Annotated in this window: 55 protein-coding genes (1 of these 55 running past the window's edge); 30 read left to right on the top strand and 25 right to left on the bottom strand. The window is 64.6% G+C overall.

What is annotated here, in order from left to right; genetic code table 11:
* Together hslU and hslV are read right to left on the bottom strand one after the other, a co-directional pair.
* A protein-coding gene (gene hslU, locus FHR70_RS20130) for an ATP-dependent protease ATPase subunit HslU (RefSeq protein WP_183453559.1) crosses the window boundary here: on the bottom strand, positions 1-1,062 show its 5' portion. It extends 249 nt beyond the left edge of the window; 1,062 of the gene's 1,311 nt are visible here — the first part of the coding sequence; it begins with the start codon at positions 1,060-1,062; its stop codon lies off the left edge, out of view.
* Positions 1,063-1,177: 115 nt separating this feature from the next.
* Positions 1,178-1,705 (bottom strand): ATP-dependent protease subunit HslV, encoded by a 528-nt coding sequence (gene hslV / locus FHR70_RS20125; RefSeq protein ID WP_183453759.1) that lies wholly within the window; start codon positions 1,703-1,705, stop codon positions 1,178-1,180.
* A 285-nt stretch (positions 1,706-1,990) separates the two neighbouring features.
* On the opposite strand from hslV, the gene hisB reads away from it, so the two are divergent.
* The 13 genes from hisB (at position 1,991) to FHR70_RS20060 (ending at position 12,770) form a co-directional block, all read left to right on the top strand.
* Positions 1,991-2,578 (top strand): imidazoleglycerol-phosphate dehydratase HisB, encoded by a 588-nt coding sequence (gene hisB / locus FHR70_RS20120; protein ID WP_183453757.1) that lies wholly within the window; start codon positions 1,991-1,993, stop codon positions 2,576-2,578.
* Positions 2,579-2,652: 74 nt separating this feature from the next.
* Positions 2,653-3,141, top strand: a complete 489-nt coding sequence (locus tag FHR70_RS20115) for a DUF2628 domain-containing protein (protein WP_183453557.1) — start codon at positions 2,653-2,655, stop codon at positions 3,139-3,141.
* Positions 3,138-3,788, top strand: coding sequence for an imidazole glycerol phosphate synthase subunit HisH (gene hisH, locus FHR70_RS20110; RefSeq protein WP_183453555.1), 651 nt, complete (start codon positions 3,138-3,140; stop codon positions 3,786-3,788). The genes FHR70_RS20115 and hisH overlap by 4 nt, the downstream gene beginning before the upstream one ends.
* Positions 3,776-4,519, top strand: a complete 744-nt coding sequence (gene hisA / locus FHR70_RS20105) for a 1-(5-phosphoribosyl)-5-[(5-phosphoribosylamino)methylideneamino]imidazole-4-carboxamide isomerase (protein WP_183453553.1) — start codon at positions 3,776-3,778, stop codon at positions 4,517-4,519. The genes hisH and hisA overlap by 13 nt, the downstream gene beginning before the upstream one ends.
* A gap of 116 nt (positions 4,520-4,635) precedes the next feature.
* Positions 4,636-7,590 carry a hypothetical protein gene (locus tag FHR70_RS24550; protein ID WP_183453551.1) on the top strand — a complete coding sequence of 985 codons (2,955 nt, stop codon included), beginning with the start codon at positions 4,636-4,638 and terminating at the stop codon, positions 7,588-7,590.
* Between the two features lie 105 nt (positions 7,591-7,695).
* The gene (hisF, locus tag FHR70_RS20095; protein WP_183453549.1) at positions 7,696-8,478 is read left to right on the top strand and encodes an imidazole glycerol phosphate synthase subunit HisF; all 783 of its coding nucleotides are present in this window, start codon (positions 7,696-7,698) and stop codon (positions 8,476-8,478) included.
* Between the two features lie 6 nt (positions 8,479-8,484).
* A complete protein-coding gene (locus tag FHR70_RS20090; RefSeq protein ID WP_183453547.1) occupies positions 8,485-8,988 on the top strand; it encodes a hypothetical protein in 504 nt (167 codons plus the stop codon).
* Positions 8,985-9,734, top strand: coding sequence for a type I methionyl aminopeptidase (map, locus tag FHR70_RS20085; protein ID WP_183453545.1), 750 nt, complete (start codon positions 8,985-8,987; stop codon positions 9,732-9,734). Before FHR70_RS20090 ends, map begins: the two co-directional genes overlap by 4 nt.
* Positions 9,735-9,741: 7 nt before the next feature.
* Entirely contained in the window at positions 9,742-10,062 is a 321-nt protein-coding gene (locus FHR70_RS20080) for a phosphoribosyl-ATP diphosphatase (protein WP_183453543.1), read from the top strand.
* 19 nt (positions 10,063-10,081) lie between these two features.
* Positions 10,082-11,059: a type I pantothenate kinase gene (gene coaA / locus FHR70_RS20075; protein WP_183453541.1), complete on the top strand. Its 978-nt coding sequence runs from the start codon at positions 10,082-10,084 to the stop codon at positions 11,057-11,059.
* 5 nt (positions 11,060-11,064) lie between these two features.
* Positions 11,065-11,418, top strand: coding sequence for a hypothetical protein (locus tag FHR70_RS20070; RefSeq protein WP_183453539.1), 354 nt, complete (start codon positions 11,065-11,067; stop codon positions 11,416-11,418).
* 50 nt (positions 11,419-11,468) lie between these two features.
* Positions 11,469-11,990 (top strand): YidH family protein, encoded by a 522-nt coding sequence (locus FHR70_RS20065; protein ID WP_183453537.1) that lies wholly within the window; start codon positions 11,469-11,471, stop codon positions 11,988-11,990.
* Positions 11,991-12,074: 84 nt separating this feature from the next.
* The gene (locus FHR70_RS20060) at positions 12,075-12,770 is read left to right on the top strand and encodes a gamma-glutamylcyclotransferase (RefSeq protein WP_183453535.1); all 696 of its coding nucleotides are present in this window, start codon (positions 12,075-12,077) and stop codon (positions 12,768-12,770) included.
* Positions 12,771-12,810: 40 nt separating this feature from the next.
* Here FHR70_RS20060 and FHR70_RS20055 read toward each other — a convergent pair whose 3' ends face one another.
* The 5 genes from FHR70_RS20055 to FHR70_RS20035 form a co-directional block, all read right to left on the bottom strand.
* Positions 12,811-13,812: an adenosine kinase gene (locus FHR70_RS20055; RefSeq protein ID WP_183453533.1), complete on the bottom strand. Its 1,002-nt coding sequence runs from the start codon at positions 13,810-13,812 to the stop codon at positions 12,811-12,813.
* A gap of 62 nt (positions 13,813-13,874) precedes the next feature.
* A complete protein-coding gene (locus FHR70_RS20050) occupies positions 13,875-14,294 on the bottom strand; it encodes a helix-turn-helix domain-containing protein (RefSeq protein ID WP_183453531.1) in 420 nt (139 codons plus the stop codon).
* A 7-nt stretch (positions 14,295-14,301) separates the two neighbouring features.
* Positions 14,302-14,868, bottom strand: a complete 567-nt coding sequence (locus FHR70_RS20045; protein WP_183453529.1) for a Smr/MutS family protein — start codon at positions 14,866-14,868, stop codon at positions 14,302-14,304.
* Positions 14,865-16,037, bottom strand: a complete 1,173-nt coding sequence (gene mltA, locus FHR70_RS20040; RefSeq protein ID WP_183453527.1) for a murein transglycosylase A — start codon at positions 16,035-16,037, stop codon at positions 14,865-14,867. The genes FHR70_RS20045 and mltA overlap by 4 nt, the downstream gene beginning before the upstream one ends.
* Complete coding sequence (locus tag FHR70_RS20035; protein ID WP_183453525.1) at positions 16,034-16,756, bottom strand: Tim44/TimA family putative adaptor protein; 723 nt, start codon at positions 16,754-16,756, stop codon at positions 16,034-16,036. Before FHR70_RS20035 ends, mltA begins: the two co-directional genes overlap by 4 nt.
* A 263-nt stretch (positions 16,757-17,019) precedes the next feature.
* Here FHR70_RS20035 and secB point away from each other — a divergent pair, with 263 nt between their 5' ends.
* Together secB and FHR70_RS20025 are read left to right on the top strand one after the other, a co-directional pair.
* Positions 17,020-17,502, top strand: coding sequence for a protein-export chaperone SecB (secB, locus tag FHR70_RS20030; RefSeq protein WP_183453523.1), 483 nt, complete (start codon positions 17,020-17,022; stop codon positions 17,500-17,502).
* 263 nt (positions 17,503-17,765) lie between these two features.
* Complete coding sequence (locus FHR70_RS20025) at positions 17,766-20,849, top strand: autotransporter outer membrane beta-barrel domain-containing protein (RefSeq protein ID WP_183453521.1); 3,084 nt, start codon at positions 17,766-17,768, stop codon at positions 20,847-20,849.
* A 24-nt stretch (positions 20,850-20,873) separates the two neighbouring features.
* Here the strand turns inward: FHR70_RS20025 and dnaQ are convergent, their stop codons facing one another.
* The 5 genes from dnaQ to FHR70_RS20000 form a co-directional block, all read right to left on the bottom strand.
* Positions 20,874-21,593 (bottom strand): DNA polymerase III subunit epsilon, encoded by a 720-nt coding sequence (gene dnaQ / locus FHR70_RS20020; protein ID WP_183453519.1) that lies wholly within the window; start codon positions 21,591-21,593, stop codon positions 20,874-20,876.
* A gap of 15 nt (positions 21,594-21,608) precedes the next feature.
* Positions 21,609-22,214, bottom strand: coding sequence for a dephospho-CoA kinase (coaE, locus tag FHR70_RS20015; RefSeq protein ID WP_183453517.1), 606 nt, complete (start codon positions 22,212-22,214; stop codon positions 21,609-21,611).
* Positions 22,211-23,059 carry a shikimate dehydrogenase gene (locus tag FHR70_RS20010; RefSeq protein WP_183453515.1) on the bottom strand — a complete coding sequence of 283 codons (849 nt, stop codon included), beginning with the start codon at positions 23,057-23,059 and terminating at the stop codon, positions 22,211-22,213. The genes coaE and FHR70_RS20010 overlap by 4 nt, the downstream gene beginning before the upstream one ends.
* A 146-nt stretch (positions 23,060-23,205) precedes the next feature.
* Entirely contained in the window at positions 23,206-23,823 is a 618-nt protein-coding gene (locus FHR70_RS20005; RefSeq protein ID WP_183453513.1) for a Maf family protein, read from the bottom strand.
* 3 nt (positions 23,824-23,826) lie between these two features.
* Positions 23,827-24,657, bottom strand: coding sequence for a pyruvate, phosphate dikinase/phosphoenolpyruvate synthase regulator (locus FHR70_RS20000; protein ID WP_183453511.1), 831 nt, complete (start codon positions 24,655-24,657; stop codon positions 23,827-23,829).
* Positions 24,658-25,037: 380 nt separating this feature from the next.
* Between FHR70_RS20000 and hemE the strand changes: the two genes are divergently transcribed.
* A complete protein-coding gene (gene hemE / locus FHR70_RS19995; protein WP_343058854.1) occupies positions 25,038-26,075 on the top strand; it encodes a uroporphyrinogen decarboxylase in 1,038 nt (345 codons plus the stop codon).
* A 9-nt stretch (positions 26,076-26,084) separates the two neighbouring features.
* Positions 26,085-26,510: a protoporphyrinogen oxidase HemJ gene (gene hemJ / locus FHR70_RS19990; RefSeq protein ID WP_183453753.1), complete on the top strand. Its 426-nt coding sequence runs from the start codon at positions 26,085-26,087 to the stop codon at positions 26,508-26,510.
* Positions 26,511-26,513: 3 nt separating this feature from the next.
* On the opposite strand, the gene FHR70_RS19985 is transcribed toward hemJ, so the two are convergent.
* Positions 26,514-26,948, bottom strand: coding sequence for a pyridoxamine 5'-phosphate oxidase family protein (locus FHR70_RS19985; RefSeq protein WP_183453509.1), 435 nt, complete (start codon positions 26,946-26,948; stop codon positions 26,514-26,516).
* A gap of 259 nt (positions 26,949-27,207) precedes the next feature.
* On the opposite strand from FHR70_RS19985, the gene rho reads away from it, so the two are divergent.
* Entirely contained in the window at positions 27,208-28,473 is a 1,266-nt protein-coding gene (rho, locus tag FHR70_RS19980; protein WP_183453507.1) for a transcription termination factor Rho, read from the top strand.
* Between the two features lie 194 nt (positions 28,474-28,667).
* Here the strand turns inward: rho and FHR70_RS19975 are convergent, their stop codons facing one another.
* Positions 28,668-29,576 (bottom strand): DMT family transporter, encoded by a 909-nt coding sequence (locus tag FHR70_RS19975; protein WP_183453505.1) that lies wholly within the window; start codon positions 29,574-29,576, stop codon positions 28,668-28,670.
* 122 nt (positions 29,577-29,698) lie between these two features.
* Here FHR70_RS19975 and FHR70_RS19970 point away from each other — a divergent pair, with 122 nt between their 5' ends.
* Positions 29,699-30,208, top strand: a complete 510-nt coding sequence (locus FHR70_RS19970; RefSeq protein WP_183453503.1) for an Lrp/AsnC family transcriptional regulator — start codon at positions 29,699-29,701, stop codon at positions 30,206-30,208.
* Between the two features lie 9 nt (positions 30,209-30,217).
* Here FHR70_RS19970 and FHR70_RS19965 read toward each other — a convergent pair whose 3' ends face one another.
* Positions 30,218-32,242, bottom strand: a complete 2,025-nt coding sequence (locus FHR70_RS19965; RefSeq protein ID WP_183453501.1) for a thioredoxin domain-containing protein — start codon at positions 32,240-32,242, stop codon at positions 30,218-30,220.
* A gap of 119 nt (positions 32,243-32,361) precedes the next feature.
* On the opposite strand from FHR70_RS19965, the gene mnmE reads away from it, so the two are divergent.
* From mnmE to FHR70_RS19940, 5 genes are all read left to right on the top strand, one after another.
* Positions 32,362-33,672, top strand: a complete 1,311-nt coding sequence (gene mnmE, locus FHR70_RS19960) for a tRNA uridine-5-carboxymethylaminomethyl(34) synthesis GTPase MnmE (protein ID WP_183453499.1) — start codon at positions 32,362-32,364, stop codon at positions 33,670-33,672.
* Between the two features lie 212 nt (positions 33,673-33,884).
* Positions 33,885-35,771, top strand: coding sequence for a tRNA uridine-5-carboxymethylaminomethyl(34) synthesis enzyme MnmG (mnmG, locus tag FHR70_RS19955; protein WP_183453497.1), 1,887 nt, complete (start codon positions 33,885-33,887; stop codon positions 35,769-35,771).
* Positions 35,768-36,391, top strand: a complete 624-nt coding sequence (gene rsmG / locus FHR70_RS19950) for a 16S rRNA (guanine(527)-N(7))-methyltransferase RsmG (protein ID WP_183453495.1) — start codon at positions 35,768-35,770, stop codon at positions 36,389-36,391. The genes mnmG and rsmG overlap by 4 nt, the downstream gene beginning before the upstream one ends.
* The gene (locus FHR70_RS19945; RefSeq protein WP_183453493.1) at positions 36,388-37,227 is read left to right on the top strand and encodes a ParA family protein; all 840 of its coding nucleotides are present in this window, start codon (positions 36,388-36,390) and stop codon (positions 37,225-37,227) included. Before rsmG ends, FHR70_RS19945 begins: the two co-directional genes overlap by 4 nt.
* A gap of 17 nt (positions 37,228-37,244) precedes the next feature.
* Entirely contained in the window at positions 37,245-38,129 is an 885-nt protein-coding gene (locus tag FHR70_RS19940; RefSeq protein WP_183453491.1) for a ParB/RepB/Spo0J family partition protein, read from the top strand.
* A 161-nt stretch (positions 38,130-38,290) separates the two neighbouring features.
* Here the strand turns inward: FHR70_RS19940 and holA are convergent, their stop codons facing one another.
* From holA to leuS, 3 genes are read right to left on the bottom strand one after another with little or no spacing between them, the layout of a single operon-like run.
* Complete coding sequence (gene holA, locus FHR70_RS19935) at positions 38,291-39,310, bottom strand: DNA polymerase III subunit delta (RefSeq protein WP_183453488.1); 1,020 nt, start codon at positions 39,308-39,310, stop codon at positions 38,291-38,293.
* A 3-nt stretch (positions 39,311-39,313) separates the two neighbouring features.
* A complete protein-coding gene (lptE, locus tag FHR70_RS19930) occupies positions 39,314-39,850 on the bottom strand; it encodes an LPS assembly lipoprotein LptE (RefSeq protein ID WP_183453486.1) in 537 nt (178 codons plus the stop codon).
* A complete protein-coding gene (gene leuS / locus FHR70_RS19925; protein ID WP_183453484.1) occupies positions 39,837-42,476 on the bottom strand; it encodes a leucine--tRNA ligase in 2,640 nt (879 codons plus the stop codon). The genes lptE and leuS overlap by 14 nt, the downstream gene beginning before the upstream one ends.
* 124 nt (positions 42,477-42,600) lie before the next feature.
* Here leuS and FHR70_RS19920 point away from each other — a divergent pair, with 124 nt between their 5' ends.
* Positions 42,601-43,287, top strand: coding sequence for a YggS family pyridoxal phosphate-dependent enzyme (locus FHR70_RS19920; RefSeq protein WP_183453482.1), 687 nt, complete (start codon positions 42,601-42,603; stop codon positions 43,285-43,287).
* Positions 43,288-43,341: 54 nt separating this feature from the next.
* On the opposite strand, the gene FHR70_RS19915 is transcribed toward FHR70_RS19920, so the two are convergent.
* A complete protein-coding gene (locus tag FHR70_RS19915) occupies positions 43,342-44,334 on the bottom strand; it encodes an aldo/keto reductase (protein WP_183453480.1) in 993 nt (330 codons plus the stop codon).
* A 118-nt stretch (positions 44,335-44,452) separates the two neighbouring features.
* Here FHR70_RS19915 and FHR70_RS19910 point away from each other — a divergent pair, with 118 nt between their 5' ends.
* The 3 genes from FHR70_RS19910 (at position 44,453) to FHR70_RS19900 (ending at position 48,405) form a co-directional block, all read left to right on the top strand.
* Positions 44,453-45,388: a LysR family transcriptional regulator gene (locus FHR70_RS19910; protein WP_183453478.1), complete on the top strand. Its 936-nt coding sequence runs from the start codon at positions 44,453-44,455 to the stop codon at positions 45,386-45,388.
* 283 nt (positions 45,389-45,671) lie between these two features.
* Positions 45,672-47,186, top strand: a complete 1,515-nt coding sequence (locus FHR70_RS19905) for an ATP-binding cassette domain-containing protein (RefSeq protein WP_183453476.1) — start codon at positions 45,672-45,674, stop codon at positions 47,184-47,186.
* A 358-nt stretch (positions 47,187-47,544) separates the two neighbouring features.
* Positions 47,545-48,405: a GNAT family N-acetyltransferase gene (locus FHR70_RS19900; protein WP_183453474.1), complete on the top strand. Its 861-nt coding sequence runs from the start codon at positions 47,545-47,547 to the stop codon at positions 48,403-48,405.
* 145 nt (positions 48,406-48,550) lie between these two features.
* Here FHR70_RS19900 and FHR70_RS19895 read toward each other — a convergent pair whose 3' ends face one another.
* Complete coding sequence (locus tag FHR70_RS19895; RefSeq protein ID WP_183453472.1) at positions 48,551-49,084, bottom strand: L,D-transpeptidase family protein; 534 nt, start codon at positions 49,082-49,084, stop codon at positions 48,551-48,553.
* A 234-nt stretch (positions 49,085-49,318) separates the two neighbouring features.
* On the opposite strand from FHR70_RS19895, the gene FHR70_RS19890 reads away from it, so the two are divergent.
* The gene (locus FHR70_RS19890) at positions 49,319-50,005 is read left to right on the top strand and encodes a response regulator transcription factor (protein WP_183453470.1); all 687 of its coding nucleotides are present in this window, start codon (positions 49,319-49,321) and stop codon (positions 50,003-50,005) included.
* Positions 50,006-50,015: 10 nt separating this feature from the next.
* A complete protein-coding gene (locus FHR70_RS19885; protein WP_183453468.1) occupies positions 50,016-50,510 on the top strand; it encodes a cyclic nucleotide-binding domain-containing protein in 495 nt (164 codons plus the stop codon).
* Between the two features lie 13 nt (positions 50,511-50,523).
* Here FHR70_RS19885 and FHR70_RS19880 read toward each other — a convergent pair whose 3' ends face one another.
* The 5 genes from FHR70_RS19880 to FHR70_RS19860 all read right to left on the bottom strand — a co-directional run.
* Entirely contained in the window at positions 50,524-52,233 is a 1,710-nt protein-coding gene (locus FHR70_RS19880) for a methyl-accepting chemotaxis protein (protein WP_183453466.1), read from the bottom strand.
* Positions 52,234-52,316: 83 nt separating this feature from the next.
* Positions 52,317-53,216, bottom strand: a complete 900-nt coding sequence (locus tag FHR70_RS19875) for a Gfo/Idh/MocA family protein (protein ID WP_183453464.1) — start codon at positions 53,214-53,216, stop codon at positions 52,317-52,319.
* A 43-nt stretch (positions 53,217-53,259) separates the two neighbouring features.
* Positions 53,260-54,075: an exodeoxyribonuclease III gene (gene xth / locus FHR70_RS19870; protein ID WP_183453462.1), complete on the bottom strand. Its 816-nt coding sequence runs from the start codon at positions 54,073-54,075 to the stop codon at positions 53,260-53,262.
* A 225-nt stretch (positions 54,076-54,300) separates the two neighbouring features.
* Positions 54,301-55,224: an outer-membrane lipoprotein carrier protein LolA gene (locus tag FHR70_RS19865; RefSeq protein ID WP_183453460.1), complete on the bottom strand. Its 924-nt coding sequence runs from the start codon at positions 55,222-55,224 to the stop codon at positions 54,301-54,303.
* Between the two features lie 101 nt (positions 55,225-55,325).
* Positions 55,326-55,709, bottom strand: a 384-nt coding sequence (locus FHR70_RS19860; protein ID WP_281381398.1) for a DNA translocase FtsK, incomplete at its 5' end; no start/stop codon positions are given.

Genomic DNA, 55,709 nt, shown 5'->3' with positions numbered 1-55,709 from the left:
TGTCTTCATCAGCGCGACCGACTGCTTGATGAGGCTCGCTTCCGTCTCTGTCAGGATGCGCCGGAAATCTTCGACCGTGAGCGGCGAGAGCTCCACGCGGATCGGCAGGCGGCCCTGCAGTTCGGGCAAGAGGTCGGACGGCTTCGACACGTGGAAGGCGCCGGATGCGATGAACAGGATGTGGTCCGTCTTCACCGGCCCGTATTTCGTCGACACCGTGGTGCCCTCGATCAAGGGCAGCAGATCGCGCTGCACGCCTTCGCGCGACACGTCCGCGCCGGTACGGCCCTCGCGGCCGGCGATCTTGTCGATCTCGTCGAGAAACACGATGCCGTTGTTCTCCACCTGGCGCAGGGCCTCCTGCACGATGGCATCCTGGTCGAGCATCTTGTCGGCTTCTTCCGTCACCAGCGGCTCATAGGCCTCGCGCACGGTGGTGCGGCGCGTCTTGCGCTGTCCGCCAAACGCTTTTCCGAACATGTCCGAGAGATTGATCGCGCCCACCGAAGCGCCCGGCATGCCGGGGATCTCGAACATGGGCATCCCCTGCCCTCCACCGGATTGCAGCTCGATCTCGATCTCCTTGTCATCAAGTTCGTTGGCGCGCAGTTTGCGACGGAACGAGTCACGGGTCGCAGCACTCGCGGTGGTGCCCACGAGCGCATCGAGCACGCGCTCCTCTGCGGCCACATGGGCCTTCGCCTGTACCTGCCGGCGGCGCTCCTCCTTCACGAGGCCGATGCCGATCTCCACAAGGTCGCGCACGATCTGCTCCACGTCGCGGCCCACATAGCCCACTTCCGTGAACTTGGTGGCCTCGACCTTGAGGAACGGAGCATTCGCCAGCTTGGCGAGACGGCGCGAGATCTCGGTCTTTCCGCAGCCCGTGGGGCCGATCATCAGGATGTTCTTGGGCGCCACCTCCTCGCGCAGGGCGCCTTCGAGCTGCTGCCGGCGCCACCGGTTGCGCAACGCAATGGCGACCGCGCGCTTGGCGTCGTTCTGGCCGACGATGTAGCGGTCGAGTTCGGAAACGATTTCGCGGGGAGAAAAGGTGGTCATGGGATCTCTTGGCTCTTTGGCGTCATCCCCGGGCTTGATCCGGGGGATCCACGTCTTGTGACGTGGCGGTTCTCAAGACGTGGGTGGCCGGGACAAGCCCGGCCATGACGGGCAATCAGGTATCCAATGTCTCAATAACGATGTTCGCGTTCGTGTAGACGCAGATCTCGGCCGCAATGGCGAGCGAGCGGCGCACGATGGCCTCCGGGTCGGTCTCGTACTCGGCCAGCGCTCTAGCTGCCGCGAGCGCATAATTGCCGCCGGAGCCGATGGCCATGATGCCGTTTTCCGGCTCCAGCACGTCGCCGGCGCCGGAGAGGAGCAGACCGACATCCTTGTCGGCCACCAGCATCATGGCTTCCAGGCGGCGAAGATACCGGTCGGTGCGCCAATCCTTGGTGAGCTCGACGCAGGCGCGGGTGAGCTGGCCGGGATATTGCTCGAGCTTGGCCTCGAGCCGCTCGAACAGGGTGAAGGCGTCCGCCGTGGATCCCGCAAAGCCCCCGATCACCCCACCCTTAGCGAGGCGCCGGACCTTCTTGGCATTGCCCTTCACCACCGTCTGGCCAAGGCTCACCTGCCCGTCGCCGCCGATGACGGTGCGGCCGCCCTTTCGGACCATGAGGATCGTGGTGGCATGCATGCGGGGGGGGGCGTCTTCGGACAAGGCAGGGCTCCGGCGGGAAAGAACTGGGCGGCCATGGGCCGTTATCCGGCTGACTTAATCATTGATCGGCCAAAAGCAACGCGGGTGGCAATTCTCCGCGCGGCTTGCTAGAGCATCGGACCCAAAAGTGGATTTGCACTTTTGGGATCCATCCGATGCTCCGCTTTTTATGAGCACATTGTTGGCTGCGGAAAACCGGATCCACTTTTCCGCACAATGTGCTAGAACGCCCCGTCTCTTGTTCCGCAAAGGATTGTGATGATGCGCTCCGCGAGCGTCAGCCGTCGTACCGCCGAGACCGATATCGTCCTGTCGATTGCCCTCGATGGCACCGGCAAGGCCGAGATCTCCACCGGCGTCGGCTTCCTCGACCATATGCTCGAACTGTTCGCCCGACACGGTCACTTCGACCTCTCCGTGAAGGTGACCGGCGATCTGCATGTGGACCAGCATCATACCACCGAGGACACCGGGATCGCGCTCGGTCAGGCCATCCTGAAGGCGCTTGGCGACAAAAAGGGCATCACGCGCTATGCCGACATCCATCTGCCGATGGACGAGACCTTGACGCGCATCGCCCTCGACATCTCGGGCCGTCCTTTCCTGGTGTTCCGGACCGCCTTCCCGACGGAAAAGATCGGCGTGTTCGACACCGAGCTGGTACGCGAGTTCTTTCAGGCGTTCGCCATGAATGCGGGCCTGACCCTGCACGTGGAGACGCTTTACGGCGAGAACAGCCACCATATCGCCGAGAGCTGCTTCAAGGGCTTGGCACGGGCCTTGCGTCAGGCCGTGGCACTGGACCCAAGGGAAGAGGGCCGCGTTCCCTCTACCAAGGGTACGCTCTAAATCGATCAAGAGGCACCTTGTCCGGCGGGCACGCCAGCGTCACCTCACCGGACGAGGCCTGAGGAAACGTCGCCATGACCACCTATACCCTACACCTCCCGCGCGATGCGCGGCCGGGTGACCCGAGTGCTTTGGATGAATCCGAGTTCGTGAAGGATGCCTTCTCCTGGGGCGCCTTCTTCTTCACCTTCCTGTGGTTCTTCGTCCACCGGCTGTGGCTCGCCGGCTTTGCCGTGCTGATCGTCGTCTTCGCCTTCGGCGGCCTCATGGCCCTTCTGGACGTGCATCCGCTCGCCGGCTCCATTGCGCAGCTCCTGCTGCAGAGCCTGATCGGCCTTGAGGCCAACAGCCTGCGGCGCTGGACGCTCGCCCGTCATGGCCGCTCGGCCGTCGACGCGATCGCGGCCGCCGACCAGGACGAAGCGGAGGCCAAGGCCTTCGCCCGCTGGCTCGATGCGAAGTCCGCCCCCCTGCCCCGCCCGGCATCGTCGCCGGTCCTGTCCACCCCTCGGAGGCTCGATCCGGTGATCGGCCTCTTCCCCGATGCGGAGCGTCCCCGGTGAGCGTCGTCATCATCGATTACGGGTCCGGCAACCTGCACTCGGCTGCCAAGGCCTTCGAGCGGGCGGCCCGGGAGGCGGAGCTCGACCTCGCCGTGACGGTCTCGTCCGACCCGAACCTTGTCGCCAAGGCAGACCGAATCGTGCTGCCGGGCGTCGGCGCCTTCGCCGATTGCCGCCGCGGCCTCGATTCCGTATCCGGCATGGTGGAGGTGCTGCAGCGGCGCGTGCATGAGGACAAGCGCCCGTTCTTCGGCATCTGCGTCGGCATGCAGCTCATGGCCACGCGGGGCCTCGAGCACACCACGAGCTACGGCCTCGACTGGATCAAGGGCGACGTGAAGGCCATCGAGCCGAATGATCCGTCTCTCAAGATCCCGCATATGGGCTGGAACACGCTTGAGGTGGCGAAGCCCCACCCGCTCCTCGACGGCATTCCGACAGGACCGGACGGACTGCACGCCTACTTCGTGCATTCCTACGCCCTGACGCCGGCGAACCCCGATGACGTGGTCGCCACCACCGATTACGGCGGGCCGGTCACGGCCATCGTCGGGCGCGACAACCTCGTCGGCGCGCAATTCCATCCCGAAAAGAGCCAGGCGCTCGGCCTCAAGCTCATCGCCAATTTCTTAAGGTGGCGCCCGTGATCCTTTATCCTGCCATCGACCTCAAAGAAGGCCGCTGCGTCCGCCTCATCCAGGGCGACATGGACCAGGCGACCGTGTTCAACGACGATCCCGCCGACCAAGCCGCCACCTTCGAGACGCAAGGGTTCGAGTGGCTGCACGTGGTCGATCTCGACGGAGCCTTTGCCGGCAAGCCGATGAATGCGGCGGCCGTCGAGGAGATCCTCAAGCGGGTGAGCATTCCTGTGCAGCTCGGCGGCGGCATCCGCGACATGAAGACCGTCGAGGGCTGGCTGTCCAAGGGCGTGTCCCGGGTGATCATCGGAACGGCTGCCGTGCGTGATCCCGCCTTCGTGCGCGAGGCCGCCCGCCTCCATCCGGGCAAGATCGCGGTCGGCATCGATGCCAAGGACGGGCTGGTCGCCGTGGAAGGCTGGGCCCAGACCTCGACCCTGTCGGCCGAAGAGCTCGGCCGGAGATTCGAGGATGCAGGCGTTGCCGCCATCATCTACACGGACATCGCCCGTGACGGTATTCTCAAGGGCCTCAACTTCCCGATGACCTTAGGGTTGGCCCGCGCCGTCTCGATCCCGGTGATCGCCTCCGGCGGCCTCGCCTCCATGGCCGATATCGAGCGCCTGACCCAACCCGACTGCGCCGTCCTCAACGGTGCCATCTCCGGCCGCGCGCTTTATGACGGACGCATCGATCCGGAGGAGGCGCTGGCGCTGTTGAAATCGATTCACGCCTAAAAGGCTGCAGGACGATCCGCCCCATCAACATCCACCTGTCAACGGCGAAGCTTCTTCCCTCGTGACGTTAATTTGGGTAAATATACCTGAGATAACGTTGCGAACCGGAGGCTTCCGTGGCATTCAAAGTGGTTCAGGGCGGCGAGATCCGCGTCAACACGACGACGGACAATACCCAATTCGAACAAAGCATCGCCGCCCTCGATAATGGCGGCTGGATCGTCACCTGGCGTGACACCCACAAGGACGGCGACGGCAACGGAATCTTCCAGCAGCGCTACGCGGCCGACGGCTCCATGGTGGGTGCTGAGACCCAGGTCAACACCACGGTCGACGGGCATCAGGAAGCCCCTCAGGTGACCGCGTTGTCCGATGGGGGCTGGGTCGTGATGTGGATGTCCGATGCTGATGGTGATTCCATCTACGAGCGCGTCTACCAGCAACGGTATAATGGCAACGGACAGAAGGTCGATGGCGAGATCTTCGTCACCGGTACGCTTTCTGGATCCCAGGACTACCCGACCGTCACCGCCCTGCATGGCGAGAACGAGGGCGGCTGGGTCGTGAGCTGGCTGTCGGGAGACATCAACGACACCACGATCTATCAGCGGCGCTACGATCCCGGCGGCAATCCCATGACGATGAATGCCGTCGCAATTCAGGCCACGACCGAACCCGGCTTCCACCTCTCGGTGAACACTGCCGGCCTGCCCGACGGCGGCTGGATCGCCACTTGGACAAGCGGCACCACGGATGGGGGCAAGATCGTTCACCAGCGCTTCAAAGCAGATGGCACGGCGCATGGAGATCCCGTCACCATCGGGGGAGCCCGCCTTCAGTTTCCCAAGGTCACGGTTTTGAAGGACGGGAGCTGGGTGATCGCCTGGTCGGATTTCGAAGGATTACGCTGGAACGTCAAGCAACAGAAATTCGCATACGACGGGACCGCAGGGACAATTGAAAAGGTCAATGTTTCCAAGGCGGGTGCTCACAGCAACCCGGATCTTCAGGCCCTGCCGGACGGCGGCTGGATCGTGACATGGAACGCCGACGGGGTGGATAGCTCCAAAGACGCCATTCTTCAGCAGCGCTACGACGAAAACGGTAACAAGGTCGGCGGCCAGACCATGGTCAACACGACGGAGGCCGGACGGCAGTATGCGCCTGACGTCACGGTGCTGAAGGATGGCTCCTGGGTCACCGCGTGGTGGTCGTCTCTCACCTCGAGCGGATCGGCCGCTGGCGCCGACATCTACCAGCAGCGCACCTCCGGCGAGTTCCTGACCATCAGCGTCGACACCGCAACCGGAACGCATGACGATGAAACGCTGTACGCGATGCCGGGCACACTCAATGCCGGCGACGTGCTCAATGCGGGCGGAGGTGAGGACACATTGCTGATGGTGGGGGCCGGCACGATCGACCTCTCGGCTCCGGCCATCTTTGCAGGATTCGAAGTCGTTGAAGGATCGGACGGCAGCGACACCATCATCATCAGCGCCGGTCGGCTTCCCGGGCTGACGGCCATCAACGGAAAAGGTGGCTTCGATACGCTTCAGTTGGCCATGGCCGGTACCTACGACTTAACGGTCGGCCAAGGATTCGAAATCGTCGAGGGTTCTGACGGCGACGATACCATCATCGCCGATAATGCCCAGATTTCAGAACTCTGGGCTGTCGGCGGGAGGGGCGGCACGAATGTCCTGCGCCTCGTGGGTGAAAATTCTTTCGACTTGTCTTCTCTCACGATCGCGAGTTTTTCAGAGATCGTCCTGACGAAAACGTCGGGCACCCAAGTCAGAGTTGCCGACAAGGAGACGGCGCTCCTTCTGAGTGGCGCGGCGAGCAACAACGACAGCGTCATCCTCGACATCGACGATATCTTCTCGCTGGCCGAACGCAGGCAGTTGTTCCGCCAGGGGATCGAGTCCATCACCGATGCCGAGGGCACATATACCAACGCCGCGCCGACCGCGATCGGGCTCGATAACGCGCGCATCGGTGAGTTCTCGGCACCGGGAATACGAGTGGGCACGCTCTTGGCCGACGATGAGGACGAGGGCGAGGATTTCACCTTCGAGCTTCTCGATGACGCAGGCGGACGCTTCATGCTCTCCGGCGATGCGATCCTGGTGAAGAACGGCCTCACTCTCGATTTCGAGCAGGCACCGTCCCACCGGGTCAGGGTGCGCGTGACGGATGCGGGCGGCAAGGACCTGGAGCAGGATCTGACGATCACGGTCACCGACGTGAATCCGGAGACCGTGACGGGAACGGCCGCAGCGGACAGGTTCGTCGGCGGCGAGGGCGCCGACAGGCTCAGCGGAGGCCTTGGCAATGACACCCTGATCGGCGCTGGCGGCGACGATGGCCTGGAGGGCGGCGAGGGCGAGGATCATCTCTCGGGCGATCTCGGCAACGACATGCTGTCCGGCGGCGCGGGGGCCGACACGATGGTCGGAGGAGGAGGAGACGATACCTATCTGGCGGAAACCGGCGATGTGATCGTCGAAGCAATCGGTGGCGGAACCGACACGGTTCTGACCGACACGAGCTTCAGCCTTGCCGCGCTCTCGGAGGTCGAGAACCTATTGGCGCGGGAGATCGGCGCAGCAACGGCTCTCACCCTGACCGGCAATGCCAAGGCCAACATCCTCATCGGCAATGCGGGCAAGAATCAGCTCAATGGTGGGGTGAGCAACGACACACTGACCGGCGGTGCCGGCAAGGACGACTTCGTCTTCACCGCCAAGGTCGACAAGAAATCCTGGAAGGCCAATCTCGACAGGATCGCGGATTACAAGACTAAGGACGACACGATCCTGCTCGACAACGCGGTGTTCAAGAAGCTCGGCAAGGGCAGCCTGACGAAGAAAGGCAAGCTCAACAAGGATTTCTTCACGGTCGGCTCCAAGGCGAAGGACAAGAACGACTACCTGATCTTCGATCCGAAGAAGAAAGTCCTGCTCTACGATGCGGACGGCTCCGGCAAGGGTGCGGCGTATCAGATCGCCACCTTCGAGAAGAAGCTCAAGCTCACCATGACGGCCGCAGAATTCTTCGTGATCTGAGGCCGGGTGACATCGGCGGAGAAATTTGGCATCTGATGGGAGCCGGTTCCATGTGCCCTGGACCGGCTCTTGTTTTTTGCTGGCCCCGTTTGTGGAAACCGTCCGATGCTCAAAGTCCGTCTCATTCCTTGTCTCGACGTGAAGGACGGGCGCGTCGTGAAGGGCGTGCAGTTCGTCGATCTCGTCGATGCGGGCGATCCGGTCGAAGCGGCGAAGGCCTATGACGCGGCCGGCGCCGACGAACTCTGCTTCCTCGACATCACGGCGAGCCACGAGGCGAGGGGGATCCTGCTCGATGTGGTGCGGCGCACGGCCGAGGCGTGCTTCATGCCGCTCACCGTCGGCGGCGGCGTGCGCACGGTGGAAGACATCCGCAAGCTCCTGCTCGCAGGCGCCGACAAGGTGTCGATCAACACCGCCGCTGTGAAGAACCCGGATTTCGTGCGCGAGGCGTCGGAAAAGTTCGGTGCGCAATGCATCGTCGTGGCCATCGACGCCAAGAAAGTATCAGGGGAGGGTGAACCTCCGCACTGGGAGATCTTCACCCATGGCGGCCGCAATGCCACCGGCATCGACGCCATCGCGTTCGCCAAGCAGGTGGCGGCGCTCGGGGCAGGGGAGCTTCTGGTCACCTCCATGGACCGCGACGGCACCAAGGGCGGCTACGATCTCGCGCTTGTGCGCGCCATCGCGGACGCGGTTTCGGTGCCGGTCATCGCGTCGGGCGGCGTCGGAAATCTCGACCACCTTGTTGACGGCGTCGAGACGGGCCATGCCAGCGCGGTGCTCGCGGCCTCGATCTTCCACTTCGGCACGCATACGATCTCGGAAGCCAAGGGATACATGGCCGGCAAGGGCCTCAAGATGCGGCTGGATGCTATTCAGTAAACGGCAATGGCTCTGTCAAAGGAAAATGCTCAAGCGCTCAATGCCGGTTTTCTCGACTTTCTGAAGGCGCATTTTCCGCAATGGCTTGAGCATGTCCGCATCCTACGCGACGAAGATGCTGGCCAGGACTTTCTAGGACTCACCATTCCTGATCCTTCCGGGATCACCCATGAACATCCGCTCGAAATCTCCACTTGGGGCGAGGAGATCACCGTTTTCTTTGGTGATTTTCACACCCATTTTTCATGGCCGGAGGGGTTTGATGGATCTGATAGCTACGGCCAGATAATAGACTTTCTGCAAGCCTTGCTGAATGAAGACATCATTATTGCATCCGTCTGGAAAGAAGACAGAATGAGACTGAGCTCGACCGCTCATCCTGGCGACCTCACCAAATTCTCTGATGTCCCGGCAGGCGATCACGAGTTGCGTATCGCCTCGTGGCGGGGCACTTATGACCGCCGGTTCCCTGTCGATTGGCAAAGCTATTTGAAGGCATCCCATTCATGACGGTCTCCAACGAGGATGATCTGGCCAAGCTCCAGGAGATCGGCAGGATCGTGGCCAATACGCTTGAGGCCATGGCGGCGGCGCTCGAGCCTGGGATGACGACGGCTGAGCTCGACCTGATCGGGCGCAAGCTTCTCGAGGCGGCCGGTGCCCGGTCCGGCCCGGAGCTTGTCTATGACTTTCCCGGTGCCACCTGCATCAGCGTCAACGAGGAAGTCGCCCATGGCATTCCCGGCTCCCGGCGGATTCAGGCGGGCGATCTCGTCAACATCGACATCTCGGCCGAGAAGAACGGCCTGTTTGCCGATACCGGCGCTTCCTTCGCCGTTCCACCGATCACGAACGCCACCAAGCGCCTGTGCCGCGACGGCAAGCGCGCGATGTGGATCGGCCTGCGCCAGGTCGGGGCCAACAAGCCCCTGGCCGGCATCGGTCAGGCCATCGGACAATTTGCCGAAAAGAACGGCTACACCCTGGTGCGTAATCTCGCGAGCCACGGCATCGGCCATTCCCTGCACGAGGAGCCGAAGGAAATTTCGACCTGGCCAGACCGCTCGGAGCGCCGGATCATGAACGAGGGTCTCGTCTTCACCGTGGAGCCGTTTCTGTCCCTGGGGGCTGAATGGGCCGAGGATGGCGACGATCCCTGGACCCTGTTCAGCGAGCCACGCGCGCCCACCGTCCAATACGAACACACCGTCGTTGCCACCCGCAACGGTCCCCTCGTCGTCACCCTGCCGGGCTAGTTCACCCATGACCTCCTTCACCCTCGACGATCTCGCCCGCATCATCGCTGAGCGCGCCGCCGCTCCAGCATCGGAATCCTATACGGCCAAGCTCGTCGGCGGCGGACCCGCCAAGGCGGCCAAGAAGCTGGGCGAGGAGGCGGTGGAAGCGGTGATCGCGGCCGTGCAGGGCGATCGCGAAAACCTGACAGCGGAGGCCGCCGACGTGCTGTATCATCTTTTGGTCGTGTTGCAGGGCGCGGATATTCCTCTAAGTGACGTCATGGCCGAACTGGAGCGCCGCACGGCGCAGTCGGGTCTTGCGGAGAAGGCCGCGCGCAAGACCTAAAACGGAAAAGGTGGTTCGCATGGACCAGCCCAACGTGATTTCCGCCCCTGAGACCGATGACGGCCTGTCGCCCTACCGGGTCTTTTCCCGCGACGAATGGGCGAAGCTGCGTGCCGACGCGCCCATGACGCTCACCGCCGACGAGGTGGTGCAGCTGCAATCCCTCAACGATCCGATCTCCCTCGACGAAGTGGCGGCGATCTACCTGCCGCTCTCGCGTCTGCTCTCCCTCTACGTTGCGGCGACCCAAGGGCTGTTCAAGGCGACCCAGCGCTTCCTGCTCGCCGAGAAGGACGCCAAGGTGCCCTACATCATCGGCGTGGCAGGCTCGGTGGCGGTGGGTAAGTCCACCACGGCCCGCGTGCTCAAGGCGCTGCTGGCCCGCTGGCCCAACACTCCGAAGGTGGACCTCGTCACCACGGACGGCTTCCTCCTGCCCAATGCGGAGCTGACGCGGCTCGGGCTCATGGAGCGCAAGGGTTTTCCGGAGAGCTACGACACCGGCAAGCTCCTGCACTTCCTGGCCGACATCAAGGCCGGCAAGCGCAACGTGAAGGCACCGCTCTATTCCCACCTCGTCTATGACGTGGTGCCCGGCGAGGAGACCACTGTCGACCGGCCGGACATCCTCATCGTCGAGGGGCTGAACGTGCTCCAGCCGGCGCGCATGCCCAAGGACGGCACGGCCATCCCCTTCGTGTCCGACTTCTTCGACTTCTCGGTCTATATCGACGCCGACGAGGCGGATCTGCACCGCTGGTATGTGAACCGTTTCCTGCGCCTGCGTCACACGGCCTTCCGCGATCCTCTCTCCTATTTCCGGCGCTATGCGGAGCTGCCCGAGGCCGAGGCAATCAATATCGCCGAGGGCCTGTGGAACCGCATCAACCTGCTGAACCTTCAGGAAAACATCATCCCGACCCGCCAGCGCGCGAGCCTGATCCTGAAGAAGGGCGCGAGCCACCGGATCGAGACGGTGGCGTTGCGGCGGCTCTGACCTGCATGAAGGACATCGTCAAAGGACTGGCCGTTCTCAACGGTCTGGCGCTGATCGGCACGTCGGCACTTGTCTGGCTCATGGGCCGGAATTCCGTCGTCGAAATGCTCGACATTGCGTCCTATGTGGGCCTCGGCATGGGGGCCTTGGGCGCCCTCATGTTCGTGGGCTCGACCTCCGGGTCGAGTGCCTCGACGGGCATGGCCGCCAGCGCAGCGGATCAGCCTAGCCGGATGATGGATGCGCTCTGGGGCGACAAGGCATCGGGCATTTCGACGGGAGCCCTGTTCGTCCTCGGCGGAATCACCTGGCTTTGCATGGCGTGGCTGCTCGCCATGGTGTTAGATAGCCCCAACTAAGGCCAACCAATTCACAATCTTGAGCGTTGTGCCTCCGAAGAGGAGGATGCATGGCCACGCCACCGGTCGACGAAAAGCTCAAGCGCAGCGCCGAGCATGCGCAGGAAGCAGCCGAGCAGACGCAAGAGGCTGCGGAAAACACCCAGCAAGCGGCAGAGCATACGCGGGCTGCCGCGAAGACGACCGCCACCGCGACCGTTCAACTCAAAGATTCCGCCGACCGGCGCACGGAGCTCGCCGCCAACCGCACGGTCTTTGCGGCCGAGCGCACCTATGCGGCCTGGGTGCGTACGGGCCTCGCCTCGCTCGCCTCCGGCATCGGCGCACAGAAGCTGCTCGCGGGCGTGGTGCCGGGTTGGATGATCCTCTCTACCGGGTCCGTCTTGATTCTGTTCAGCGCCTTCTGCTTCGCCGCCGCTGTCTGGCGCCAGGTTTTCACCGGCTCGCAGCCGCCGCACCCGGATGTGCAGCGCCTTCCGCCGTTCCTGCTCGTGCTGTTCAACGGGTTTCTGGCGCTCGTCTCGCTCGCAGCTTTGTTCGGACTGTGGTTCGGGCAGACGAGTGGGGATTGAGGCAGGATGTTTGGTGTCTTGGACGAAGGACTCGGTCTGAGCTAGTCTTTGCCGGTTGGGGTCTCAGGCCGGGAGGACGATCCGATGCGGAGCCGGCAGATGGCGCTCACGTGCGATCACGTGGCGCGTGTTCATCGTGCTCTCGAGGACCCCGGGCCCGAACCGGGTCTCGTCTATCACTCCGATGACGAGTACGATGCGATCGTGGAGACCATCCTCGCCACGCACCCTGCGGGAGAGGATGCCTGGCTCTTTGCCTACGGCTCGCTGATCTGGAAGCCGGAGGTGGAGCATGTGGAGGCGCGACGGGGCAGGGCTCATGGATGGCACCGCTCCTTCTGCTTCAGGATCACCCGCTTTCGGGCCACGAAGGATCAGCCGGGCCTCATGATGGCGCTCGACCGGGGAGGCCAGTGCCGAGGAATCCTCTACCGGCTTCCCGGCCAATCCCTGCAAGCCCAATTGGGAAAGCTGTTCCGGCGTGAATTTACCGCAAAACCGGCAAACAGCATGCCGCGCTGGATCACGGTCATGACGGACGAGGGCCCGGTGACAGCCCTCGCCTTCGTGATGAATCGTCAGTCGTCTGCCTATGTCGGACGGCTGACCCTGAATGATGTGGCTGACGTACTCGCCAAAGCCTGCGGCCATTGGGGCTCAGGGGCCGAATATCTCCACAACACGGTTATGCATCTGGAAGAGCACGGCATCCACGACAGCAATCTCTGGAGATTGCAAAGACTCGTGGCCGCCAAGATTGAAGAAGCGGAAGGCAGGTAGCGCCACAAGCCGGAGGCTGCGGCGCTGTTTCCCTGCTGCTTCACCCCAGCAAACCCTGCTGCTCGGCCATCTCCTTGAGGCTTACCTGCGGGCGGGCGCCGAGGTGGCTGATGATCTCGGCGGCGGCCAGTCCTCCGAGGCGGGCGCAGTCGGTCAGATCGAGATTCAGGGTGAGACCGGCCAGGAAACCGGAAGCGAAGAGGTCGCCGGCGCCGGTGGTGTCGATCACGCGCTCCACGGGGAAGGCCGGCACGGCCCTGGTCTCGTCGCGGCTCACGATCAGCGCGCCCTCGGCCGAGCGGGTGATGGCGCCGAGCACGTTCTCCTCGCGCAGAGCCGCGAGTGCGGTGTCGGCGTCCGACGTGCCGTAGAGGCTCTGCAGCTCGTGGATGTTGGCGAAGAGGATGTCGAGGCTGCCGTCGCGGATGAGGCCGAGGAACTCGTCGCGGTAGCGGTCGACGCAGAAGGCGTCGGAGAGCGTGAGCGCCACCTTGTTGCCGGCCTCGTGGGCAATTGTCACGGCCTTGCGGAAGGCCTCCTTGGCGGCCGGCGGATCCCAGAGATAGCCTTCGAGATAGACGATCTGAGAGGCGCGCACCGTATCCGGGTTCACGTCGTCGGGCGTGAGGTTCTGGCAGGCGCCGAGATAGGTGTTCATGGTGCGCTCGCCGTCCGGCGTCACCAGGATGAAGCTGCGGGCGGTGGCCGGGCCGTCCTGCGCCGGCGCCACGTCGTAATGGACGTCGATCGCCTTGAGATCGTGCGCGAAGAGTTTTCCGGTCTCGTCGTTCTTCACCTTGCCGATGAAGCCGGCTTTCACGCCGAGGGAGGCCGCACCCGCCGCCGTGTTGGCACCGGAGCCGCCCGACACGATGATGGCCGGGCCCATATCGCCGTAGAGTTCTTCCGCCCGCGCCTCGTCGATGAGCTGCATGGCGCCCTTGTGGACCTTCTTCTGCAGGAGGAAGGCCTCGTCCGTATGGGCGAGCACGTCAACGATGGCGTTGCCGAGGGTGAGAACGTCGATGCGGGTTTGGGACATGAGCCACCGGGGTTATGAAATGACGGGGCGCTTTCGCATCCGGGGCAGGGGAGGTCAAGCTTTTACCGGGGAGAAACAGGTGCTTGGGCATCGCTTGGAACGGCACAACCGGCCCCGCGCTCCCGCTCCTGCGCCTGGTCGAGAACGGCCAGCAGGGCGTCGAGCTCTTCCGGGGTCAGGCCGCGGATCTCCCGCGCCAGACGGTTGGCGAGCAGCGTCGCCTTGGGGTCTGTGTTGGCCGTGTCGATCTTCACCTTCGGGTCGGAGAGGTCGGCCAATCGCGTGAGTTCGTCGGCCTCGTCCCAGATGATGTGGAAATACTGCAGCACGCCCTGGATCAGCGTCCAAGTGGGCTTGCCGCGTTCGCCGCGCTCCAAGGCCGACAGATAGGCGCTCGACACGCCGAGATGGGCTGCCATGTCCTTCAACATGCGCCCGCGCTCCTGGCGCAGCTGCCGCACCCGTTCACCGAAGGGTGTCATTGGCTCATCATCCCGCACTCCGCCGCCGGCGGAGCCTGACATAGAGTGCACCGGATCCGCCGTGCTGGGCAGAGGCCTCCTCGAAGCCGATCACCAGGTGGCGCAGGTCGGGCAGGCGCAGCCAGTGCGGCACCATGCGGCGCAGCACGCCGCGCTCCTCGAACAGGCCGTTGCTCACCGCTGCACCGCCCTTGCCAGTGATCACCAGGACGAGCGCATGGCCGGAGCCCTGCGCGCGATGCAGGAAGCTCAACAGGGCGAAATGCGCCTCCTCCTGGCGCATTCCGTGCAGGTCGATGACGCTGTCCACATCCTTGCGGCCGCGGCGCAGGGCCTGGAGCGTCTTGCGCTCCACAGGCGCGAGCGGCGGCATGGGAGGTTTTAGCGGCGGGAGAGGGGGCAGGGCCGGCGGGAGCTTCGCCACCGCCGGGGCAGGGGCGGTGGCGGGGTTGTCCTCGGGCTCCGGCTCGGGCGGCAGGGTCTTGCCCTGCATGGGTTTCACATGCCGGGCCACATGGGACCAGAGCCGCTTCTCCTCGGGGCTGAGCTGGCGGGTGCGGCTTTTACGGGTCATGAACGGGGTTTGGGCTGCAGGACCACGAAGCGCACGGAATGGCGCATGAGCCCGGCGCGACGGCCCGCATCCTCGCCGCTGCCGAAGAAGAAATCGCCCCGGGCCGGTCCGACGATGGCCGAGCCTGTATCCTGCGCGATCATGAGACGCTGAAGAGGCTCCGCCGTCTCAAGCGTCAGGGGCAACTGCCCGTCGAGCCAGATCGGCAGGCCATAGGCCCACAGGGATCGGTCGACGGCGAGGCTGCGGCCGGGCACGAGCGGATGGCCTGCTCCGCCGATGGGGCCGTCCTCCGGCGCCAGCTCCGCGGCTTCGCGAAAAAAGATGTAGGATTGGTTCTGCCGCATCAGGGCCTTAGCCGGCTCAGGGTTATCCTTCAGCCAGCCCATGAGCTTTTCGAGCGTCATGGATTCCAGGTCCATCGCGCCCTGCTGCACCAGCACCCGGCCGATGGACGTGTAAGGCCGGCCGTTACGCCCGGCATAGGCCACCCGCATCACGGAATCGTCGGTGAGGCGGATGCGGGCCGAGCCCTGCACATGCAGGATGAACGCCTCGCCCGGCTCGCGAAGCCAGACGATGGGCCGAGCGAGGTCGCCCAGGACACCGTCCTCGATGGCGGCACGGTCCGGATAAGGTTCATAACCGTTCGAGGTGCGCCGTGCCGCCTGAAGGCCTTTCTCGATCCCCGGCAGGGTCTCGCCTTGCGGGATGGTGACGAGGTCCTGCGGCCGGTCGAGCAGGGGAACCCGGTAGGCGGCATCCGGACTGCGCGAGCCCTGGAATTCGGGCTCGTAATAGCCGGTGAGAAAGCCGCCACCCGTATGGGGAACGACCAGATGGGGCTGGAAATGCGTCTCGAAGAAGCGTTTCGCCTCGGCCATGTTGGCCTGAGGCGTTTTCAGGGCCTCGCGACATACGGCGAGAAGATCCGCTTGCGGCGCCTGCGCGGGCCGCAGCTCGGCGGAGGCGGCCTCGAGCGCCCGGCAGGAGCGCAGGAACGCCCGGAAGGCCGTCGCATGATCGTCCGCCTCCCAGCCGGCGAGATCCGCGAAGGCGAGGGGCTCCAGGCGCGCGAGGTCCTTCAGGGCCGATCCGGCCGCGGCAGCGCACATGCTCAGCGTCCAGATGAAGAGACAGGCGACAAGGACCCGTCCGGCATCTCTCATTGCCCCGCTTCGGTCGCCACGAGCAGCCAGTTGGGATCGCGGCTGCCGAGCGTCCGGGCGAAGGTCCACACGTCGGTGACGTCGGCCACGGTGTCGAGGCCGCCGTCCACGACGGTGCCGGAGGCATCGCGGGTGGCGGTGATCAGCTTGGACAGGAAGCGCACAACCACCTGGGCATTCTTGCCCTGGAGCTCGGCTCCGGCCATCTCGGCCTTATCGATGGACACGAAGGTGGTCTCCACCGTCTCGCCCCGGCGCTCGCGCTCGGTGATCGCCCGCTCGAAGCCTTCATAGACCTCGCGTGAGAGAAGATCCTTGAGGGTGTTGCGGTCGCCCTGGGCGAAAGCCGTGACGATCATTTCATAGGCGGATTTGGCGCCTTCCAGGAATTCGGCAGGATTGAAGCCCGGCTCGATGCGAACGATGCCATCGAGCGCCTGAGCCGTCGGCGTGCCGGGCTCGGCAATACCCTTCCAGCGCTCGGCCGGGGGAGCCTCGGCGGCGGGACGCGGGCCATTGGCCCCGGGAAGGCGCACCACATTGTGATCGGGCTCGGCCGGCGCGTTGCCCGGGCGCAGGGGGGCATCCCGGCGTGACATCGGATCGAAAGGCGGCTGTTCGTTTCCGGTCTTCTGTCCCAGCACCGAGCGGAGACGCCAGATCACGAATACGGCGAGAACAATGAAAATGAGGGTCGTGATGTCGAAGGAATCCTGCATCGTCGATCCGTTGTGAGCCTGCCCGCGCCCGGTTGCGGCCGGGCGTTGTGTCGAGGAGGTGAAGGTGTCATCCTTCGCATATGGGGTCTTGAGGTCGTAACATCCACCTCTGCCCCCGACAAGCGAATGAGTTGGCTCAAAATCTTGCTTCCCGCATGTGAAGCATGGTAGCGCGAAGATCCATGGCCCGCCGCCGCAGACGCCTCATCCGACGAGGCGTTCCGCCCGGGCTCGACGAGACACCCCCTAGGGAGCACCACACCATGGCCGAGAATGCGGCAAACAACGCAGCGCCTTCGCTGAACGCCCTTGCGCAATACTGCAAGGATTTCTCCTTCGAGAACCCCAACGCCCCCCGCTCCCTGCAGCAGCAGTCGGAAGGCCCGCAGATCAACCTGCAGGTCAACGTGAACGCCAAGCAGCTCGCCGAGGCCGATTTCGAGGTCGACCTGACCCTCGAGGGCGATGCCAAGATCGGTGGCAAGGACGTGTTGTTCGCCTTCGAGCTCACCTATTCGGGCGTGTTCCGCATCCAGAACATCCCGCAGGAGCAGCTCCACCCGGTGGTGATGATCGAGTGCCCGCGCCTTCTCTTCCCCTTCGCCCGCCAGATGGTGGCCGATGCGGTGCGCAACGGCGGCTTCCCGCCCCTCTACATCGACCCGATCGACTTCGTGGCCCTCTACCGCCAGCGCGCCGCCGAGGTGCAGGGGCAGGAGAACGGCGTCGGCCAGACGCTGTCGTAAGCGCTCGGACGATTTTCGAATTTCCCAGATCGGGCGAGGCAGGTGACTGCCTCGCCCGATTTCTTTTTTGAAGCTGCTCGACGACGACATTCGCGTTTCATCGGATCCGCAGACATGTTGCGGTAATAATACACCCTTGCAAAAGCTTCGCCGTTTGCCTTCAGGCCACGCCCCTTAAGAAGCAATTCCTTGTATGAGGTAGCCTATGCACCGGGGTGCTTCGCGCCGCCCCGCATAAATATGTCCGGCTGGGGGAGATTGGCATGTTGTTCGCTCGCAACGATCGAGGCGAAAGACCGATCCGCTTGCACAAGCATCTGCTGCTGGCCGGAACGGCGTTGGCAGCCCTGCCGCTGGGGCTCATCATCTGCTCAGGAGAGGTCCAAGCTCAGGATGCCACTTGGCTGGCGACGCCTATCTCGAATGACTGGCGCCTGGGAGCGAACTGGAGTTCCGGCATCGCGCCGCTCGGCACCGCGATCTTCGGTGAATCCGACGTCACGTCTCTGAACGTCACTGACGTGAATATTGGAACGCTGCGGTTCGATGCGGCAGCTCCAGCCTATACGCTCACGAACGGTCCAGGTGGGTATTTCGAGATCACTGGCGCCGGCATCGTCAATCATTCGGCAAATCGTCTGATGATCGCCAACAGCGGACAGATGTTCTTCTACAATGCCAGCATGGCTGACAGCGCCATCATCGCCAACAGCGGACATATTCGATTCAGGAATACCAGCACGGCCGCCGCCGCCACTATCACCACGACGGATAATGGATCGATCTTCTTCGGAGAAGAGGCGAGCGGAGGCCAAGCGCGACTCATCACCCAGTCTGGACTGGTCGACATCTCGTGGCTCACCAGTTCCGGCATGAGCGTCGGCTCGATCGAGGGGTCAGGCACCTATTACATTAGCTCGAAAGCGTTGACGGTCGGCGGCAATGGCCTGTCCACGACCGTCAGTGGGACGATTCAGGATGGCGGCAACCGCGGCGGCACCGGCGGCTCCCTGATCAAGGTTGGCGCCGGCACGCTCACGCTGTCAGGCGCCAACACCTATACCGGCGGCACGTCCATCGAGGCCGGCACCCTCGAGATCCAGAACCCCAGCGCGCTCGGCAGCGGCAACGTTACGCTCAAGGGCGGTCACCTGCGCTCCGACATCGCCGGCACGGCGACGCTCGCGAACCCCATCGTCGTCAGAGCGGGCGATCCCGTCCGAACGATCTCGGCCGCGGCGGGCCAGACGCTCAACATCAATTTCAATTTCGTCGGCAACGGCGCGGTCCTGCAATTCGGCACCGCATCGGACACCGGAACGGTGAGCATTGGCGGCACGGTGAGCGGCGGCTATGGAATCTATTGGATCGACGTGGCCGGCGGCACGCTGAAAGCGGGGTCCCGGGCGCTCAGCACGCTTCTCAGCGGCGGCGCACAGGCGCTGACCATCCGCGAGAACGCCACCGTCGATCTGGCATCTTACGATTCCACCTTCTTCGACCTGCGCGGGCGGGGCACGCTGACCGGCAACGGCGCGACCTTCTCGATCAGCGAGGGCGCCTTCGACGGCAATATCAGCGGCAACACCACCCTGAAGAAGATCACGCCCGTCACGCTCACCCTGAACGGCAGGAACACGCTGACGGGACCGACGCAGGTTCTGAACGGTCTTCTGGTGGTGAACGGATCCCTGGCTTCGTCTCCGGTCTCGGTGAGCCATGACACCCATGGCAGCGGCACCCTGGGCGGCACCGGCACCGTCGGCAGCCTGTCGGTTCTGTCGCGCGGCACGGTGGCGCCGGGCAATTCCATCGGCACCCTGACCGTGAACGGCAACGTCTCCTTCGCGCCCGGCTCGACTTACGCGCTCGAGATCGACAAGGCCGGACGAGCCGACCGGATCGCCGCCAGCGGCGCGGCGACGCTCTCCGGCGGCACGGTACGGATTCTTCCGGATCAGGGCACCGGTTATGCGGAGAACTCTCCCTACCTCATCCTGACCGCGCGAAACGGCGTGAAGGGAACATTCGCCGGCACGAGCGGCGGCAATTTCGCCTTCGTCACACCCACCCTCGCCTATGACGACGACAAGGTGACCCTCACTCTTGTCCGCAAGATGGATCCGGATGAGCCGGACAATCCCGCGGATCCGGACGAGCCCAGACCGATCCGCTTCCATTCGGTCGCCGAGACCGTCAACCAGTACCGCACCGCCGATGCAGTCGAGGCGCTGGGATCCGGCAACCACCTGTTTCAGGCGGTGCTGGGATCGAGCGACGGTGCCGCGCGCCAAGCCTTCGATGCTCTGTCCGGTGAGGCGCATGCCTCCGCCATGAGCGTGGCCTATGAGGATAGCCGCCTGGTGCGGGAGGCGATCCTCACCCGCCTGCGCGAGCCGATGGGTGCGGGCTTGCCGAGTTTGGCGCAGGGCTCCTACGCCGCCGCCTATGCCGCCGACCGGCCGGGGGCCGCTCCGCAAGACATCGCCGTGCCAAGCATGGGCCTCGATCCGCACCGCTTCGCGCTCTGGGGCGAAGGTTTCGGATCCTGGGCCAAGGTGGCTTCGAACGGCAACGCCGCCTCCCTCGAGACCTCCACCGGCGGCTTCATCCTCGGTGCCGATGGCGCGCTGGACCCGGTGTGGCGCCTAGGCCTCGCTGGCGGCTTCACCCGCACGAGCTTCGACATCAACGGACGCCTGTCCTCGGGCACCAACGAGAGCGTCTTCGGCGCGCTTTACGGATCAGGCTCCTGGGGCGCCTTCTCCTTAAGGCTCGGTGCGGCTTACGCTTGGCATGATGTCGATATCCGGCGTCGAGTGCTGTTCCCCGGCTTCGCCGACGCGACCGAGACCTCCTACGATGGATGGTCGGCTCAAGGTTTCGCCGAACTTGGCTACCGTTTCGATCTCGCCGGTGTGCAGTTCGAACCCTTCATCGGCGGCTCGATCCTGCGCCTGCACACGGGTGCCTTCCAGGAAGAGGGCGGGACCGCCGCACTCACCGGCTTCGGGCAGGACCAGGATCTCGCCACCACCACCCTGGGCCTTCGCGCTCAGGCGCGTCTGAGCGCCGACGTTCCGCTGGCAATCCGCGGCATGCTGGGCTGGCGCCATGCCTTCGGCGATGTGGAGCCCGAGGCGCTCCTTGCCTTTGCGGGCAGCGCCGCGGGCTTTGCGGTGTCAGGCGTTCCGGTGGACCGGGATGCGCTGGCTATCGAAGCCGGGCTCGACTGGAAGGCTTCCGATTCCCTGAGCCTCGGTGTCGCCTATGCGGGCCAGATCGGTGCGCGGGCGCAGGATCATTCCCTCAAAGGCAATCTCGTCTGGCGCTTCGCCACGCATTGAGACGGCAAAGCGCTCCAGGATCGATTACGACGCCTCAGGCTTCGTCTCACCGAGGTACTCGCGCCAGATCGCGCTCGATCCGAGAGACTGGATGAAGGCCTCATGCGCCGCGCGCTCGGCCTCCGTCAGGCGGGAGATCAGGGTGCGCGGCCGGGCATTGCGGGCGGCCTGTTCCGCCGCTGCGGCACTGCGGCGGGCCGAGGGCTGGAGCGTGAGGTCGAAGCCCACCTGCCGGCCGCCGATGAGCTCGATATAGACCTCGGCCAGGATCTCGGCGTCGAGGAGCGCCCCGTGCTTGGTGCGCCGGGAATTGTCGATGCCGTAGCGGGCGCAGAGCGCATCGAGGTTGTTGGCCGCGCCTGGATGCTTGCGCCGCGCCATACTGAGCGTATCGACCGCGTCGGCCAAGTTGAACTGCCGGTGCCCGGTGCGGGCGAATTCCGCATTCAGGAAGCCGATGTCGAAGGCCGCGTTATGGATGACGAGCCGGGCATCGCCGACGAACTCCGCGAACTCGTCCGCAATCGCCGCAAAGACCGGCTTGTCGGCCAGGAACTCGTCCGAGAGCCCATGCACCGCGAAGGCGCCGGGCGAGACCGGGCATTCCGGGTTGATGTAGACGTGATAGCTCTTACCCGTGGGGATGTGGTTGAGCATCTCGACGCAGCCGATTTCGATGACACGGTCGCCCTTGGCCGGGTCGGTGCCGGTGGTTTCGGTATCGAGAACGATTTCACGCGACATCGCAAAAACTCTTCATCAAAAACGGTGACGCCGGCCGGGACGGGCGGCGAGGCAAACGAGGATGGAGCGCACCTGAGCCTCGGCGGAAGCAAAGCCGCGGCTGGTGTCGACCAGGAAATGCGCCCGGGCGCGCTTGTCGGCGTCCGGCATCTGCTTGGCCAGGATGGCAGAAAATTTCTCCGCCGTCATGCCGGGCCGGGCAAGCACGCGCTGGCGCTGGACCTCGGCGGGCGCCGTGACCACGAGAACGGCATCGCAGCGCGCCTCGCCTCCCGTCTCGAACAGCAGGGGAATGTCCAGCACGGCGATGGGCGCGAGTGCGGAGATCTGTTGAAGAAAAGTCTCCTCTTCCTCCCGCACCAGGGGATGCACGATGGACTCGAGCTGCTTCAGGCGCTCCGGGCTGTCGAGAACGGCGGCCCCGAGTTTGACCCGGTCAACGGCGCCGTCTCTCGCGGTGCCGGGAAAGGCGCGTTCGATCAACGGCGCGGCGCGGCCGCGATAGAGCCGGTGCACGGTGGCGTCGGCATCGTGAACCGGAACCCCGAGCTTGCGGAAGAGATCGGCGGTGGCCGACTTGCCCATGCCGATGGAGCCGGTGAGTCCGAGCACGAAGGTCATGTCGAGGCCTCGAGATCGGCCAGGATCAGCGCCCGCAGATCCGGCGTGACCTCCGGGGTAACGCCGAACCAGCGCCGGAAGCCCGGCACCGCCTGGTGCAGCAGCATGCCGAGACCGTCGACGGTTCGTAAATTCTGGGCCGCCGCGGCCGCCAGGAGAGGTGTCTCCAGCGGAACGTAGACGATGTCCGCCACCACGGCATTGCGGGGCGCGCGGGAGAGGTCGATGGCGAGTGGCGGCTGACCCGCCATGCCCAGCGACGTGGTGTTGACGATGAGTTGCGCATGGGGAACCACCCGCCCGAGCGCCTCCCAGGCGGCGGTCTCGATGGGAACCGAACTACCCGGCCTGAGATCCCGGGCGAGATCCTCCGCCTTCAGTCCCGTGCGGTTCGCCACGAAGATGCGCTTGAGGGGCCGGTCCTGGAGGCCCGCCACCACGGCGCGCGCGGCCCCGCCGGCGCCGAGCACGAGGGCGGTTTCCACATCCTGTTCCCAGCCTATCCCCAACGTCGCATCGAGATTGCCGATGAATCCGAGGGCGTCCGTGTTGTCGCCCCAGAGCACCCCGTCCTCGACCCACAGGGTGTTGACCGCGCCCACGCGCTGCGCCCGCTGGGTCCTGCGCGCGACGCCGAGGAAGGCCATCTCCTTGTGGGGCAGGGTGACGTTGCCGCCGGCATAGCCTTGCGCGTGAAAGCCGCTTAAGAATTCCCCGAAATCCACAGGCGCCACATCGATGCGCTCATAGGAGCCGTCGAGCCCATAGGCTTTCAGCCAGTGACCATGGATCAGCGGCGAGCGGGAATGCTTGATCGGATGGCCGACGACGAAGGCCTTCGTCATGAATTCTAGTCCTTGAGCATCGTGCGGACCCGGAGGGCCGCGTCAGCGAAAAGTGGATCCGGTTTTCCGGACACACGATGCTCTCATTCAAGAAGAAAGCATCGGATTCAATCCCAAAAGTGGAATCCACTTTTGGGTCGAAGGCTTTAAAGCGCCAAGCAGCCGAGGCGGCGCAGGGCAGCGAGAAGCGGCAGGAGAGGCAGCCCCAGGATCGTGGAGTGGTCTCCCTCCACCGCCTCGAAGAGATGAATGCCAAAGCCTTCGAGCTGGTAAACGCCGACGCTTTTGAGCACATCGGGGCCCGCGAGGTCGAGATAGAGGTCGATGGCCTCGTCCGTCAGGGGTCGCAAGGTGAGACGGGCGGTTCCCGAGAAGCGCTCGACCACCTGCCCGCCGATGGCAAGGGCTCCTGCGGAATGAAGATTGTGCTGCCGACCGGCGAGGCGCTTGAGCTGGGCATGGGCGGCCGCCCGGTCAGCCGGCTTGTGAAACACCTCGCCGTCGCAGTCCAGGACCTGATCGGCCCCGAGCACCACCCTGTCCGGATGGCGGCGGCTGACCGCCAGGGCCTTTTCCGCCGCAAGCCGCCCCGCGAGCGACAACGGGTCGAGGGCCTCATGAGCGGCTGCCTCTTCGATGGCGCGTTCGTCGATGCCGGCATTCTGCGTCTCGACGAAAAGTCCCGCGCTCACGAGCAGGCCGAGGCGGGTGGCGCTGGTGGAGGCGAGCAGCAGTTTTTCCGAAGGGGTCCAGAGGGCTGGCATGGCTCAACTCGCGTTCAGGCGCTGGCGACGGTCGCGGTAGTGATCGATGATCGCGGCCGCCGTCTCCTCGATGGAGCGGCGGGTCACGTCGATCACCGGCCAGCCGTTGCGGGCAAAGAGCCGCCGGGACGCCGCCAGTTCCTCGGCCACCGCCTCGCGGTCCACGTAAGAGGTGTCGTCATCGGCGTTCAGGCTCAAGAGCCGGTTCTGCCGGATCTGCACGATGCGCTCAGGGGTCGCCACGAGGCCGACGATCAGCGCGGTCTTCGCCGTCTCCAGCACTGCCGGCGGCGGCACGCCGGGCACGAGGGGGATGTTGGCGGTCTTCAATCCCCGGTTGGCGAGGTAGACCGAGGTTGGGGTCTTCGAGGTGCGGCTCACGCCGACCAGGATCACGTCCGCCTCGTCGAGATCGTGCGGCAGATGCCCGTCATCGTGCAGGAGTGTGAAGTTCATGGCGTCGATGCGCTTGAAATACTCGGCGTTCAGCATGTGCTGCGCACCGGGCCGCGCGGTCGAATGGGTGCCGAGATAGGAGGAGAGCAGGGCATGCACCGGCTCGAGCACGGAGAGATAAGGCGAGCCGGTGGCGCGGCAGACTTCCTCCAGCCGGCTGGAGAGCTCCTGCTCGACCAGAGTGTAGAGCACGATGCCCGGCGCCGTCTCGATCTCGTGGATCACCCGCTCCAACTGGGTGTTGGAGCGCACGAGTGGATAGACATGCTCGATGGCCGCCACTCCTTCATATTGCGCCACTACCGCGCGGGCGACGGTGATCAGGGTTTCGCCCGTGGAGTCGGAGACGAGATGGAGATGAAAATAGCTGCGTCCCACGGCCCGAATTCTCCATGAAGAGGAGTCGATGAGTGTGGATAAAACGCTTGAGCTGAGAGGTCCAGCAAAAGGCCCTGTGGGATTCCCTGCAAACCATCAACAGGGCTCCCGGTTGTGCGAGTCTGGAATCGGCCTTCTGGGAGAATCCGGCACGAATCAGCGCCAAGAATTTGATTCAGGTTTGGTTAAGCTTCGTTAACGGGCTGTTAAGCTTTAAGATTTCGGAAAGGATTGTGGCGAGCCCGCCCCATCCGTTAATGAACCCTTAAAGCCCCGGGCCGTGTGGACCGCCTGTGGACGGGGTTGCGGCTTTGTGATTCACGGCCCAAGAGAAACATCAGATTCTAAGATTCAAAGATTCTTCTTTTAAGAGAGGCCCTGTGAGCACACGTTCCACCAAGGCGATTTTGCGCGTGCTGAACGGCGAGCCGGTCTGGCCTCTGCCGATCTGGATCATGCGTCAGGCCGGCCGCTACCTGCCGGAATACCGGGAGACCCGGAAGCAGGCGGGCTCCTTCCTCGACCTCTGCTACAATCCGAGGCTTGCCGAGGAGGTGACGCTTCAGCCGATCCGCCGCTTCGGCTTCGATGCCTCGATCCTGTTCTCCGACATCCTGGTCATCCCCCATGCACTCGGACAGGACGTGCGCTTCGTCGAGAATGAGGGACCCCGGCTCGATCCGGTCACCGAGGCCAAGGATTTTTCCAGGCTCGCCGACGAGCTGCCGCTGGAGCGGCTCGATCCGGTCTTCGAGACCCTGGATCGCCTGAGCAAGAGCCTGCCGAAGGAGACCACACTCCTCGGCTTTTGCGGTGCGCCCTGGACGGTGGCGAGCTACATGATCGCCGGCAAGGGCACCCCGGACCAAGCGCCCGCCCGTCTGACCGCCTATCGCGACCCGGCCTTCATGGACCAGCTGATCGACCGCCTGGTGCGGGCATCCACGGCCTATCTCATTCGCCAGATCGATGCAGGCGCCGAGGCCGTGCAGATCTTTGAGAGTTTCGGCTCGGCCCTGCCGCCGGCCCTGTTCGACCGGCTGTCGCTCAACCCGATCCGCCGCATGGTGGAAGGTCTTAAAACCGCACGGCCCGACGCCAAGGTGATCGTGTTCGTGCGCGGTGGCGGGGCCAATCTCCACCGCTTCGCCGCAGCCGGGATCGGCGACGGGCTGGCGCTCGACTGGACCCTCGATCCGGCCTTGGTGCTGCCGACACTGCCGAACACGCTGGCCACGCAGGGCAATCTCGACCCGCTGGCGCTGATCGCCGGCGGCCAACCGCTGGAGCAGGGGATTGATCACATCCTCAGCACCGTGCGCGGCCGCCCGCATATCTTCAATCTCGGGCACGGCATTCTGCCGGAGACACCGATCGACCACGTGGCGCAGATGATCGCCCGTGTGCGGGGGGCTTAAAACATAATGTTGTATCTGTGGCTCAAGGCGTTTCACCTCATCGCCGTCATTGCCTGGATGGCCGGCATGCTCTACCTGCCGCGCCTCTTCGTCTATCATTGCGATGCACCGAAGGACTCGATCCAGTCCGAGACGTTCAAGATCATGGAGCGGCGCCTGCTCAAGGCGATCATCAACCCGGCCATGATCGTCACCTGGGTGCTCGGCCTCTACCTCGTCTGGGACGGCGGCTGGTACACCTCCGGCTGGATGCACGCCAAGTTCGCCCTGGTGCTGATCATGTCCGGCCTGCACGGCGTCTATGTGCGCCGGCTGAAGGAGTTCGCCGCCGACAAGAATACACGTCCGGCGAAATATTATCGCATCCTCAACGAGGTGCCGACCGTGCTGATGATCGGCATCGTGATCCTGGTGATCGTGAAGCCGTTTGGATGATGCTCAGAGCTTGATCTCGCCCTCATCCATGCCGTGCCAGTAATGGATGCGGGTGGCGTGGACCTTGATCAGGACGAGGCCCGGTGTGTCGATACCGTCCTTGAACCAGATTTCGAGATCCTTCGTCCAATGCTGCTCGAAGGCTTTCTTGTCGCGGATCAGCTCGGCGCGCCCTTCGACCGCAATGAAGATCGGGGGCTTGCCGAGAAGGCTCTTGCTGCCCTGGAAGGCCAGTGACACTTTCGGATCCCGCTTGATGTCGTCGATGGTCCGCGTGTCTTCGTAGGAGAAGAAAAACGAATCGCCCTCATAGGCAACATCGCCGTTGTTGCTCATGGGCCGGCCCGCGATCTCGCCGCCTTCGGCATGGGTCGAGAGCATGGCGAAGTCGATGTCGCGCATCTTGTCGGACAGGTCGGCGAGGGTCAGCTGGCTCACGGCGGTTTTCTCCTTGATCGGCCAGCGATAACCTCCCTCCGAAACCATCCGTTCCAGAGACAGGCGATGAAGGCTCTTGTGATCGCCGAAGAAAACCGCTAAATAAGAATTCTCCTTCCTCCAAGTCAGGTGCGCTGCACGGGCCCTCAGGGCTCTCCAGTCACGGTTCGTGAACCCGGCGGCCCTGTCGAACGTTTTTCTCAATCTCCCCGCGTCCAGCTTCATCCTGCCCGCGACCTTACCCCGAGAGTGTTCCCCGATGAGGGAAATCAAGCTTCAAGATCTGAAATCCAAGACGCCCACCGAACTCATCGCCTTCGCCGAGGAGCTCGAGGTCGAGAACGCCAGCACCATGCGCAAGCAGGAGCTCATGTTCGCGATCCTCAAGCAGCTGGCGGCGCGCGAGGTGGAGATCATCGGCGCGGGCGTCGTCGAGGTGCTGCAGGACGGCTTCGGCTTCCTGCGCTCGGCCGATTCGAACTACCTGCCCGGACCGGACGACATCTACGTGTCGCCCTCGCAGATCCGGAAATTCGGCCTGCGCACCGGCGACACGGTGGACGGCCCGATCCGTGGGCCCAAAGAGGGCGAGCGCTATTTCGCGCTGCTCAAGGTCAACACGATCAATTTCGAGGATCCGGAGAAGATCCGGCACAAGGTTCACTTCGACAACCTGACGCCGCTCTTCCCGCATGAGCGCTTCAACCTCGAAATCGCCGATCCAACGCGAAAAGACTTCTCGCCGCGCATCATCGACATCGTGTCGCCTATCGGCAAAGGCCAGCGCGCGCTCATCGTGGCGCCGCCGCGCACGGGTAAGACCGTGCTGATGCAGAACGTGGCGCAGTCGATCACCACCAACCATCCCGAGTGCTACCTCATCGTGCTGCTCATCGACGAGCGGCCGGAGGAAGTCACCGACATGCAGCGCTCCGTGAAGGGTGAGGTTGTGGCCTCCACCTTCGACGAGCCGGCGACCCGCCACGTGCAGGTGGCCGAGATGGTGATCGAAAAGGCCAAGCGCCTCGTGGAGCACGGCCGCGATGTGGTGATCCTGCTCGACTCGATCACCCGCCTGGGCCGCGCCTACAACACGGTGGTGCCGTCCTCCGGCAAGGTGCTCACCGGCGGTGTCGACGCCAACGCCCTGCAGCGCCCGAAGCGCTTCTTCGGTGCGGCGCGCAACATCGAGGAGGGTGGTTCGCTCACGATCATCGCCACCGCGCTGATCGATACCGGCTCGCGCATGGACGAGGTGATCTTCGAGGAGTTCAAGGGCACCGGCAACTCGGAGATCATCCTGGACCGCAAGGTCGCCGACAAGCGCACCTTCCCGGCCATCGACATCACCCGCTCCGGCACTCGCAAGGAAGAGCTGCTTGTTCCGGCCGACACGCTCAAGAAGATGTACGTGCTGCGCCGCATCCTCAACCCGATGGGCACGGTGGACGCCATCGAGTTCCTGCTCGACAAGCTGCGTCAGACCAAGTCGAACAGCGATTTCTTCGATTCGATGAACACCTGAGCCCGAACGTCGGCTCCGATCATCAGCCCCATCCTCTCCTCAGAGGGTGGGGTTTTTCTTTGCGCTCAGAACACCCCCATCAACGCCAACACGATCAGGGTCAGCACGGCGGAGATCAGGAGCGAGCCTGCACAGCCCAGTCGGTTCGAGAAGAAAAAGAACATCCGTGCTCCTGTGCCTCAGGGATTGCCGCATTATCGGCTGACGATGCCGCTCGCCAGCACAACGCCCGAGGTCGCCAGGATGATGCCGACCCACGCGGCGGGACTTGGGATTTCTCCCAAGACCGGAATGGCGATGAGCGCCGCGAGCACGATCGCCAGGGGCGACACGGCCGCCGCCCGCGAGGCGCCAAGGCGGTCGATGGCCATGCCGTAGAGAATGATCCCGGCAACGCCCGAGAGCAGACCTTGGAGCAGCGCCTGCAGGACGATCGGACCGGCGAGGCCCTTGCCGAATGCCTGCACGAGAGGCGGCATGCCGAAAGGCAGGAGGATCAGGAAGGACCAGAGCCCGATGAGGGCCGCGGCCTGCAGGACCGACAATCCGGAGTGGCGATAGGCATGGGTGTAGATCCCCCACAGGCCCGCGCCGGTGAGCAGCAGGAGATGACCGCGCCAGACGCCATCAGCGGCAAACAGCACCCCATAGCCGCCGATGCCCGCGATGCCGACCAGGATCAGGACGAAGCCGAGGACCCGCACACCCGCAAGCCGCTCCCCGAAAAGCAGCCAGCCGATGAGGGCCACGAAAAGCGGCATGGTGCCCGGCAGGAGCGGACCGATCTCCGCCGCAGGCGCGAACTGCATGCCCCACGCCACGATGAGAAAGAACGGAGCGCCGGATCCGAGAAGGCCGAGGCCTTTCAGGAGGCTCAAGTCTTTGGGGAAAAGACCGATGCGCCAGGCAATCGGGGCGAGCACCAGGGCTGGCACCCCAAAGCGCAGCAGGCCTACGGCGGCAGGCGGCAGATCGTGCGTGACCGCATGACGGGTGGCAACGGCCCAGAGCGCCCAAATCGTCACGGTGGCGAGCGCTGCCAGCCAGCCGACGAGGACATGTCGGGCGGTGGGGTGCGGCGATGTGCCAGCAAGATCGGACATGGCAGGCCTCCTTCGATGGCCTTGAGCATAGACTTGCGGGGCAGGGCATGTCCTTGCAAAGTTCATCTTGAAGGGGACGTGTAATTGGCAGAAGATTGCGCCAAATCATCTCGTGTGAGCTCATGCCCTATATCGATCTCGACGGCATCGACCTGCGGATCCTGAATGCCTTGCAGTCAGACGGGCGCCTGACCAATCAGGAACTGGCCGATCAGGTTGGCCTCTCGCCCTCACCCTGTCTGCGCCGGGTGCGCCGCCTCGAACGGGACGGCTTCATCCGCACCTACCGAGCCGTGCTCGACCGGGAAGCGGTGGGCCTGGGCCTCACCGTCTTCGTCGAGATCAAGGTCGAAAAGCATTCCCGCGACAATGCGCAGGCCCTCCAGGAGGCGCTTCTAGGCATGCCCGAGGTGGTGGCCTGCCACATGGTATCCGGAACCGCCGACTTCATGGCCGAGATCGTGGTGCCGAACCTCAAGTCCTATGAGCGCCTGCTCACCGAAAAGCTCCTGACCCTGCCGATGATCGGCGACATCCGCTCCAACTTTGCCCTGACGCGCGTGAAATCCGATGCAGCCCTGCCGCTGACGCATCTGAAGCGGGAAGGGATTAAATCGGAGCCGGATTGCTGAGGCAGGGCATCATGCCGGGCTGCCGGGTTCCTCCGCCAGCATTTCCCGCACCCGCGCCTTCAACCCTTCCGCATCCATGACGGGCAGCGAGCAGCGCTGCCCGGCGCAGACAAGGGCCTGCGCTTGCGTGCCGGAGGCGGCGAGGGCTTTGGCGGGATGATTGTCGTCCAGCGTTTCGTCACCGCGCAACCAGCGCACGCTGCGGTCGGGATAGGGGATCTGCAGGGCCGCCTCGTGGAGGGATGCTGCATTGTTTCCCGTGACGACGATGCTCAAGCCCCGCAAGTGCAGGTCGAGGGCGTTGAGGATCGAGGTGTGGCCGAGCGGGGAGCCACGGGCGACGCCCACGAGCCGGCTCAGGACATCGGCAGCTTTCTGGATGTCATCGGTCGTCTCCGTGATCTGGGCCAGCCGCACGAGCGCCTCCGTGAAGACCCCGTTGGCGTTGGGCACGGCCTCGTCATGGGTCGGCTGCGGTCGCACAACGAGAGGGTCCGCTCCCTGAGCGGTCATCGCGAGGCAGCCGGTCTCCCTGACCATGAACTCCCGGAGCAGGACGTCGCGCCATTTTTCAGCATCCCGCAGGTAGGCGGTGTCGGAGGTCGCCTCATGAAGAGCGAGCGCGGCCCGCATCATGGCGGCATGATCGAGGGCGAAGCCCGGGAAGATCAGGGAACCCCCGCGCCAGGAATGGCCGAGCCGGTTGTCGCGGCTCATCGTCACGGAGATGAAGCGATAGGCCCGTTGCGCCAGCGCGATCCAATCCGGACGCCCGAGAAGGGGCGCGGCTCGCACGAGGGCGCCGATCATCAGGCCGTTCCAATCGGCCAGCACCTTGTCGTCGAGGTCGGGCCGCACCCGCAAGGCGCGCCGCTCCAGGAGTTTCTCGCGCAGGGCAGCAAGACGCTGTTCCACGGGGGCGGGGGCTTCGCCGGAGATGAGCCGGTTCGGGATGTTGTGGCCCTCGAAATTGCCCTCCGGGCTGATGTCGTAGACTTTGCTGAAAAAGGCGGCGTCCTCCTCGCTTAAGCTCTCGCGGATCTCGGGCAGGCTCCAGACATAGAACCGGCCTTCCTCACCCTCCGAATCCGCATCAAGGCTGGAGGCAAAGGCGCCCTCCGGCGTGGTCATCTCCCGCTCGAGCCAAGTGACGATGCCCTCGGCCGCCTGCCGGAAGAGGGGACGGCCGGTTTCCGCGAACCCTAAAGCATAGAGCTCCAGGAGCTGCGCGTTGTCGTAGAGCATTTTTTCGAAATGCGGCACGAGCCAGCGCTCGTCGACCGAGTAACGAGCAAAGCCGCCGCCGAGATGATCCTGGATGCCGCCTAGCGCCATCCGCTCCAGGGTCAGAAGAAAGCGATGCCGTGCGGCGCCGTCGTTGGTGCGGCCAGCATAGCGCAGGAGATATTCGAGGATGGGCGGATTGGGGAATTTCGGCGCTCCTTTCAGCCCGCCATGCTCCGTGTCGATCAGCTCCGTCAGGCGCAAACCCATCCGGTCGAGATCGGCGAGATCGAGCCCGCCGCCGTCGCCCGCCTCAACTTTGGCGAGGTGCTGCTTGATGGCATCGCGGTTTTTCAGAACCCGCTCGGGCTCCGCGTGATAGAGGCGGCTGATCTCGCGGAGCACCGCCACGAAGCCGGGGCGGCCGAAGCGCGGTTCCTTGGGGAAGTAGGTGCCGCCCCAGAAGGGCTCGCCCTCCGGAGTCAGAAACATGGTGAGCGGCCAGCCGCCGGGCTCGCCCAACAGGTGCAGGGCGCTCATATAGACATGATCCACATCGGGCCGTTCCTCCCGGTCGACCTTGATATTCACGAAGAGCTCGTTCATGACCGCGGCGGTGTCCGGATCCTCGAAGCTCTCGTGCGCCATCACATGGCACCAATGGCAGGCGGCATAGCCGATGGAGATCAGGATCGGCTTGTTCTGCCGCGTGGCCTCGGCCAGGGCCTCGGGCCCCCATTCCCACCAATGGACAGGATTGTCCCGGTGCTGCAGGAGATAGGGGGACGAGGCGTCCTTGAGGCGGTTCATGAATCCTGCTCCTGACTCCGGGGTAACCCGGCGGGGCTCGTCAGCCTGATCCTACATGCTTGTTTGTTTTTAGGGCTTTGCCAGAGTTAAGTCCTCTTCTGCTCACGAGGTTCACCCGCATGCGCTCGGACGACACGATCTTCGCCATCGCCTCCGGTCACGGCCGGGCCGCCGTGTGTCTGATCCGGATCAGCGGGCCGGAGAGCCGCAACCTCCTGGAGCGGATGACCGGAGGGGTGCCGGAGCCCCGGCGAGCCGTGGTGCGGACCCTGCGCGAACCGACGACCGGCGATCCCCTCGATCAGGCCCTCGTGCTCTGGATGCCGGGACCACGAAGTTTTACCGGCGAGAACCAGGCCGAGCTGCACATCCATGGCGGCCTCGCCACCCGGGCTGCCGTGCTGCGGGCTCTTTCTTCCATCGAGAACTGCCGCCCAGCCGAGGCCGGCGAGTTCACCCGTCGGGCCTTTCTCAACGGGCGAATGGATCTCTCCCAGGTCGAGGGTATCGCCGACATCATCGATGCCGAGACGGAAGCCCAGCGCCGGCAGGCCATGCTCCAGCTCGGCGGGCGTCTCGGCAATGCTGCCGAGGATTGGCGCGAGTCCATCCTGCGGGTCCTGGCGCTGCTTGAGGCGAGCCTCGACTTTTCCGACGAGGGCGACGTGCCGGAGGATCTGGAACAGGACATCCTCCGGATGATCGACGGCGTCCAGGGAGAGATCGGCCGAGCTTTGGCCAACCGCAGCGGCGAGCGGCTGCGGGAGGGCCTCACCGTGGTGCTCGCCGGCCCGCCCAATGCCGGTAAGTCGACCTTGCTCAATGCGCTCGCTCGGCGGGACGTCGCCATCGTGTCGCCGATTGCCGGCACCACCCGCGACGTGATCGAGGTCCATTGCGATCTCGGTGGCCTGCCGGTGATCGTCGTCGACACGGCGGGCCTGCGGGAGAGCGCCGACCTGATCGAGCAAGAGGGCGTGTCCCGCGCCCGCGCTCGCGTGCAGGACGCCGACCTCGTCCTTTGGCTCGTGCCGCCGGACGGGGAGGGGAGCGCGCCCCCTCCGGCCCGGCGCCTGCTGAAGGTCGGGACGAAGGCGGATATCGGCGGCGCCCGGCTTGATTGTGACGTGATGATCGCGGCGGCGACCGGCCAGGGGCTGCCGGAGCTGATCTCCCGCTTGGAGGCGGAGGCGGCGAGCCTGATGGGGCAGGGCGATGCTGTGATCACCCGGGAGCGCCATCGAAAAGCCTTGGAGCGTGCTCATGAGTGCCTCGTCCGCGCACGAGACATGCTGGCGAGCCGGGGACCGCTGGAGCTTGCGGCGGAAGAGGCGAGGCTCTCGGCCCGTGCCATCGGCGAGATCACCGGTCGGGTGGATGTGGAGGACGTGCTCGACAGGCTTTTCTCCAGCTTCTGTATCGGCAAATAGAAAGAGCCGGACGCGCGGTAACCCTTTCGCGAATCTGTGAGACTCCCGGTTTCGGCTGTTCACGAATCGGTGGAACGGTGCTGAATCCCCTCTGCACAGGCTGTGGACGGGGTGTGCAGAGGTGGGGATCGCCCAAAATGTTTCACGTGAAACATTTTGCCCTTTTGACCTGTGACCCGGTGCTGCGTAGACCCCTGTTGATGGAAACCAACATGAGTTCTTCGTTCGATGTGATCGTCGTGGGAGGCGGCCATGCCGGGGCCGAGGCGGCTGCGGCCGCTACGCGCATGGGCGCCTGCACGGCTCTCGTGACGCACAAGCTCGCGACCGTCGGCGCCATGTCATGCAACCCGGCCATCGGCGGGCTCGGCAAGGGGCACCTCGTTCGCGAGATCGATGCGCTCGACGGCGTCATGGGCCGCATCGCCGATCGCGCCGGCATCCAGTTCCGCCTCCTCAACCGCCGCAAGGGTCCGGCCGTCCGTGGCCCTCGTACCCAGGCGGACCGCAAGCTTTATGCCCGCGCCATGCAGGCGGAGCTCTTGAACACTCCGAACCTGACCATTGTGGAAGGCGAGGCGGACGACCTGATCGTTCAGGAAGATCGGATCGCCGGTCTGCTGCTCACCGATGGGCGTCAGCTCGGGGCCGCTTCCGTGGTCATCACCACCGGTACCTTCCTGTCCGGCCTGATCCATATCGGCGAGAGAAAGATCCCGGCCGGCCGCATGGGCGAGCGCCCTTCGCTCGGCCTTCCCAAAACCTTTGCCCGGCTCGGCTTCAACCGCGGCCGCCTCAAGACCGGCACACCGCCCCGCCTTGATGGCCGCACCATCGATTGGGCCGGCGTCGACAAGCAGGCGGCCGATGACGATCCGGTGCCATTCTCCCTGCTCACAACCAGCATCACCAATCCGCAGATCGAGTGCGGCGTCACCCGGACCACAGCCAAGGTGCATGACCTCATCCGGAACAACCTGCACCGCTCGGCCATGTATTCGGGCGAAATCCAGGGCACCGGGCCGCGCTACTGCCCCTCCATTGAGGACAAGGTGGTGCGCTTCGGCGACCGGGACGGGCACCAGATCTTTCTGGAGCCGGAAGGCCTCGACGACATCACCGTCTATCCCAACGGCATCTCCACCTCCCTGCCGGAGGACGTGCAGCTTGAATTCCTCAAGCACATTCCCGGCCTGGAGAAGGTGCACATGCTCCAGCCCGCCTATGCGATCGAGTACGATTATGTCGATCCGCGCAACCTGACGGCCGGGCTTGAAACCAAGGCCGTGCAGGGGCTGTTCCTGGCCGGTCAGATCAACGGCACCACCGGCTATGAGGAGGCCGCCGCCCAGGGGCTGGTGGCCGGCTTGAACGCCGCCCGTCTGGCAGCCGGTGGAGACAGTATCGTGTTCGACCGGGCCGAATCCTATATCGGCGTGCTGGTGGACGACTTGATCACCCGTGGGGTGAGCGAGCCCTACCGCATGTTCACCTCCCGGTCCGAGTACCGGCTCAGCCTGCGCATCGACAATGTGGACGAGCGTCTCACCGGCAAGGGGCTGGAGATCGGCTGTGTCGGCTCGGAGCGCGAGGCACATTTCCGGCACGCGCAGGACGAAATCCGCAGCACCCGGCAGCGGCTCCAGATCCTCGCCCTTACGCCCCAGGAAGCGGCACGGCATGGGCTGGAGCTGAACCAGGACGGCATCCGCCGCTCGGCCTATCAGCTCCTCTCCTACCCCAATATCGGCTGGTCCGACCTGCTGCGGATCTGGCCGGACCTCGCATCGGTGAGCGCTTCCGTCCGTGAGCGACTGGAGACGGACGCCACCTATGCGGTCTATCTCGACCGGCAGCAAGCGGACATCGCCGCCTACCGCCGCGACGAGAGCGTGGTGCTGGAGGAGGGTATCGACTTCCGGGGACTGCCAGGCCTGTCGAATGAAATCAAGGCCAAGCTTGATCTGGTGCGCCCGAAGACCATCGGCCAAGCGGCTCGCATCGAGGGGATCACGCCTGCGGCCCTGACGCTTCTCGCCGCCCACGCCCGCAAGGTGCCTGCTCGGGCGGTCCGTTCAGCCGATCCGGTGCAGGCATGAGCGCAAGCAGGACGGCATCGGAGCTGAATGTTTCACGTGAAACATTCGAGAAGCTGGCGCTGCTGGAGCGCGAGCTGCGCCGCTGGCAGGCAATCAAGAACCTTGTCGGTCCGGCCACGCTCGACCAGATCTGGGAGCGGCATATTGTCGATTCGCTCCAGCTTCTCGACCTTGTGCCGGACGCCAGAACTTGGCTCGACCTTGGTTCCGGGGCCGGTTTTCCCGGCCTCGTTCTTGCCATCGCGGGGGCTGCAAGGGGGCTGAAGGTCCATCTCGTCGAGAGCAATTCACGCAAATGCGCCTTCCTCCGGCACATCGCGCGGCTGACGGAATCAGCCGCGACGGTCCATGAAGCGCGGCTTGAGACCGTTATTCCCGGCTTCGTCGGCAAGGCCGATGTAGTCTCGGCACGGGCTCTGGCATCGCTGGTCCAGCTGCTGGACTGGACCGCCCCTGTGTTGAAAGCGGGGACAATCGGCCTCTTTCCCAAAGGTCGCGACGTCGAGACCGAATTGACCGAGGCTCGGAAAAAGTGGACATTCGAGGCGGAGACCCTGCCGAGCTTGACCGATTCCGACGCCAGGATTCTTCGCATAACTTCCATCGAGAGCCATTCATGATGACCGACCGCAACGGACCCGAAGCAGGCGCGCGTGGGGCGAAGCCGCGCGTTCTCGTGCTCGCCAACCAGAAGGGCGGTGTCGGCAAGACCACGACGGCGATCAATCTCGGCACTGCGCTCGCGGCCATCGGCGAGAGGGTACTGATCATCGATCTCGATCCACAGGGCAACGCCTCCACCGGTCTCGGCATCGACCGCAAGAACCGGCAGACCTCGACCTATCATGTGCTCGCCGGCGAGGCGTCGCTGGAGGAGAGCATCACCGAGACGGTGGTGCCAGGATTGTCGGTTGCCCCCTCGACTCTCGACCTTCTCGGCGTCGAGCTGGAGATCGCCAACGAGCGGAATCGGGCTCATCGGCTGCGCTCGGCGATTCAGAGCCTTTCGGCCTCCGAGGTAAATGAACCTTTTACCTATATTCTGATCGATTGCCCGCCATCGCTCAATCTTTTGACCATCAATGCCTTGACTGCTGCTGACGCGGTTCTGGTCCCCCTCCAGTGCGAATTTTTTGCTCTGGAAGGCCTCAGCCAGCTGCTCAAGACAGTCGAGCAGGTGCGTTCGGCTCTCAACCCGGAGCTGACGATCCATGGCGTCGTGCTGACCATGTTCGACCCGCGCAACAACCTGTCGGGACAGGTGGTGGCCGATGTGCGCCAGTTCATGGGCGCCAAGGTCTACGAGACCATGATCCCGCGTAACGTGCGCGTGTCCGAGGCGCCGTCCCACGGCAAGCCGGTTCTGCTTTACGATCTGAAATGCGCCGGCTCGCAGGCCTATCTGCGGCTGGCCTCCGAAGTCATCCAGCGCGAACGCGCGCTGCGCGCCGCTTGAGAGTTTGAGAGACCACAATGGCTGAAGAAGGAAAGTCGCGTCTGGGCCGTGGATTGGCTGCCCTCATCGGTGAGGTCGGCGAGGAGATGGGTACCCTGGAGCGGAAAGGCTTCACGCCGAAATCCGTCCCCGTGGAATTCCTGCGCGCGAACCCGCGCAACCCGCGCAAAGTCTTCGATGATACAGACCTGAGCGAGCTGACCCAGTCGATCAAGGACCGCGGCATCATCCAGCCTATTGTCGTGCGCCCGGTTACGAACAGCACCGACCAGTACGAGATCGTCGCCGGCGAGCGCCGCTGGCGCGCTGCCCAGAAGGCCGGGCTGCACCGGGTCCCGGTGGTCGTCGTCCATATCGACGACAAGACCTCGCTCGAATACGCCATCCTCGAAAACGTCCAGCGCGCCGACCTCAACCCCATCGAGGAGGCGGAGGGCTATTCGCGCCTGATGGCCGAGTTCTCCTACACGCAGGAAAATCTGTCCAAGATCATCGGCAAGAGCCGAAGCCACATCGCCAATACCCTGCGCCTGACCGAACTGCCCGTGCAGGTTCGCAAGCTCCTGATCGACCGCCAGATCACCGCCGGCCACGGCCGGGCACTCCTCTCCGTGAACGACCCGGTCGTCGTCGCCAAACGCATCCTCGACGAGGGCATGAGCGTGCGCCAGGTGGAGGAGATCGCCCAGGCGGACTCAGGCGGTTCATCGAAGGCTGCTGCGAAGGCGGCCAAGCCCAGCCCGGTGGAGAAGGACCCCGACACCCGCGCCCTGGAAAAGGCCCTGCAGGACGTGCTCGGCCTCACCGTCAGCATCGACCACAAGGGCCAGGGCGGCGAATTGCGCATCAAGTACAAGACCTTGGACCAGCTCGACGGCCTGTGCCGGCGGTTGAATCCATAGGCGCATGCCCTCATTTCCACTCAACCTCATCCTGAGGAGCAGCCGTGAGGCTGCGTCTCGAAGGAGGATCCAGTGCACGCGGGAGCCTCCTTCGAGACGGTCGCTGAAGCGACCTCCTCAGGATGAGGGCGGTTTTCCCGTAGAAGGGAAGCCCCTGAACTCTACCGCCGCGCCGCTCTTGCAATATCGAGCAGGGTCTTCGCTGCAATCGTATCGTCGAGATCGGCCATGCGGCGGGTCTGGAGCAGGCTCGATTGCAAGAGCGTGATCGCGTTCTTCAGGCTGTCGCCGGTCCAGCGCTGGAGATGGCGCTCGACCAGGGGCTTGCGCCGGAAATGCAGGCTGCGGAGGGTTTCGATAACGGCCGGGATCGGGCGGCCTTCTTCGACCGAAAGCCGGGCATTCAACAGCATCAGGGCATGACGCAGGGCGGCGCCGAGCAGCACGCTCGCGTTCACGCCCTCGGCGGCCAGGCGCCGGGATCCGGTCTCGAGTCCTGTGCCTTCGCCGGCAAAAGCCGCATCGATCACCGCGTCCATGGCTAGGCTCGACACGTCGCTCATGATGGCGTCCACGTCGGCGAGCGTGATTTCCCGCTGGCCATGGGCATAGAGCATCAGCTTGTTGAGCTCGCCGCGGGTGGCGAGGCGGTCGCCGCCGAGGCTCGCGATCAGGGCCGTGCGCGCGTCGCGCTGGATCGAAAAGCCGTTGTCCTTCAGGGTTTCGTCGACCACCGTGCCGAGATTTCTGGCCTCATCCGCATAGCAGGGCAGGGCGAGCGCCTTCTGCGAGCGCTCACACAGGGTGCGCAACGGTGAGGATTTCTGCAGGTCGCCACCTTCGATGACGATCACCGTGTCCTGCAACTCGCCTTTCAGGACTGCGTCGACAGCCGGCGCGATGTTGCGCGAGGTGGACTTCACCCAGATGGCGCGCTTGCCCCCGAACAGCCCCATGGTGCCGGCTTCGTCGGCCAAGCGTCCGGGATCCGCCGCAATGTCGTCGCCGTCGATGCGGATCAGCTGGAACGGGTCGGATGCATCATCAACCGAGCGTTCGGCCACCATCCGGGCGCGCTCGTTGATGAGACCCATATCGGGTCCGTAGAACAGGAACACGCCGATGCGCGGATCGGGGCGCCGCAGCGCCCCTTCCACGTCGCCGGCTTTGACCGCGACCATGGATCAGGTTCGGGTGGCGAGCACCGCCGACAGCCGGGTCCGCACCTGGTCGGCAAGATCCTTGGTGAGCCTGATCTCCGCATCGCGCGCGGCCCGGATATTGGCGAAGCGCTGCGGGAAGCGATCGAAGCTCGCCGAGGAGGTTGCGGTGCCCTGGGTGATCACCGTGCTCCCGTCGAGACTCGTGAGCGTATAGGTCAGCGTTCCGCCAACGATGACGGAGCTGGCCGTTCCAGACCGCGTGTCGACGACCGGACTTGTCTGCGATTTCGTGAAAGCGAGACGCAGCCTGTAACGCTTCGGCGTCGCCGAGCCTGAGCCGTTCAGCGCATAGACCAGTTCGCTGCGCAGGTAATGCCCCGCATTGGCCAGCTGGGGCGGCCATTCGACCTCAGGCACCTCGATGGCGGCAAGCTCCGTCTGGAGCGATTGCCCCGAGGCCGTCGGCCCGTGGAGAGGCCGGAAGCAGGCGGACAGGCCCAGAGAGAGGCCTGCCACAAGTGCAATGTGGGCAAGGCCCTTCAGGTTAAGCGACGACATTCACGATCCTCTGGGGAACGACGATGATCTTGCGGGCGGTCTTGCCGTCCATGGCCTTCTGCACGGCCTCGAGGGCCAGCACGGCCGCCTCGACTGTAGCCTGATCCGCGTCACGGGCAACCGTCACGTCGGCGCGCTTCTTGCCGTTCACCTGCACCGGCAGGGTGACCGTGTCCTCGACCAGCAGCGAGCGGTCCACCTGCGGCCACGGGGCGTCGGCCACGAGGCCGGGCTGGCCTAAGGCTTCCCAGCATTCCTCCGCCAGATGCGGCATCATGGGGGCGAGCAGCTGCACGAAGATGCGTCCGGCCTCGGCGAAGGCGGCGCCGACGCCGGGCTCGTCCGTGGCCTTGGCCTGGTTCGCCAGGTCCTGCAGGGAATTGGCGAGCTCGTAGAGATGGGCGACGCAGCGGTTGAAGCGCAGGCGCTCCACATCCTCCTCAACGGCGGCGAGCGCCTTGTGGGCGGCCTTGCGCACGGCGAGCGCAATCGGACCCTCGGTGGCGGCACCGTTGCCGCTGCCCATGCCGTCGGCACTGCCGATGCGATCGGCGATCTCGCCGATCAGGCGCCATACGCGCTGCACGAAGCGGCCCGCGCCCTGCACGCCTTCTTCGGTCCAGATCACATCGCGTTCCGGCGGCGAGTCGGAGAGCATGAACCAGCGGGCCGTGTCGGCGCCGTAGGACGCGATGATCTCGTCCGGATCGACCGTGTTCTTCTTCGATTTCGACATCTTCTCGATCGAGCCGATCTCGATCGGAGCGCCGGTCTCCACATGGAAGGCTTTTCGCGCATTGCCTTGGGTTTCGAAGCGCACGTCGGAGGGCAGCACCCAGCCGCCGCTCGCATCCTTATAGGTCTCGTGCACCACCATGCCCTGCGTGAACAGGCCGGCGAACGGCTCGTCCAAGCCGGCATGGCCGGTCTTCTTCATCGCGCGGGTGAAGAAGCGCGAATAGAGCAGGTGCAGGATCGCGTGCTCGATGCCGCCGATATACTGATCGACCGGCAGCCACGAATCCACGGTCGCGCGATCCGTCGGCTTGTCGACGAGGGTCGGGTCGGTGAAGCGCGCGAAGTACCAGGACGAATCCACGAAGGTGTCCATGGTGTCCGTTTCGCGCCGGGCCTTGCCGCCGCATTTCGGGCAGTCGACCTGCTTCCAGGTCGCGTGACGGTCGAGCGGGTTGCCCGGCACGTCGAAGGACACATCCTCCGGCAGCACCACCGGCAGCTGATCCTTCGGCACCGGCACGACGCCGCATTCATCGCAATGGATGATCGGGATCGGGCAGCCCCAGTAGCGCTGGCGCGAGATGCCCCAGTCGCGCAGGCGGAAATTGACCTTGCGCTCCGCCACCGCATGGTTGCCGCGGGTTTCGGCTTCCAGACGGCGGGCGACCTCTTCCTTCGCCTCCGCGATGGTCAAGCCATCGAGGAAGCGGGAATTGATCATCCGGCCCTCGCCGTCATAGGCCTCGTCGGTGATCACGAACGTGGCGGGATCCTGGTCGGGCGGACACACCACCGGGGTGTTGCCGAGCCCGTACTTATTGACGAAATCGAGGTCGCGCTGGTCGTGCGCCGGGCAGCCGAAGATGGCGCCGGTGCCGTATTCCATCAGGATGAAGTTCGCCACATAGACCGGCAGCGTCCAGTTCGGGTCGAACGGGTGCACGGCGCGCACGCCCGTATCGAAGCCGAGCTTCTCGGCCTTGTCGATGGCCTCCTGGGCCGTGCCCATGCGCTTGGCCTCCTCGATGAAGGCGGCAAGCTCCGGGTTTTTGTCGGCCGCGGCCTTCGCCAGCGGGTGATCGGGTGCAACGGCCATGAACTTCGCGCCGAACAGGGTATCGGGGCGCGTGGTGTAGATATGCAGCTCGGTCTCGCCGTTCGGGACGGTCTCAGGATTCAGGGCGAAACGGACCAGCAGGCCTTCCGAGCGGCCGATCCAGTTGCGCTGCATCAGGCGCACCTTCTCCGGCCAGCGGTCGAGGGTGTCCAGCCGGTCGTCGAGATCCTGGGCGAAATCGGTGATCTTCAAGAACCACTGGGTGAGCTCGCGCTGCTCGACCAGCGCGCCTGAGCGCCAGCCGCGGCCGTCGATCACCTGCTCGTTCGCCAGCACCGTATGATCGACCGGATCCCAGTTCACCTTGGCGGTCTTGCGGTCGACGAGCCCGGCCTCCAGGAAATCCAGGAACATGCTCTGCTGGTGCCGGTAGTAGCTCGGATCGCAGGTGGCGATCTCGCGGCTCCAGTCGATTGACAGGCCCATGCTCTGCAGCTGGGCGCGCATGGTCGCGATGTTGGCATAGGTCCATTCCTTCGGGTGGACCTTGTTCTGCATGGCGGCATTTTCCGCCGGCATGCCGAAGGCATCCCAGCCCATCGGGTGGAGCACGTTGAAGCCGCGGGCGCGCTTGTAGCGCGCTACCACGTCGCCCATGGTGTAGTTGCGCACGTGGCCCATGTGGATGCGCCCCGACGGATAGGGAAACATCTCAAGCACGTAGTATTTCGGACGCGGGTCGTCGTTGTTTGTCTTGAACAGGTCGCGGTCGTTCCAGACCTTCCGCCATTTCAGCTCGGCTTCCTTGGCGTTGTAGCGCTCGGGCCTCATGTCTCTTCTATATCCGTCGTAATGGTGCGAAGCGGCTTGCGCCGCCGGGTTGCGGCGGACTAGGACACAGCTCTCCCGCGCGGTCAACGGTTTCGCGCATGCGAGATGATCTGGAGAGGGTCCCATGAGCGAGAACGATGCCGTCGAAGGATTGAGGCAGGTGCAGGAGAGCATCCAGCGCTCGGCTTCCGATTATGGCCGTGACCCTGCCTCCATCACACTGGTGGCCGTCTCGAAGACGTTCCCGGCGGACGCCATCGCGCCGGTGCTGGCCGCGGGCCAGCGGATCTTCGGCGAGAATTACGTGCAGGAGGCCAAGGTCAAGTGGCCCGCTCTGCGCGAGAGTTACCCGGACGTGGAGCTGCACATGATCGGTCCGCTCCAGTCCAACAAGGCCAAGGAGGCGGTGGAGCTCTTCGACGTGATCCACACCCTCGACCGTCCGTCGCTGGCCGAGGCGCTCGCCAAGGAGATCGCCAAGCAGGGAAAAAAGCCGCGCCTGCTGGTGCAGGTGAACACCGGCGAGGAGCCGCAGAAGGGTGGCGTCATCCCTGCCGAGGTCGACGCGTTTCTGGAGGCCTGCCGCACGAGATACGGCCTGGAGGTTGAGGGCCTCATGTGCATCCCGCCAGCGGAGGACCCGCCGTCGCCACATTTCGCGCTGCTCAACACCATCGCGAAGCGGAATGGCTTGAACGTGCTCTCCATGGGCATGAGCGCGGACTTCGATGCGGCCATCCAGCTCGGTGCGACGCATGTGCGGGTGGGCAGCGCGATTTTCGGAGCGAGACCGCGCCACTCAAGTCGTTGATCCCTCCTCAGGATGAGGTGAGAGACTGTCAGGAGCGGCTATTCACCCCGTCTCTCAAGCCCTCTCGCTGTCGAGCATCGCCATCTGGGCAGCGGGATAGCGCTCGCCGGCGGCGGCGCCTTTCGGGACGATCTTCTCGATGGCGGCGAGATCCTCTGCCGTCAGCGTCACCTCCAATGCCCCGAGCGCCTCGCTGAGCCGGTCCCGGCGGCGGGCGCCGATGAGCGGGACGATGTCCTCGCCCTGCGCCGCCACCCAGGCGATGGCGATCTGGGCCACGCTCACGCCCTTGGCCTCGGCCAGCCGGCGGAGTTCTTCAACGAGGCTCAAGTTCTTCTCCACATTGCCCTCCTGGAAGCGTGGGCTGTGGGCCCGGAAATCGCCAGGGCCGGTTGCCTGCCCGTTCCAATGGCCGCTGATCAGGCCGCGGGAGAGAACCCCATAGGCCGTGATGCCGACGCCGAGTTCGCGGCAGACGGGCAGGATGCTCTCCTCGGGCCCACGGGAAATCAGGGAATATTCGATCTGCAGGTCGCAGATCGGATGCACGGCGGCGGCGCGGCGGATGGTGTCGGGGCCGACTTCGGACAGGCCGATATGTCGCACATAGCCGGCCTTCACCATGTCACCGATCGCCCCGATGGTGTCCTCGATCGGCACGTTCGGATCGAGCCGGGCCGGTCGGTAGATGTCGATGTAATCGACCCGCAGGCGCTGCAGCGTATAGGCCAGAAAGCTCTTCACCGCCTGCGGACGCGCATCGTAGCCGAGCCAGGCGCCGGACGGTTCGCGCATGGCACCGAATTTCACGCTGATGAGCGCCTGATCGCGGCGGCCCTGGAGCGCTTCGCCGATCAGCATCTCGTTATGGCCCATACCGTAGAAATCGCCCGTGTCGAGCAGGGTAACGCCGGCCTCCAGCGCCTCATGGATCGTCCTGAGGCTCTCCTGCCGGTCGGCGGGTCCGTACATGCCGGACATGCCCATGCAGCCGAGACCGAGAGCTGAGACGGAAGGGCCGGTTCGGCCGAGACGACGCTGTTGCATGATGGGATCTCCTCAGATGTCGGGCCAGCCCTGTCTGCTGGCATGACCGGATCATGCCCGCTTCCCGTTCGTGCGATAATCCGCCATAACGGGAACAGGCTGTTTGGATTTTCGAACAATGAGTGATGTGGATCTGGACGATCTCGATGTCTTCGCCGCTGTGGCGCGGGCCCGGTCCTTCCGCAGCGTGGCGCGGCTGCGCGGGGTCTCGGCCTCCACTTTAAGCGAAGCGCTGCGCCGGCTGGAGGCGCGGCTTGGCGTGCGTCTGCTCAACCGCACCACCCGCAGTGTCACGCCCACGGAAGCAGGCCAGCGGCTGCTGGAGCGTCTGGCCCCGGCGCTCGGCGAGGTGAGCGCGGCCCTCGAGGCCGTGAACGATTTTCGCGATTCCCCGACCGGCACCCTGCGGCTCAATGTTCCGACTGCCGTGGCCCGCCTGGTTCTGCCGCCGATCATTGGCCCGTTCCTGAGGGCTCACCCGGGCATCAGCCTGGAGGTCGCCACCGACGACAGCTTCGTCGACGTGCTGGCGGCCGGATACGACGCGGGCATCCGCTATGACGAGCGGCTGGAGAAGGACATGATCGCCGTGCCCATCGGCCCGCGGGTTCAACATTTCGTGGTCGCCGCTGCGCCTGCCTATCTGGCCGCCCATGGGAGGCCTTCGCACCCGAAGGATATCCTCAATCATTCCTGCATCCGCCACCGCTTCGCCAGCGGCGTAATGCACGCCTGGGAGTTTGAGCGCGATGGGGAGATCGTGAAGATCAGCCCCACGGCCCGGGTGATCGCCAACAACATCGACCTGGAGATCGCCGCCGCCGTTGAGGGGCTCGGGCTGATCGCCACCTTCAGGGAATTTTTGGCGCAGGAACTGACAAGCGGTGCGCTGCAACCGGTGCTGGAGGACTGGCAGCAGCCCTTCTCCGGGCCTTTCCTGTATTATGCGAGCCGCCGCCACATGCCGGCACCCCTGCGCGCCTTCGTAGATTTCATCAAGCGCCGGCCCGAGCCAGGCCTGCGCGGCGTTGCATCCGCGACGCATCCCGGTTAAGCATAAAATCTGGATCACCATTCGAACCGGGGAGGGCTGCATGATTGAAGCGATGCATCAACGCACGTTCGGCCCTGGGCTCGCCCTGCAGCAGCTTGTTGCAGGGCCGACCATCGAACGGATCTGACGGTCTCTTAAACCACCGCCTCCATCTCCCTTCTGGTCAGCTCTGAACGGCTTATCGCGCCTGTCATCCGCAAGGATCCGGCGCGCCTGACGCGTTCACGATTTTTCGCGCTCCTTGAGGCCAAGGCCCGAGCGCGCTGCATCAGAGACCTGATCCATGACTTCCCTGAATCTTCGCAATGTCGGCGTCGTTGCCCACACGCCCCTGTTCCAGAACCTCAACCTCGCCATCGGCGAGGGCGACCGCCTCGGCCTCGTGGCCGGGAATGGTGCGGGCAAATCCACGCTTCTCAAATGCCTCGCAGGCGTGATCGAGCCGACGCACGGCGACATCGTCCGCTCGCGGGGCTTAAGCGTCGCGCTCGTGGAGCAGGACGTGCCGGCACCGCTCCTCGACCTGTCCTTCCACGATGTCCTGCACCGGGCGCTCCCGGCAGACGAGCGGGAAGGCCAGGAATGGCGCGTCGACATGGTGCTTGACGAATTCGAGACGCCCGAGGACCTGCGCAATCGTCCGATGCGGGCGCTCAGCGGCGGCTGGCAGCGGCTTGCGCTCATTGCGCGGGCCTGGATCACGCAGCCCGACATGCTGCTGCTGGACGAGCCGACGAACCACCTCGACCTTGAGAAGCTGTTCAAGCTCGAATCCTGGATCAATACGGCGGACTATACGGCGCCCATCGTGGTGGCGAGCCACGACCGCGATTTTCTCGATGCCTGCACGACCAGAACGCTTTTCTTAAGGCCGGAGGAATCGATCGCGTTCGCGCATCCCTACCGGCGCGCCCGCGATCTGCTGGAGGCGCACGATGCGTCAGCCCAGGCGCAGCGCGAAAAAACCCTGCGTGAGGTGAAGCGACTGCGCCAGAGCGCGCAAGAGCTGCGCAATGTAGGCATCAACAGCGGCAGCGACGCCGCGCAGATCAAGTCGGCGCAGATCAAGCGCCGAGCCGACGCATTGGAGCAAACCGCACGGGTCCTGCACAGGGAACGGCCGGGCGAGATCCGGCTCGGCAATCGCGGCACCCACGCGCGGCTGCTCGTCGCGTTGGAGAACGTAACGGTCGAAGCGCCGGACGGACGCAGGCTCTTCATGATTCCCAAGCTCGAGGTGGCGCAGGGCGACCGGATCGTGGTGCTCGGCCGCAACGGCGCAGGCAAGTCGCAGCTGGTGCAATTGCTGCACCGGGCAATGCTGGCACCCGACGGTTTGCCCGGTATCCGGGTGAGCCCGAGCCTCGCGCTGGGCTATGTGGATCAGGACATGCGGCAGCTGCCGGACAAGGCGACGGCGCATGATTTCATTCTGTCGCGCTTTCGCCTCGGCGATCAGCGCAGCCGCGCGGTGCTGACGGAGGCTGGCTTTTCCATCGAGCGGCAGGCTTTGTGCATCGCAAGGTTGTCGCCGGGCCAGAAGGCACGGCTCGGGCTTCTGGCGCTGCGCCTCTCCGAGCCGAACTTCTACCTCATGGACGAGCCCACCAACCACGTGGATATTCCCGGCCGCGAGCAGCTGGAGGCCGAGATCCTCGAGGCTGAGGCCACCTGCATCGTGGTCTCCCACGACCGCAGCTTTGTGACCGCCATCGGTACCCGCTTCCTGCTCATCGATAAGGGAAGGCTGCGGGAGATTGATGGACCGGAGGCGTTTTACGAGAGCATTCTCGGATAACCGGTGCTTGCCGAACGCAATACGTCATGCCCGGCCTTGTGCCGGGCATCCACGTCTTCCTTCGAATTCCGATTCACAAACCTCATCCTGAGGAGGTCGCGAAACGACCGTCTCGAAGGAGGTTCCAGAGGGCAATGGAGGCTCCTTCGAGACGCCGCTTTCAGCGGCTCCTCAGGATGAGGTTGAAGGATGCAAAAGACGTGGATGGCCGGGACAAGCCCGGCCATGACGGCTGATGGTTACCCAAGCCGCTAAAAATGCTCACGATAGCCTTTCCGCCAACTGGGAACTTTGTCTCAAATCTGGAAGACAGTATTCTGTATCACAGCCGCTCTCGTCCCAGTACGCAAGGTGATGGATGAATCCGCTCGAATTCCGTTCGGACTATGCACATTCCAGTGAGGGACTGTCTGAACTGACACGGCTCATATACGACGTGTTTAAGGTCGATGTTTCGCCGCTGAATAGATTAGGCCATGACCCGAGTGTCGTCGCATTCGGGTGGTGGTCTAACAATGAGCTGGTCGCTAATGTCAGCCTTTATAAGCGCCAGTTATGGCTCATGGGAGAACAGGTAACAGCCTTTGGCGTTCAATCCGTCGCGGTTCGGCCAGAGTGGCGCGGGAAAGGTCTGTTTCGTGATTTGATGGGGCGAGCACTCAGTTATGCCGATGCTCGGGTAAACCTCATTATTCTCGCAACTGACACGCCAAGCCTCTACAGGCCATTTGGCTTTCGTCAGATCAAAGAAACCACATTTAGTGCTAGATTGATCCGGAAGCAGACTTTGCCAAATTATCGCGCGTTATCTTTGGATGAGGACAAGGATGTCGCGCTTCTACAGAATATCTTTTCCCGCCGAGCTCCAACTTCGCTGGTAGCGTCGGCGTGCGACCACCCAGCCTTGTTTATGTTGAAGGTGGCCAAAACGTCCGAAATAGAATTGCTCCACCTTCTCGACCTAGATGCGGTCGTTGTGGTCATAGACCGAGACGGGCCATCAATGACCCTACTCGACATCATTGCCCCGTCGATACCATCGCTAGAAGACATTGTTTCCGCATTGGGTTACGCCGGGGAGGAGGTCGACGTACGCGTAACGCCAGACCGTTTGTCTTGGGCACCTGAGAAGCAAATTCCTGTCAATAATGGGTACATGGTTCGCGGCTTCTTCGCCCCTGAGGCGCAAGCCTTCATGCTATCCAATATGCGGATCTAGCGTGACGTTCGCGCAGGCACCATTCGACAGGAAAGAAGAGGCGCGGTTTCCTGATCTGATTGTGGATGCATACTCGCCGATCGCGCTGCCGTTAGGCAAAGTGGGCTGTTATTTTGCCGAGCAGGTCGCGACCAAAATCATCTCGTCACCCTATGATCTCAATCTGCGTGTTCGGCCCGATCCGCTCCAGGAGCCGCCGGATCATGCGGGGCTCCACGGCAACGCAGCCTTCCGTGGGCAGGAAGCCCGGGCGGGCGAGGTGGAGGAAGATGGCGCTGCCGCGGCCCCTCACGATGGGGCGGCGGTTCCAGGCGATGTCGAGCACCACGTCGTAGAGATGATCGTCCCGCCACATCTTTTCGTGGCCCGTGGGGCAGGGCAGGGGGACGAGGCGGTTGTAGCGGCGGTCCCGCACGTCGTCGGACCAGCCGTCCCCGGGCCGGATAGCCTTCAACGGCAGGCCGGTGCGGGGGCGCGGACCGTGGTCGGCCCGGTAGAAAGCCTGCAGGATTTTGAACCGCCCCACCGGCGAGGCGCCATCCCCCTCACGCTTGCTATGCCGGGTGCCTGAGCGCCCGAGCGCGCAGGGAATCACGAGGTTGCCCGCCTCCAGGCGCCCGCGCCAGTGGTCGAGCGGGGAGCGGAAAACACGGATAACATTGACGCGAGAGTGTTTCATCGGCAGTGGAAGGGCCTCGGACGCCCCTTGTTGTCAAGCTGGGAATGACTACTCTTATGCGTCGAGCATGATCCAGAGGCTCAAGGTTCGCACGGCCGTAAAAAGCCAGATTGCGATTTTCGATCCGGATCTTGAGCGGCGCAAGGGGCGAACGAACCGGCTCGAGGCTTGAGGGTTCTTTGCTTTTGAAGGCCGCTCCAGCCAATATGCAGTTCATCGTGTGAAGGGTTTCAGATGTCGAATGCCAGCCGCCTCCTCGTCGTCGATGACGATCAGGATCTGCGCGACACCCTAGCCGAACAGCTCGGATTCCATGACGAATTCCAGATCACCACGGCCGAGACGGCCAATGGTGCCATCGAGGCCGTGAAAGGGGACCGGATCGATCTCGCCATCATGGACGTGGGCCTGCCCGACATGGACGGCCGCGAGGCCGTCAAGGTCATGCGCCAGAACGGCTTCCGCAGCCCGATCATCATGCTCACCGCCCAGGGGTCGGAGACGGACACCGTGATGGGCCTGGAGGCGGGCGCCAACGATTATGTGGTCAAGCCCTTCAAGTTCGCCGTGCTGCTCGCCCGCATCCGGGCGCAGCTGCGCCAGTACGAGGCGAGCGAAGACGCGGTGTTCCAGATCGGGCCCTACATCTTCCGGCCGGGCTCCAAGCTGCTCACCACCGAGAAGGGCTCAAAGCTCAAGCTTACGGAGAAGGAGACGGCGATCCTGCGCTATCTCTACCGCGCCGGCCAAGCCGTGGTCGGGCGCGACACCCTGCTCACCGAGGTGTGGGGCTACAATTCCAACGTCACCACCCACACGCTGGAAACCCATATCTACCGCCTGCGCCAGAAGATCGAGACCGATCCGTCGAACGCCAGCATCCTGGTGACGGAGCCGGGCGGCTACAAGCTGATCCCGTAAAAACAAGCCCATGGCCCTCGACGACGACATCACAATCCTGAGTCAGGCTCCGCTGTTCAACCTGCTGGAGAAGGATGCCCTGCGGCTTGTGGCCTTCGCGTCGGAGACCCGCAGCTACCGCGAGGGCGATGTGCTTTTCAAGAAGGGCGACCGCTCCGACGGCGGCTATGTGGTGACCCGTGGGGCCATCGCGCTCGATGCCGCCGAGGACGGCTCGCCTGCGGCCTTCGTGGCCGGCACCGGCGCGCTGATCGGGCAGGCCGCCCTGTTCGCTCGCATCGAACGCCGGGCCACGGCGACGGCGCAGGAACCCTCCGCCATCATCCGCGTGACGCCGAGCCTCATGCGGCGCGTCCTGGAGGAATTCCCGGAGGCCGCCGCGGCGATCCACGACGCCATGGCCGAGGAGCTGACCCGCCTCACGGAAGGCCTGGAGCGCGTGCGCCAGCAGCTCATTGCCATCGACGGGGAAGACATTCCGGCCGTCCGGCAGGAGGAGAAGTGAGGGGTTTGCCCCCTCACGCCGCCTTGACGTCGGACAGGAAGACATCGACCTCGCGGCTGAGATTCTCGGCATAACGGGCGAGCTCCTGCGCCGCGTCCAGCACCTGGACCGCCGCCGCCCCCGTCTCACCTGCGCCGTGCTTCACGCTCTCGATGCTCTCCGTCACCTGGCCGGTGCCATGGGCCGCTTCCTGGACGCTGCGCGAGATTTCGCTTGTCGTGGCACCCTGCTCTTCCATGGCGGCGGCGATGCCGGTGGAGATGCTGGAGATCTGGTCGATAACGGTCTGGATCCCGTGGATGGCGCTCACAGCTTCCTGCGTGGCGCCCTGGATCTGGGCGATCTGCGAGCCGATCTCCTCGGTAGCCTTGGCCGTTTGGGTCGCGAGGTTCTTCACCTCGGAGGCCACCACGGCAAAGCCCTTGCCGGCCTCGCCGGCGCGGGCCGCCTCGATGGTGGCGTTGAGGGCCAGGAGGTTGGTCTGGCTTGCGATGCTGTTGATGAGGGCGACAACCTCGCCGATTTTCTGCGCGCCGTCGGCGAGCGCCTGCACGATGCCGTTGGTGCGCTTGGCGCTCTCGACGGCCTCGAACGAGATCTGCGACGACTGGGTGACCTGCCGGGCGATCTCGCTGATCGAGATCGACATCTCCTCGGTGGCGGCCGCGACGGTCTGCACGCTGCCCGAGGTCTGCTCGGCGGCGGCCGCCACGCTGACGGATTGCTGGTTGGTGCGCTCGGCCGTAGCCGTCATGGTCTGGGCGGTAGCCTCCATCTGCGAGGCTGCGGCGGCAAGCCCCTGCGTCAGGGCCGACACATTGGCCTCGAACTGACGGGTCAGGCCATCGAGCTTCAGGGCGCGCTGCAGCTTGGCGTCGCTTTCGGCCGCTTGCTCGACGGCGAGCCGCTGACGCTCAGCCGTGTTCTCGCGGAAGATCTCCACCGCGCGGGCCATCTCGCCGATCTCGTTCTTCGAGGCGAGGTAGGGTACCGTCACGGAGGTGTCGCCATGGGCGAGGCCGTTCATGGTCGCGGCGAGCTTCGGGATCGGCCGGAACAGCATCCGGGCCGAGAGGATCGCCGCCAGGGTCAGCACGAGGACGGCCGCGAGCGAAACCATGCCCATCTGCCACATGAGGCGGCTGGCCGAGGCTTCCAGCGCGGTGACCTGGAAACCGCTGCCGAGGACGCCAAGAACCTGTCCGCTCTGGCCGAAGACGGGCAGATTCACCAGGAGGTAGTCGCCGCCAAGGATCTTGGCCTGGCCCACATAGGTGCCGCCGCTCGAGACGATGGGGAAGACCACGCCCTTGCGGTCCATGGCCGTGCCGACCGCGCGGGTTCCATCGGGGTTGCGCATGTTCGTGGCGCGTCGGATGAAGTCCCCATTTCCGTCCTTCACGAACAGGGTCGCGGGCGCCTGGGTCGCCTCAGCGATCCGGTCGGCGAGCTCATCGCTGTAGAACACCGCATCGTCTTTCACCGTGATCCCGGTGACGGCGCCGGTGCCGTCCTTCTTGACGGTCAGGCTGTCGATGGAGCCGCGTAGGATGCCGACGAAGGTCCGCACATTGGATTGCAGCTGCGCGAGCGCCTTGCTCTCGACGTCGGCGCGGGTCTGCAAGGAAACGACCGCAAAGAGAGCGGCGGCGGTCAGCACGACGAAGGCCACCATGGCGGCCGTGGTGAGGTGGGAAAGCTTCCGGTTGGCGAGGAACTGCACGACTATTGACCTTAGGGAAAGTTGTGCAGCGTGTTTCGCAAACCGAGGTTAACAACCCGTCAAAGGCGACCTCACGCGAGACCCTACGGTCCCAGGATCTCTTCGATGAGCGCAACGACCTGGGCGGCTTCCTCGAACGTGGCCAGCCGGTTGGGCCGGCCTTCCAGCAGCAGGGCAAGCTCCGCAATCTGGTTGGCATCGGCCCGCGCGGGCGCGATATCGCCGCTCTCATGGGTCAGGCGGTACCACTCGCTCATGATAGCCGCGCTTTTCGAGCCCTTCACCTCGAAGCGGTTGAAATCGTCCTGATCACCATCCACGGCGGCATCGATGGTCATGGTGGCCGATGCGAACCGGAGCACGGCACGGAGGCTGGTTTCCGTTCCCATGGGCCCGTGCTCAATGGTGCAATCCGTCAGGCGCCCCGGCCCGAACAGGCGCAAGGCCAGAAAAGCAAAGTGGGAGACAACCTCGCGGGTGAAGCCGCCCTGCTCGGGACCGGCGAGCCAGGATGCGGCGCCCTGCTGCCATTCCCTGGGCCATTGCCGGAAGCGCAGGGTCAGATGGGCGGACAGATTCTCGCCAAGGGCTCCGGTGTCGACCAGCTCCTTGAGGCGGACGGCCGCGGGAGCGGTCGCGAAGGGAAAGTTCACGGCCGCCAGGATGCCCGCCCGCGCAACCGCATCGACGCAGGCCCGGGCCGATCCCGGCGAGGCGGCGAGCGGCTTCTCGCACAGCAGCGCCTTGCCGGCGCCTGCCACTCTCCTGACGATCTCCTCGTGCGTGAGCGGAGGTGTGGCGACATACACGCAGCGGACCGCCGGGTTGCCGACGAGCTCGGCGACGCTGCCGGCCATCGGAATTGTCGTATCCGTTGCCACGGGATCGTAGGCCGCCACGATCGTGAAGACGGGATTCGCCCTGATGCTTTCCGCGAGGCGCCGCCCCATCGTGCCGAGGCCGACAATTCCAATGCCGTACATATCCGAGAATCCGCCAGGAGGGTTTGAGGGTTGGACGCGTGGCTTACAGTTCCAGCACCACCGTCACCGGCGCGTGGTCGGAGGGGCGCTCCCAGCCGCGGGTGTCGCGGGTGACGTCGATGGCGCGAAGGGTGTCCTTCAGGCCCTTCGACAGCCAGATGTGGTCGAGGCGCCGGCCCTTGTCGGCGGCGGCCCAGTCGGGCGAGCGATAGCTCCACCAGGAATAGATCTTTTCCGGTTCGGGCCGCAGCACCCGCATGGCGTCGATCCAATCCGCCTCCTGGCGCAGCTCCTCCAACATCTCGGTCTCCACTGGGGTGTGGCTCACCACGTCGAGGAGCTGCTTATGGCTCCACACGTCGTGCTCGAGGGGCGCCACGTTGAGATCGCCCACAAGGATCGCCGGTCCTGCCGTGGGCTTCGACTTGCTGCCCCATGAGCGCATCTCGGCCATGAAATCGAGCTTGTGCCTGAACTTCTCATTGAGATCCGGATCAGGAATGTCGCCGCCGGCCGGGACGTAGAAGTTATGGATGGTCAGCCCCGCGGCGGCCTTGGCCTCGCGGCTGAGGGTCACGGTGATGTGGCGCGCGTCCTGCCGGCCGCACATCTCCATCACGCTGGTCTCGGCAAACGGATAGCGGGACAGGATGGCGACGCCGTTATAGCCCTTCTGGCCCATATGGACGACGAAGGGATAGCCGAAGGCCTGCAGGTCCTTCAAGGGCAGCTTGTCGTTCGGGCATTTGGTCTCCTGCAGGCACAGGATGTCCGGGCGGCGCTCCTTCAGGAAGCGGCCCACCTGATCGAGGCGCAGGCGAACGGAATTGATGTTCCAGGTCGAGACGGTGAGTTGCACGGAGAAAGGCCCCTTGGAAGACCCTTTCCGGCTACGACAGATTTCGCCCGGAGGGAAGGGTGCCCCTCGAACTCCTTAACACAGCCTCATCCTGAGGAGCCGCGTAGCGGCGTCTCGAAGGAGGGTCCAGAGAGTACTGGAGACGCCTCGTCCTTCGAGACGGCCTAAAGGCCTCCTCAGGATGAGGCTGTCGGGTGCAGAAGCAGCCGCGAGAACGGCAACACGCTACCGGTTGTTGCCCGCGCCGATGATCGCCTCGTACTGGATGTTGAACAGGTCCTGGTCGATCCGGCGGCCCCGTTCGACCTTGTCGAGCACCACCATGGTCTGGAAGCCCTGTGCATCGATGATGCGCCACTGATTCAGGCTCTCCACCTGCGGGTCGAAGAAGAGGGTGATCCGGGAGGTGCCGCCCAGCGTCGACGTATCCTCCAGGTTGATCCGCACCGCGTTGCCGTCATTGGTGATGCCGGTGATCTTGATGTCCTGACCGAGATTGACCCGCTCGCGCAGCAGGAATTTCAGCGGCGTCTGCGAAATGGAATAGAGGTCCTGGGTGGCGAGCTTGCGGTCGCGCACCGCCACCGAGCGGCCGTCGGCGACCACCTGCAGGGTGGCCGGCGGATCGTACTCGAACCGCACCTTGCCGGGCCGCTGGAGATAGAGCGTGCCGCCCTGCCGGCGCCCATCGCCGCCGACCTGCGTGAAGTCCGCCACCATGGTGCTCAAGTTGGTGAAGAAGGCATTGGCCCGCTCCACCACGACGCTGTTGGGCAGCGGCTGATTGAGGACTACGGGGACTGCCGACGCCGAAGCGGTGACGATGGGCTTGGGCGTGATCGAAATCGGCTCGGGAGCAGTCTCGGGCTCATCGAATACAGGTCGGCTCGGCGGCAGGGGCGCCGTTGCGGCCAGCACCTGTTCCGCCGTGGCGGGTCTGGCGATCACCGGCCGGGCCGCATGATGTGGGGATCCCGCGTGTCGGAAGGAGGCGGTCGGCAGGGGCGTGGAGGACCGGCTGAAGCCCTGAGCGGCGGGGCGCGCGGGCGGAAGGATCATCTCGATCGGCAGCGTCTGCCCCATGGCCGGCAGGATGCCCGCACAGGCGGACAAGGCCATGGCCAGCGTGACGAGGGGGAGGGGACGCATCCGAAGAATCTCCTGACCGGAACGATTATGCCTGCGGCTTGGCCATTGCACATGGCTCAACAATGACGCAGGGCCGCGGTCAAGGTTCCAGGTAAGGAATGTTAATCCTCCCCCGCCCCATGGGATTCAAGAAGAATCTCTCTTTTTCCGGCGTGGTTTGCGGGGCCGACGATGCCCTCCTGCTCCATGCGCTCCATGAGCGAGGCGGCGCGGTTGTAGCCGATCTGCAGCCGACGCTGGATGTAGGAGGTGGACGCCTTCTTGTCCCTTAAGACCACGGCCACCGCCTGGTCGTACAGGTCGCCGCTGGGGGAGCCGAACTCGCCCTGGTCGAACACCGGCGTGTCGGGCGCAGCCCCGCCCTCGTCCTCCTCGGCCGTGACCGCCTCCAGGTACTGCGGCCGGCCCTGGCGCTTGAGGTGCGCCACCACCTTCTCCACCTCCTCGTCCGAGCAGAACGGCCCGTGCACGCGGGTGATCCGCCC

The organism is Microvirga lupini, from assembly GCF_014191055.1.
Lineage (GTDB): Bacteria > Pseudomonadota > Alphaproteobacteria > Rhizobiales > Beijerinckiaceae > Microvirga > Microvirga lupini_A.
Note: the sequence above shows the minus strand (reverse complement) of the source record. Positions and strands in the feature narration are given on the sequence as shown.

Excerpts from the sequence above, each read along its gene's own strand:
- FHR70_RS19890 (WP_183453470.1), top strand. The coding sequence starts at position 49,319 with ATGTCGAATGCCAGCCGCCTCCTCGTCGTCGATGACGATCAGGATCTG.
- FHR70_RS20115 (WP_183453557.1), top strand. The coding sequence starts at position 2,653 with ATGACCACCTATACCCTACACCTCCCGCGCGATGCGCGGCCGGGTGAC.
- dnaQ (WP_183453519.1), bottom strand. The coding sequence starts at position 21,593 with ATGTCGCGTGAAATCGTTCTCGATACCGAAACCACCGGCACCGACCCG.
- FHR70_RS20060 (WP_183453535.1), top strand. The coding sequence starts at position 12,075 with ATGCGGAGCCGGCAGATGGCGCTCACGTGCGATCACGTGGCGCGTGTT.
- map (WP_183453545.1), top strand. The coding sequence starts at position 8,985 with ATGACGGTCTCCAACGAGGATGATCTGGCCAAGCTCCAGGAGATCGGC.
- mltA (WP_183453527.1), bottom strand. The coding sequence starts at position 16,037 with ATGAGAGATGCCGGACGGGTCCTTGTCGCCTGTCTCTTCATCTGGACG.
- rsmG (WP_183453495.1), top strand. The coding sequence starts at position 35,768 with ATGAGCGCAAGCAGGACGGCATCGGAGCTGAATGTTTCACGTGAAACA.
- FHR70_RS19910 (WP_183453478.1), top strand. The coding sequence starts at position 44,453 with ATGAGTGATGTGGATCTGGACGATCTCGATGTCTTCGCCGCTGTGGCG.
- hslV (WP_183453759.1), bottom strand. The coding sequence starts at position 1,705 with ATGCATGCCACCACGATCCTCATGGTCCGAAAGGGCGGCCGCACCGTC.
- mnmG (WP_183453497.1), top strand. The coding sequence starts at position 33,885 with ATGAGTTCTTCGTTCGATGTGATCGTCGTGGGAGGCGGCCATGCCGGG.
- FHR70_RS19920 (WP_183453482.1), top strand. The coding sequence starts at position 42,601 with ATGAGCGAGAACGATGCCGTCGAAGGATTGAGGCAGGTGCAGGAGAGC.
- FHR70_RS19915 (WP_183453480.1), bottom strand. The coding sequence starts at position 44,334 with ATGCAACAGCGTCGTCTCGGCCGAACCGGCCCTTCCGTCTCAGCTCTC.
- FHR70_RS20045 (WP_183453529.1), bottom strand. The coding sequence starts at position 14,868 with ATGACCCGTAAAAGCCGCACCCGCCAGCTCAGCCCCGAGGAGAAGCGG.
- FHR70_RS20070 (WP_183453539.1), top strand. The coding sequence starts at position 11,065 with ATGAAGGACATCGTCAAAGGACTGGCCGTTCTCAACGGTCTGGCGCTG.
- FHR70_RS19945 (WP_183453493.1), top strand. The coding sequence starts at position 36,388 with ATGATGACCGACCGCAACGGACCCGAAGCAGGCGCGCGTGGGGCGAAG.
- FHR70_RS19865 (WP_183453460.1), bottom strand. The coding sequence starts at position 55,224 with ATGCGTCCCCTCCCCCTCGTCACGCTGGCCATGGCCTTGTCCGCCTGT.
- FHR70_RS20065 (WP_183453537.1), top strand. The coding sequence starts at position 11,469 with ATGGCCACGCCACCGGTCGACGAAAAGCTCAAGCGCAGCGCCGAGCAT.
- secB (WP_183453523.1), top strand. The coding sequence starts at position 17,020 with ATGGCCGAGAATGCGGCAAACAACGCAGCGCCTTCGCTGAACGCCCTT.
- mnmE (WP_183453499.1), top strand. The coding sequence starts at position 32,362 with ATGCGCTCGGACGACACGATCTTCGCCATCGCCTCCGGTCACGGCCGG.
- hisB (WP_183453757.1), top strand. The coding sequence starts at position 1,991 with ATGCGCTCCGCGAGCGTCAGCCGTCGTACCGCCGAGACCGATATCGTC.
- FHR70_RS19940 (WP_183453491.1), top strand. The coding sequence starts at position 37,245 with ATGGCTGAAGAAGGAAAGTCGCGTCTGGGCCGTGGATTGGCTGCCCTC.
- FHR70_RS19895 (WP_183453472.1), bottom strand. The coding sequence starts at position 49,084 with ATGAAACACTCTCGCGTCAATGTTATCCGTGTTTTCCGCTCCCCGCTC.
- FHR70_RS20005 (WP_183453513.1), bottom strand. The coding sequence starts at position 23,823 with ATGCCAGCCCTCTGGACCCCTTCGGAAAAACTGCTGCTCGCCTCCACC.
- FHR70_RS19900 (WP_183453474.1), top strand. The coding sequence starts at position 47,545 with ATGAATCCGCTCGAATTCCGTTCGGACTATGCACATTCCAGTGAGGGA.
- leuS (WP_183453484.1), bottom strand. The coding sequence starts at position 42,476 with ATGAGGCCCGAGCGCTACAACGCCAAGGAAGCCGAGCTGAAATGGCGG.
- FHR70_RS19970 (WP_183453503.1), top strand. The coding sequence starts at position 29,699 with ATGCCCTATATCGATCTCGACGGCATCGACCTGCGGATCCTGAATGCC.
- FHR70_RS20035 (WP_183453525.1), bottom strand. The coding sequence starts at position 16,756 with ATGCAGGATTCCTTCGACATCACGACCCTCATTTTCATTGTTCTCGCC.
- FHR70_RS20055 (WP_183453533.1), bottom strand. The coding sequence starts at position 13,812 with ATGTCCCAAACCCGCATCGACGTTCTCACCCTCGGCAACGCCATCGTT.
- FHR70_RS20090 (WP_183453547.1), top strand. The coding sequence starts at position 8,485 with ATGGCTCTGTCAAAGGAAAATGCTCAAGCGCTCAATGCCGGTTTTCTC.
- coaA (WP_183453541.1), top strand. The coding sequence starts at position 10,082 with ATGGACCAGCCCAACGTGATTTCCGCCCCTGAGACCGATGACGGCCTG.
- holA (WP_183453488.1), bottom strand. The coding sequence starts at position 39,310 with ATGGTCGCGGTCAAAGCCGGCGACGTGGAAGGGGCGCTGCGGCGCCCC.
- lptE (WP_183453486.1), bottom strand. The coding sequence starts at position 39,850 with ATGTCGTCGCTTAACCTGAAGGGCCTTGCCCACATTGCACTTGTGGCA.
- coaE (WP_183453517.1), bottom strand. The coding sequence starts at position 22,214 with ATGACCTTCGTGCTCGGACTCACCGGCTCCATCGGCATGGGCAAGTCG.
- FHR70_RS20080 (WP_183453543.1), top strand. The coding sequence starts at position 9,742 with ATGACCTCCTTCACCCTCGACGATCTCGCCCGCATCATCGCTGAGCGC.
- FHR70_RS20050 (WP_183453531.1), bottom strand. The coding sequence starts at position 14,294 with ATGACACCCTTCGGTGAACGGGTGCGGCAGCTGCGCCAGGAGCGCGGG.
- FHR70_RS19905 (WP_183453476.1), top strand. The coding sequence starts at position 45,672 with ATGACTTCCCTGAATCTTCGCAATGTCGGCGTCGTTGCCCACACGCCC.
- rho (WP_183453507.1), top strand. The coding sequence starts at position 27,208 with ATGAGGGAAATCAAGCTTCAAGATCTGAAATCCAAGACGCCCACCGAA.
- FHR70_RS19875 (WP_183453464.1), bottom strand. The coding sequence starts at position 53,216 with ATGTACGGCATTGGAATTGTCGGCCTCGGCACGATGGGGCGGCGCCTC.
- FHR70_RS19885 (WP_183453468.1), top strand. The coding sequence starts at position 50,016 with ATGGCCCTCGACGACGACATCACAATCCTGAGTCAGGCTCCGCTGTTC.
- FHR70_RS19965 (WP_183453501.1), bottom strand. The coding sequence starts at position 32,242 with ATGAACCGCCTCAAGGACGCCTCGTCCCCCTATCTCCTGCAGCACCGG.
- FHR70_RS20025 (WP_183453521.1), top strand. The coding sequence starts at position 17,766 with ATGTTGTTCGCTCGCAACGATCGAGGCGAAAGACCGATCCGCTTGCAC.
- hisF (WP_183453549.1), top strand. The coding sequence starts at position 7,696 with ATGCTCAAAGTCCGTCTCATTCCTTGTCTCGACGTGAAGGACGGGCGC.
- FHR70_RS19975 (WP_183453505.1), bottom strand. The coding sequence starts at position 29,576 with ATGTCCGATCTTGCTGGCACATCGCCGCACCCCACCGCCCGACATGTC.
- FHR70_RS20010 (WP_183453515.1), bottom strand. The coding sequence starts at position 23,059 with ATGACGAAGGCCTTCGTCGTCGGCCATCCGATCAAGCATTCCCGCTCG.